At 68.9% G+C, this 55296-nt stretch carries 56 protein-coding genes (2 of these 56 only partly in view); 31 read left to right on the forward strand and 25 right to left on the reverse strand.

Annotation, left to right across the window (positions count from 1 at the left end):
• The 13 genes from AC1RQF_RS01235 to AC1RQF_RS01295 form a co-directional block, all read left to right on the forward strand.
• Window positions 1-31, forward strand: the 3' end of a protein-coding gene (locus tag AC1RQF_RS01235) for an enoyl-CoA hydratase family protein (protein WP_492871101.1). It extends 785 nt beyond the left edge of the window; 31 of the gene's 816 nt are visible here — the last part of the coding sequence; its start codon lies off the left edge, out of view; the stop codon is at window positions 29-31.
• Window positions 28-1197 carry an acyl-CoA dehydrogenase family protein gene (locus tag AC1RQF_RS01240; protein WP_492871102.1) on the forward strand — a complete coding sequence of 390 codons (1170 nt, stop codon included), beginning with the start codon at window positions 28-30 and terminating at the stop codon, window positions 1195-1197. The genes AC1RQF_RS01235 and AC1RQF_RS01240 overlap by 4 nt, the downstream gene beginning before the upstream one ends.
• A gap of 33 nt (window positions 1198-1230) precedes the next feature.
• Complete coding sequence (locus tag AC1RQF_RS01245) at window positions 1231-2298, forward strand: acyl-CoA dehydrogenase family protein (protein WP_492871103.1); 1068 nt, start codon at window positions 1231-1233, stop codon at window positions 2296-2298.
• A complete protein-coding gene (locus AC1RQF_RS01250; RefSeq protein ID WP_492871104.1) occupies window positions 2295-3446 on the forward strand; it encodes an acetyl-CoA C-acetyltransferase in 1152 nt (383 codons plus the stop codon). Before AC1RQF_RS01245 ends, AC1RQF_RS01250 begins: the two co-directional genes overlap by 4 nt.
• A 26-nt stretch (window positions 3447-3472) precedes the next feature.
• Window positions 3473-4351 carry an SDR family oxidoreductase gene (locus AC1RQF_RS01255; protein ID WP_492871105.1) on the forward strand — a complete coding sequence of 293 codons (879 nt, stop codon included), beginning with the start codon at window positions 3473-3475 and terminating at the stop codon, window positions 4349-4351.
• A 3-nt stretch (window positions 4352-4354) separates the two neighbouring features.
• On the forward strand, window positions 4355-5599 hold the full coding sequence (locus AC1RQF_RS01260) for an acyl-CoA dehydrogenase family protein (RefSeq protein ID WP_492871106.1): 1245 nt from the start codon (window positions 4355-4357) through the stop codon (window positions 5597-5599).
• Complete coding sequence (locus tag AC1RQF_RS01265; protein WP_492871107.1) at window positions 5596-6789, forward strand: acyl-CoA dehydrogenase family protein; 1194 nt, start codon at window positions 5596-5598, stop codon at window positions 6787-6789. Before AC1RQF_RS01260 ends, AC1RQF_RS01265 begins: the two co-directional genes overlap by 4 nt.
• Entirely contained in the window at window positions 6786-7589 is an 804-nt protein-coding gene (locus AC1RQF_RS01270; protein ID WP_273995916.1) for an SDR family oxidoreductase, read from the forward strand. Before AC1RQF_RS01265 ends, AC1RQF_RS01270 begins: the two co-directional genes overlap by 4 nt.
• Window positions 7586-8089: a MaoC family dehydratase gene (locus tag AC1RQF_RS01275; RefSeq protein WP_492871108.1), complete on the forward strand. Its 504-nt coding sequence runs from the start codon at window positions 7586-7588 to the stop codon at window positions 8087-8089. The genes AC1RQF_RS01270 and AC1RQF_RS01275 overlap by 4 nt, the downstream gene beginning before the upstream one ends.
• Entirely contained in the window at window positions 8086-9306 is a 1221-nt protein-coding gene (locus tag AC1RQF_RS01280; RefSeq protein ID WP_492871109.1) for an acetyl-CoA C-acyltransferase, read from the forward strand. Before AC1RQF_RS01275 ends, AC1RQF_RS01280 begins: the two co-directional genes overlap by 4 nt.
• A gap of 151 nt (window positions 9307-9457) precedes the next feature.
• Window positions 9458-10417: a WD40/YVTN/BNR-like repeat-containing protein gene (locus tag AC1RQF_RS01285; RefSeq protein WP_492871110.1), complete on the forward strand. Its 960-nt coding sequence runs from the start codon at window positions 9458-9460 to the stop codon at window positions 10415-10417.
• 86 nt (window positions 10418-10503) lie between these two features.
• Complete coding sequence (locus AC1RQF_RS01290; protein ID WP_273995922.1) at window positions 10504-12951, forward strand: efflux RND transporter permease subunit; 2448 nt, start codon at window positions 10504-10506, stop codon at window positions 12949-12951.
• Between the two features lie 66 nt (window positions 12952-13017).
• Window positions 13018-14094: a 3-ketosteroid-9-alpha-monooxygenase, oxygenase component gene (locus AC1RQF_RS01295; protein ID WP_492871111.1), complete on the forward strand. Its 1077-nt coding sequence runs from the start codon at window positions 13018-13020 to the stop codon at window positions 14092-14094.
• Window positions 14095-14321: 227 nt separating this feature from the next.
• On the opposite strand, the gene dmpG is transcribed toward AC1RQF_RS01295, so the two are convergent.
• The 6 genes from dmpG to AC1RQF_RS01325 form a co-directional block, all read right to left on the reverse strand.
• On the reverse strand, window positions 14322-15347 hold the full coding sequence (gene dmpG / locus AC1RQF_RS01300) for a 4-hydroxy-2-oxovalerate aldolase (protein ID WP_492871112.1): 1026 nt from the start codon (window positions 15345-15347) through the stop codon (window positions 14322-14324).
• Window positions 15348-15357: 10 nt separating this feature from the next.
• On the reverse strand, window positions 15358-16257 hold the full coding sequence (locus AC1RQF_RS01305; protein ID WP_273995926.1) for an acetaldehyde dehydrogenase (acetylating): 900 nt from the start codon (window positions 16255-16257) through the stop codon (window positions 15358-15360).
• Between the two features lie 11 nt (window positions 16258-16268).
• On the reverse strand, window positions 16269-17051 hold the full coding sequence (gene dmpE / locus AC1RQF_RS01310) for a 2-oxopent-4-enoate hydratase (protein ID WP_273995927.1): 783 nt from the start codon (window positions 17049-17051) through the stop codon (window positions 16269-16271).
• Window positions 17052-17132: 81 nt separating this feature from the next.
• Window positions 17133-18515 carry a DUF1329 domain-containing protein gene (locus AC1RQF_RS01315; protein ID WP_273995929.1) on the reverse strand — a complete coding sequence of 461 codons (1383 nt, stop codon included), beginning with the start codon at window positions 18513-18515 and terminating at the stop codon, window positions 17133-17135.
• Between the two features lie 40 nt (window positions 18516-18555).
• Complete coding sequence (locus tag AC1RQF_RS01320; protein ID WP_273995930.1) at window positions 18556-20118, reverse strand: DUF1302 domain-containing protein; 1563 nt, start codon at window positions 20116-20118, stop codon at window positions 18556-18558.
• Between the two features lie 108 nt (window positions 20119-20226).
• Window positions 20227-21048 (reverse strand): SDR family oxidoreductase, encoded by an 822-nt coding sequence (locus tag AC1RQF_RS01325; protein WP_273995932.1) that lies wholly within the window; start codon window positions 21046-21048, stop codon window positions 20227-20229.
• A 139-nt stretch (window positions 21049-21187) separates the two neighbouring features.
• Between AC1RQF_RS01325 and AC1RQF_RS01330 the strand changes: the two genes are divergently transcribed.
• From AC1RQF_RS01330 to AC1RQF_RS01345, 4 genes are all read left to right on the forward strand, one after another.
• Window positions 21188-22024 (forward strand): alpha/beta fold hydrolase, encoded by an 837-nt coding sequence (locus tag AC1RQF_RS01330; RefSeq protein ID WP_273995933.1) that lies wholly within the window; start codon window positions 21188-21190, stop codon window positions 22022-22024.
• A 60-nt stretch (window positions 22025-22084) separates the two neighbouring features.
• Window positions 22085-22873: an SDR family NAD(P)-dependent oxidoreductase gene (locus AC1RQF_RS01335; RefSeq protein ID WP_492871113.1), complete on the forward strand. Its 789-nt coding sequence runs from the start codon at window positions 22085-22087 to the stop codon at window positions 22871-22873.
• A gap of 53 nt (window positions 22874-22926) precedes the next feature.
• Window positions 22927-23793, forward strand: a complete 867-nt coding sequence (locus AC1RQF_RS01340; RefSeq protein WP_492871114.1) for an SDR family NAD(P)-dependent oxidoreductase — start codon at window positions 22927-22929, stop codon at window positions 23791-23793.
• A gap of 343 nt (window positions 23794-24136) precedes the next feature.
• Window positions 24137-24916 (forward strand): SDR family NAD(P)-dependent oxidoreductase, encoded by a 780-nt coding sequence (locus AC1RQF_RS01345; RefSeq protein WP_273995939.1) that lies wholly within the window; start codon window positions 24137-24139, stop codon window positions 24914-24916.
• A 236-nt stretch (window positions 24917-25152) separates the two neighbouring features.
• Here AC1RQF_RS01345 and AC1RQF_RS01350 read toward each other — a convergent pair whose 3' ends face one another.
• The 4 genes from AC1RQF_RS01350 to AC1RQF_RS01365 all read right to left on the reverse strand — a co-directional run bounded on the left by AC1RQF_RS01350 (window position 25153) and on the right by AC1RQF_RS01365 (window position 27960).
• Window positions 25153-26061 (reverse strand): NAD-dependent epimerase/dehydratase family protein, encoded by a 909-nt coding sequence (locus AC1RQF_RS01350; RefSeq protein WP_492871115.1) that lies wholly within the window; start codon window positions 26059-26061, stop codon window positions 25153-25155.
• Window positions 26062-26304: 243 nt separating this feature from the next.
• Window positions 26305-27063: an SDR family oxidoreductase gene (locus AC1RQF_RS01355; protein WP_273995941.1), complete on the reverse strand. Its 759-nt coding sequence runs from the start codon at window positions 27061-27063 to the stop codon at window positions 26305-26307.
• 69 nt (window positions 27064-27132) lie between these two features.
• Window positions 27133-27531, reverse strand: coding sequence for an SDR family oxidoreductase (locus AC1RQF_RS01360; protein ID WP_492871116.1), 399 nt, complete (start codon window positions 27529-27531; stop codon window positions 27133-27135).
• A gap of 39 nt (window positions 27532-27570) precedes the next feature.
• Window positions 27571-27960, reverse strand: a complete 390-nt coding sequence (locus AC1RQF_RS01365) for a nuclear transport factor 2 family protein (protein ID WP_492871117.1) — start codon at window positions 27958-27960, stop codon at window positions 27571-27573.
• A gap of 53 nt (window positions 27961-28013) precedes the next feature.
• On the opposite strand from AC1RQF_RS01365, the gene AC1RQF_RS01370 reads away from it, so the two are divergent.
• Both AC1RQF_RS01370 and AC1RQF_RS01375 read left to right on the forward strand, forming a co-directional pair.
• Complete coding sequence (locus tag AC1RQF_RS01370; protein ID WP_273995944.1) at window positions 28014-28574, forward strand: hypothetical protein; 561 nt, start codon at window positions 28014-28016, stop codon at window positions 28572-28574.
• Between the two features lie 196 nt (window positions 28575-28770).
• Window positions 28771-28989, forward strand: a complete 219-nt coding sequence (locus tag AC1RQF_RS01375) for a hypothetical protein (protein WP_492871118.1) — start codon at window positions 28771-28773, stop codon at window positions 28987-28989.
• A gap of 330 nt (window positions 28990-29319) precedes the next feature.
• On the opposite strand, the gene AC1RQF_RS01380 is transcribed toward AC1RQF_RS01375, so the two are convergent.
• Window positions 29320-30504 (reverse strand): helix-turn-helix transcriptional regulator, encoded by a 1185-nt coding sequence (locus AC1RQF_RS01380; RefSeq protein ID WP_273995948.1) that lies wholly within the window; start codon window positions 30502-30504, stop codon window positions 29320-29322.
• A gap of 281 nt (window positions 30505-30785) precedes the next feature.
• On the opposite strand from AC1RQF_RS01380, the gene AC1RQF_RS01385 reads away from it, so the two are divergent.
• A complete protein-coding gene (locus tag AC1RQF_RS01385; RefSeq protein WP_492871119.1) occupies window positions 30786-31724 on the forward strand; it encodes an alpha/beta hydrolase in 939 nt (312 codons plus the stop codon).
• Window positions 31725-31958: 234 nt separating this feature from the next.
• On the opposite strand, the gene AC1RQF_RS01390 is transcribed toward AC1RQF_RS01385, so the two are convergent.
• Window positions 31959-33044 carry a calcium:cation antiporter gene (locus AC1RQF_RS01390; RefSeq protein WP_273995952.1) on the reverse strand — a complete coding sequence of 362 codons (1086 nt, stop codon included), beginning with the start codon at window positions 33042-33044 and terminating at the stop codon, window positions 31959-31961.
• 251 nt (window positions 33045-33295) lie between these two features.
• Here AC1RQF_RS01390 and paaH point away from each other — a divergent pair, with 251 nt between their 5' ends.
• Entirely contained in the window at window positions 33296-34885 is a 1590-nt protein-coding gene (gene paaH, locus AC1RQF_RS01395; RefSeq protein WP_492871120.1) for a 3-hydroxyacyl-CoA dehydrogenase PaaH, read from the forward strand.
• A gap of 73 nt (window positions 34886-34958) precedes the next feature.
• Window positions 34959-35762: an enoyl-CoA hydratase-related protein gene (locus tag AC1RQF_RS01400; protein WP_492871121.1), complete on the forward strand. Its 804-nt coding sequence runs from the start codon at window positions 34959-34961 to the stop codon at window positions 35760-35762.
• Window positions 35763-35888: 126 nt separating this feature from the next.
• Here AC1RQF_RS01400 and AC1RQF_RS01405 read toward each other — a convergent pair whose 3' ends face one another.
• Complete coding sequence (locus AC1RQF_RS01405) at window positions 35889-36194, reverse strand: HigA family addiction module antitoxin (RefSeq protein ID WP_273995955.1); 306 nt, start codon at window positions 36192-36194, stop codon at window positions 35889-35891.
• A 21-nt stretch (window positions 36195-36215) separates the two neighbouring features.
• Window positions 36216-36494, reverse strand: coding sequence for a type II toxin-antitoxin system RelE/ParE family toxin (locus tag AC1RQF_RS01410; protein WP_273995957.1), 279 nt, complete (start codon window positions 36492-36494; stop codon window positions 36216-36218).
• A 252-nt stretch (window positions 36495-36746) separates the two neighbouring features.
• On the opposite strand from AC1RQF_RS01410, the gene AC1RQF_RS01415 reads away from it, so the two are divergent.
• Entirely contained in the window at window positions 36747-37415 is a 669-nt protein-coding gene (locus tag AC1RQF_RS01415) for a MarC family protein (protein WP_273995959.1), read from the forward strand.
• Between the two features lie 15 nt (window positions 37416-37430).
• Here the strand turns inward: AC1RQF_RS01415 and AC1RQF_RS01420 are convergent, their stop codons facing one another.
• The 4 genes from AC1RQF_RS01420 to AC1RQF_RS01435 all read right to left on the reverse strand — a co-directional run bounded on the left by AC1RQF_RS01420 (window position 37431) and on the right by AC1RQF_RS01435 (window position 41400).
• On the reverse strand, window positions 37431-38297 hold the full coding sequence (locus AC1RQF_RS01420; RefSeq protein ID WP_273995960.1) for a CPBP family glutamic-type intramembrane protease: 867 nt from the start codon (window positions 38295-38297) through the stop codon (window positions 37431-37433).
• Window positions 38298-38392: 95 nt separating this feature from the next.
• Window positions 38393-39181 carry a DUF3050 domain-containing protein gene (locus tag AC1RQF_RS01425; RefSeq protein ID WP_273995962.1) on the reverse strand — a complete coding sequence of 263 codons (789 nt, stop codon included), beginning with the start codon at window positions 39179-39181 and terminating at the stop codon, window positions 38393-38395.
• A gap of 469 nt (window positions 39182-39650) precedes the next feature.
• Entirely contained in the window at window positions 39651-40352 is a 702-nt protein-coding gene (locus tag AC1RQF_RS01430; RefSeq protein ID WP_273995964.1) for a fumarylacetoacetate hydrolase family protein, read from the reverse strand.
• 127 nt (window positions 40353-40479) lie between these two features.
• Entirely contained in the window at window positions 40480-41400 is a 921-nt protein-coding gene (locus AC1RQF_RS01435) for an AraC family transcriptional regulator (protein WP_273995966.1), read from the reverse strand.
• A gap of 159 nt (window positions 41401-41559) precedes the next feature.
• On the opposite strand from AC1RQF_RS01435, the gene AC1RQF_RS01440 reads away from it, so the two are divergent.
• The 4 genes from AC1RQF_RS01440 (at window position 41560) to AC1RQF_RS01455 (ending at window position 46405) form a co-directional block, all read left to right on the forward strand.
• Complete coding sequence (locus AC1RQF_RS01440; protein ID WP_492871123.1) at window positions 41560-42069, forward strand: sigma-70 family RNA polymerase sigma factor; 510 nt, start codon at window positions 41560-41562, stop codon at window positions 42067-42069.
• The gene (locus AC1RQF_RS01445) at window positions 42066-43049 is read left to right on the forward strand and encodes a FecR domain-containing protein (protein WP_492871124.1); all 984 of its coding nucleotides are present in this window, start codon (window positions 42066-42068) and stop codon (window positions 43047-43049) included. The genes AC1RQF_RS01440 and AC1RQF_RS01445 overlap by 4 nt, the downstream gene beginning before the upstream one ends.
• 103 nt (window positions 43050-43152) lie before the next feature.
• The gene (locus tag AC1RQF_RS01450) at window positions 43153-45624 is read left to right on the forward strand and encodes a TonB-dependent siderophore receptor (RefSeq protein WP_492871125.1); all 2472 of its coding nucleotides are present in this window, start codon (window positions 43153-43155) and stop codon (window positions 45622-45624) included.
• A 34-nt stretch (window positions 45625-45658) separates the two neighbouring features.
• Window positions 45659-46405, forward strand: a complete 747-nt coding sequence (locus AC1RQF_RS01455) for a hypothetical protein (protein WP_492871126.1) — start codon at window positions 45659-45661, stop codon at window positions 46403-46405.
• Window positions 46406-46417: 12 nt separating this feature from the next.
• On the opposite strand, the gene AC1RQF_RS01460 is transcribed toward AC1RQF_RS01455, so the two are convergent.
• The 5 genes from AC1RQF_RS01460 to AC1RQF_RS01480 form a co-directional block, all read right to left on the reverse strand.
• Window positions 46418-47389 (reverse strand): ABC transporter permease, encoded by a 972-nt coding sequence (locus AC1RQF_RS01460; RefSeq protein ID WP_492871127.1) that lies wholly within the window; start codon window positions 47387-47389, stop codon window positions 46418-46420.
• Entirely contained in the window at window positions 47382-48395 is a 1014-nt protein-coding gene (locus AC1RQF_RS01465) for an ABC transporter permease (protein ID WP_492871128.1), read from the reverse strand. The genes AC1RQF_RS01460 and AC1RQF_RS01465 overlap by 8 nt, the downstream gene beginning before the upstream one ends.
• Complete coding sequence (locus tag AC1RQF_RS01470; RefSeq protein WP_492871129.1) at window positions 48392-49945, reverse strand: sugar ABC transporter ATP-binding protein; 1554 nt, start codon at window positions 49943-49945, stop codon at window positions 48392-48394. Before AC1RQF_RS01470 ends, AC1RQF_RS01465 begins: the two co-directional genes overlap by 4 nt.
• Entirely contained in the window at window positions 49942-50976 is a 1035-nt protein-coding gene (locus AC1RQF_RS01475) for a sugar ABC transporter substrate-binding protein (protein WP_492871130.1), read from the reverse strand. Before AC1RQF_RS01475 ends, AC1RQF_RS01470 begins: the two co-directional genes overlap by 4 nt.
• Window positions 50977-51264: 288 nt before the next feature.
• Complete coding sequence (locus AC1RQF_RS01480) at window positions 51265-51582, reverse strand: hypothetical protein (RefSeq protein WP_492871131.1); 318 nt, start codon at window positions 51580-51582, stop codon at window positions 51265-51267.
• Between AC1RQF_RS01480 and AC1RQF_RS01485 the strand changes: the two genes are divergently transcribed.
• Entirely contained in the window at window positions 51581-52294 is a 714-nt protein-coding gene (locus AC1RQF_RS01485) for a methyltransferase family protein (RefSeq protein WP_443111429.1), read from the forward strand. The two genes, AC1RQF_RS01480 and AC1RQF_RS01485, sit on opposite strands and share 2 nt — an antisense overlap.
• A gap of 105 nt (window positions 52295-52399) precedes the next feature.
• Here AC1RQF_RS01485 and AC1RQF_RS01490 read toward each other — a convergent pair whose 3' ends face one another.
• Window positions 52400-52630 (reverse strand): hypothetical protein, encoded by a 231-nt coding sequence (locus tag AC1RQF_RS01490; RefSeq protein ID WP_273995976.1) that lies wholly within the window; start codon window positions 52628-52630, stop codon window positions 52400-52402.
• 150 nt (window positions 52631-52780) lie between these two features.
• On the opposite strand from AC1RQF_RS01490, the gene AC1RQF_RS01495 reads away from it, so the two are divergent.
• The 3 genes from AC1RQF_RS01495 to AC1RQF_RS01505 all read left to right on the forward strand — a co-directional run bounded on the left by AC1RQF_RS01495 (window position 52781) and on the right by AC1RQF_RS01505 (window position 54366).
• Window positions 52781-53188, forward strand: a complete 408-nt coding sequence (locus AC1RQF_RS01495) for a hypothetical protein (protein ID WP_492871132.1) — start codon at window positions 52781-52783, stop codon at window positions 53186-53188.
• A gap of 149 nt (window positions 53189-53337) precedes the next feature.
• Window positions 53338-53814, forward strand: coding sequence for a hypothetical protein (locus AC1RQF_RS01500; protein ID WP_273995980.1), 477 nt, complete (start codon window positions 53338-53340; stop codon window positions 53812-53814).
• A 348-nt stretch (window positions 53815-54162) separates the two neighbouring features.
• Window positions 54163-54366: a hypothetical protein gene (locus AC1RQF_RS01505; RefSeq protein ID WP_492871133.1), complete on the forward strand. Its 204-nt coding sequence runs from the start codon at window positions 54163-54165 to the stop codon at window positions 54364-54366.
• A 260-nt stretch (window positions 54367-54626) separates the two neighbouring features.
• On the opposite strand, the gene AC1RQF_RS01510 is transcribed toward AC1RQF_RS01505, so the two are convergent.
• A protein-coding gene (locus AC1RQF_RS01510; RefSeq protein ID WP_273995983.1) for a response regulator transcription factor crosses the window boundary here: on the reverse strand, window positions 54627-55296 show its 3' portion. The gene runs 56 nt beyond the window's last position; 670 of the gene's 726 nt are visible here — the last part of the coding sequence; its start codon lies off the right edge, out of view — the gene reads right to left on this strand; its stop codon occupies window positions 54627-54629.

The following is a 55296-nucleotide window of genomic DNA, read 5'->3' on the forward strand; positions in this document are numbered from 1 at the left end:
GTCGACACCGGTGGCGGAGGCGCGTACATGAACCTGACCTATACCGCCGGGCAGCGCGCGCTGCGCGCGGAGATCCGCGACTGGCTCGCGGCCCACGCGCCGCGCGAACGGCTGCCGAGCTTCGATACCGAGGCCGGCTTCGCCGCGCACCGCGCCTGGGAGCGCACGCTGCACGCGGGCCGCTGGAGCATGGTCACCTGGCCGCGCGAGCTGGGCGGGCGCGGCTGCGACCTGATCGAGTGGCTGATCTTCGAGGAGGAGTACTGGCGCGCGGACGCGCCGATGCGCGTGAACCAGAACGGCCTGTTCCTGCTCGGCCCGACGCTGATGGAGGTCGGCACGGCGGAGCAGAAGGCGCGTTTTCTGCCCGCGATGGCGGCGGGCGAGCACGTGTGGGCGCAGGGGTGGTCGGAGCCGAACGCGGGTTCGGACATGGCCGCGATCCGCGCCACGGCGCTGCGCAGCGGCGACGAATATGTGCTGAACGGCCAGAAGATCTGGTCGACCCGCGCGGTGTGGGCCGACTGGCTGTTCGGGCTGTTCCGCAGCGATCCCGGCTCGTCGCGCCATCGCGGCCTGAGCTTCCTGATGGTGCCGTTGTCCGCGCCGGGCATCACGGTGCGGCCGATCCGCCAGCTCAACGGACAGACGGGCTTCGCGGAGATCTTTTTCGACGACGTGCGCGTGCCGGTCGACCATCGTCTCGCGGCGGAAGGCGCGGGCTGGCAGGTCGCGATGGCGACGGCCGGCTTCGAGCGCGGGCTGATGCTGCGCTCGCCCGCGCGCTTCCAGCGCACCGCACAGGCGCTGCGCGACCTGTATCTCGCGCACCGCGGCAGCGCCGATCGCGACCCGGCGCTGCGCGAGCGCGTCGCCGCCGCCTGGATGGATGCGCAGGCCTATGCGCTGTCGACCTACGCCACCGCGAGCCGGCTGCGCAAGGGTGGCCATATCGGCGCGGAGTCGAGCACCAACAAGGTGTTCTGGTCGGAACTGGACCTGCGCATGCACCAGGCCGCGCTCGACATCCTCGGCGCGCACGGCGGGATCGTCCCGCGGACGGCCGGGCAGCACGCGGTGCTCGGCCACTGGCTCGACGGCTTCCTGTTCGCGCAGGCCGGCCCGATCTACGCGGGCACCAACGAGATCCAGCGCAACATCATCGCCGAACGGATGCTCGGCATGCCGCGCGCGTAGCCGCGCCCCACCATCCTATAGAACGGAACGCGCATGGACTTCGTATTCGATGCCGACCAGGAAGCGCTCGCGCAAAGCGTGAAGCGCCTGTTGATGATCGAGATGACGCCCGAACTGATCCGCGAACTGTGGACGACGCCGACAGGACGCTCCGAGGCCCTGTGGTCGTTGCTCGTGTCGCAGGGGCTGACGGCCGTGTCGGTGCCCGAGGCATACGGCGGGCTCGGCCTGGGCGAAGTCGAATGGGCGCTGTTCGCCCAGACCTACGGCTATTTCGCCGGCCCGGAGCCGCTGCTCGAAACCGGGCTCGTCGCGGCCGGCGTGCTGGCCGGGCTGCCCGCGAGCGACTGGCGGGACGCGCTGCTGCGCAAGCTCGCGGCAGGGCGGGCGCGCGTCGCGCTCGTGCATCCCGTGAACCCCTACGCGGAGGACGTGCACGTGGCGGATACGCTGCTGTGCGAGCACCGCGGCGAGTTGCATCGCATCGATCCGGCGCGCTGCGAATGGCGCGCGGTCGAGAGCATCGACCCGTCGCGGCGTCTGTTCACGCTCGACTGGACGCCGTCGGCCGACACCCGCGTCGCCCGCGCCGACACCGCCGCGCCGCTGCTGGCGCGGGCGCTCGATCACGGCGCATTCGCGACCGCCGCGCAGCTGCTCGGCCTCACGCAGCGCGTACTCGACGTCGCGATCGACTACAGCGCGCAGCGCAAGCAGTTCGACAGGGCGATCGGCGCGTACCAGGCGGTCAAGCATCTGCTTGCGGACGTCGCGATCCGCCACGAGTTCGCGCGACCGGTGGTCGCGCGCGCCGCGCAGGCGATCGCCGCCGACCACCCGCAGCGCGCGATGCTGGTGTCGCATGCGAAGCTCGCCGCGACGGCCGCGGCACAGCTGGCCGCGCGCCACGCGATGCAGGTGCACGGCGCGATCGGCTACACGTGGGAGCTCGATCTGCAGATCTTCATGAAGCGCATCTGGGCGTTCGCCGGCAGCTGGGGCGACAGCGCCTTCCACAAGGCCCGCGTGGCCGACGCGATCGTCGGCGACGCGCTGCCGATCGGCCCCGCGCAGACCTTCGACTTCGAGGAGCAAGCATGACCCAAGCCTATATCGTCGATGCGCTGCGCACGCCCACCGGCCGCCGCGGGGGCGGGCTCGCGCACGTGCATGCGGCCGACCTCGGCGGTTTCGTGCTGAAGACGCTCGTCGAGCGCAACGCGATTCCCGCCGACGACTACGACGACGTGATCTTCGGCTGCGTCGACACGATCGGCCCGCTGGCGGGCAACATCGCGCGCACCTGCTGGCTCGCGGCCGGTCTGCCGCTGCAGGTGCCGGGCGTGACCGTCGATCGTCAATGCGGCTCGTCCCAGCAGGCCGTGCATTTTGCCGCGCAGGCGGTGATGAGCGGTGTGCAGGACGTCGTCGTCGCGGGCGGCGTCCAGACGATGACGCAGATTCCGATCTCGTCGGCGATGACCTGCGCGGCGCCGCTCGGCTTCGTCGACCCGTTTTCCGGCAGCGTGGGCTGGCGCGCGCGTTTCGGCGATGCGCCTGTGTCGCAGTTCGTCGCCGCCCAGCGGATCGCCGATCGCTGGAACCTGTCGCGCGACGCGATGGAGCGCTATGCGCTCGAAAGCCACCGCCGCGCGACGGCGGCGATCGAGTCCGGCCATTTCGCGCGCGAGATCGTGCCGCTCGAAGGCGTGACGCACGACGAGACGCCACGCCCCGACACGACGCTCGCGAAGATGGCGGCGCTCGAACCGCTGACGCCGGGCGGTTCGCTCACGGCCGCCGTCGCGAGCCAGACCGGCGACGCGGCCGCGGCGCTCCTGATTGTGTCCGAGGCGGCGCTGAAGCGCTACGGCCTCACGCCGCGCGCGCGCATTCATCACCTGGGCGTGTACGGCGACGATCCGCTGTGGATGCTCACGGCCCCGATCGAGGCGACGCAGCGGGCGCTCCGCAAGAGCGGCCTCGAGTGGTCGCGGATCGATAGCGTCGAAATGAACGAGGCGTTCGCATCGGTGGCGTTGGCGTGGCTGGCCGAGACGCGCTTCCCGCACGAGAAAACCAATCCGAACGGCGGCGGGATCGCGCTCGGCCATCCGCTCGGCGCGACCGGCGCGCGGCTGATGACGACGCTGCTGCACGAGCTGGAGCGCACGGGCGGCCGCTACGGCATGCAGGCGATGTGCGAGGGCGGCGGCCTCGCGAACGTCACGCTCATCGAGCGCCTGTGAGCGCGTCATCTTCAACGGAGCACCGCATGGGAATCTGTAACGGGCGCACGGTCGTCATCACGGGTGCCGGCGGCGGCCTGGGGCGCGAATACGCGCTCGCGTTCGCCGCCGAAGGCGCATCGGTCGTCATCAACGACCTCCGGCGCGACGCCGCGCAGGCCGTGTGCGACGAGATCGCGCGGCGCGGCGGACGCGCGCTCGCGAACTCGGACGACATCACGAACGTCGCCACCGCGCAGCGGATCCTCGATGCCGCGCGCGACGCATTCGGCGAGGTGCAGGTGCTCGTCAACAACGCAGGCATCTGCCGCGACAGGATGTTCACGAGCCTGACCGAGCAGGACTGGGACGAGGTGATGCGGGTGCATCTGCGCGGTCATTTCTGCCTGTCGAGCCTGCTGGCGCGCGCGTGGCGCGATGCGGCGAAAGCCGGCAATCGCGTCGACGCGCGGATCGTCAACACGACTTCAGGCGCCGGCCTGCAAGGCTCCATCGGCCAGTCGAACTACGGCGCGGCGAAGGCCGGCATCGCGGCGCTGACGCTGATGCAGTCGGCCGAACTGCGGCGCTACGGCGTGTGCGTGAATGCGCTCGCGCCGGCCGCGCGCACCTCGATGACCGAAGGCGCGTTCGCGGAGCGGATGCGCAAGCCTGACGACGGCAGCTTCGACTACTTCGATCCCGCCAACGTCGCGCCGCTCGTCGTGTGGCTCGGCAGCACGCTGTCGGCCGACGTGACGGGGCAGGTGTTCGAGGTCGAGGGTGGCGTGATCGCGCTGGCGGAAGGCTGGCGCACGGGCCCGCGCGTCGATCGCGGCGCGCGTTGGGCGCCGCGCGACGTCGGTTCGGCCGTCGCGCGGCTGCTGGGCGATGCGCGGCCGGCGCAGCCTGTCTACGGGAGCTGAGCGATGGATCTCGCGCTCACCGACGAACAGACGATGATCCGCGCCGCGGCGGCCGACGTGCTGGCCGAACGCAGCGCGTCGGCCGAGGTGCGCCGCGCGCTCGCACGCTCCGCCGGCCGCGACGATGCGCTGTGGACGACGCTCGCGGGCGAACTCGGCTGGAATGCGCTCGCGCTGCCGGAGGCGGTGGGCGGGACGGGGCTCGGCGCGGTCGAGCAGATGCTGCTCATGGAGCAGCTCGGCGCGCGCCTCGCTTGCGTGCCGTATTTTCCGACGACGTGCCTGGCGGCGACCGCGCTCGCGCAGTGCGCCACGCCCGTGGCGAACGCATGGCTTTCGAAGCTTGCCGAAGGCGTGTGCAGCGCGACGCTCGCGTTGCCGCTCGAACCCCCGTTCGGTCGCGCGGTGGGCGCATGGCCGCTGCCCGTCTCCGCCACGGCCGTGGGCGGCGGCTATGCGTTGTCCGGCACGATTCCGTACGTCATCGACGGCGCGCGCGCCGATCTGCTGCTCGTGCCGGCGCGGATCGGGAGCGAAGGGCAGTCGATCTCGCTGTTCGCCGTCGACGCCGCTGCGGCATCGGGCCTGGCCGCCGCGCCGCTCGACACGCTCGACGCGACCCGGCCCATGGCCCGCATCGCGCTCGACGCATGCCGGGTGCGTCGCGACGCGCGGCTTGCCGCCGGCCGCGATGCCGCGCGCGTGCTCGAACGCGGCGCGTGGTTCGCCGCGCTCGCGCTGGCGGCCGAGCAGGTCGGCGGCGCGCAGCAGTGCCTCGACCTGACGCTGGCCTACACGAGCCAGCGCGTGCAGTTCGGCCGTGCGATTGCGTCGTTCCAGGCCGTCAAGCATCGCTGCGCGCAGATGATGGTGCTGATCGAGTCGGCGCGCTCGGCCGTGTTCGGCGCCGCGCGCGCGTGGGATGCGGCGGCGGGCGCGACGCCGGGCGCCGCGCTGTGCGCGGACATCGCGGCCGCGAAGGTCGCCGCGAACGAGGCTTGCGCATTCGGCTCGCAGGAAGCGATCCAGCTTCACGGCGGCGCCGGCTTCACGTGGGAATACGACCCGCATCTCTTTTTCAAGCGCGCACAGGCTTCGGGCGCGCAGTTCGGCGCCACGCCGCAACTGCTCGAATGGATCGCGCGCCATGCGATCGACGGCGGCGCGCCGGCGCGAGAGGGCGCGACCGCCGCATCCGTCGCGACACGCGCGCGCCCGTCCGCGCACCGAGCAGGAGCGCGCCCATGAACGGCGCATCGCGGGAACGGCAATTGAGTCATGAAGTCGCCGACTGGGTGGCGTCGCACCTCACGGGCGAGTTCGCCTGCCTGAGGCACCGCGGCGGCCCGGGCGACGAGGAGGCGTGGCCCGAACTGCGCAAGGCCTGGGAGCGGGAGCTGGCGCGCGGCGGCTGGACCGGCCTCGGCTGGCCGGCCGAGGCGGGCGGGCGCGGCTTCACGGTGGCCGAGCAGGTGATCTTCCACGAAGCCTATGCGCGCGCGGGTGGGCCGGGACGCATGGGGCATATCGGCGAAGGGCTGCTCGGGCCCACGCTCGTGGCGTGCGGCACCGACGACCAGCGTGCGCGCTTCCTGCCCGCCATCCTGGCCGGCACGCAGTTCTGGTGCCAGGGCTATTCGGAACCGGGCGCGGGTTCCGATCTCGCGAACCTGCGCACGCGCGCCGCGCAGGAGGCGGACGGCTCGTGGCGGGTGAGCGGCCAGAAAGCCTGGACGTCGCTCGCGCGCGACGCCGACTGGATCTTCGTGCTCGCGCGCAGCGACGCCGGATCGCGCGGCAGCCAGGGACTGTCGTTTCTGCTGATGCCGCTCGACCAGCCCGGCATCGAGATCCGGCCGATCCGGCAGCTCAACGGCGGCGCCGAATTCAACGAGGTGTTCTTCGACGGCGCGCGCGCCGGGGCGTGCGATCTCGTCGGCGCGCCGGGCGAGGGCTGGCGGATCGCGATGACGCTGCTCGGCTTCGAGCGCGGCGTGTCGACGCTCGGCCAGCAGATGCAGTTCGTGCGCGAGCTTGAATGGGTGATCGATGCCGCGCGCGCGTCGGGCGCGGACCGCGAGCCCGTGCTGCGCCAGCGGATCGGCCGCGCCTGGGCCGGGCTGCGCGTGATGCGCTACAACGCGCTGCGCATGCTGTCGGGCGCGGACGGCGCAGCGGGCGCGCCGCTGCGCCGCGAGGCGCTGATCTACAAGTACCAGTGGTCGAACTGGCACCGCGACCTGGGTCAGCTCGCGATGGACGCGCTCGGCGCGCGCGCGAACGTGATCGATCCGTCCGACGAGCTGCTTACCCGCCTGCAGCGCCTGTTCCTGTTCTCCCGCGCGGACACGATCTACGCCGGCACCAATGAGATCCAGCTCAACATCATGGCCGAGCGCGGGCTCGGCATGCCGAGGGAACCGCGAGGCCAAGCATGACTGAACCCGACCGCATCAACGAAGCGCCCCCCTACGTGCCCGGCCACCGGCTGCTCGCCGGGAAGGCGGTGCTCGTCACCGCCGCCGCGGGCGCCGGCATCGGCTACGCCGCCGCACGCCGCTGCGCGGAGGAGGGCTGTCGCGCGCTGTTCATCTCCGACCTCCACGAGAAGCGCCTCGAACAGGCCGTCGACACGCTGCGCGCCGAAACGGGGCTGCGGCGCATCCACGGGCGGCTCGGCAACGTCGCGGTGGAGGACGACGTGCGGGCGCTCGTCGCGGCCGCCGAGGCGCAGCTCGACGGCGTCGACGTCCTGATCAACAACGCGGGGCTGGGGGGAACCCGGCGGATCGTCGAAATGGACGATGCCGAATGGTCGCGCGTGATCGACATTAGCCTGACCGGAACGTTCCGGATGATGCGCGCGATGCTGCCGCACATGCAGGCCCGCGGCCGCGGCGTGATCGTCAACAACGCCTCGGTGCTCGGCTGGCGCGCGCAGGCGGAGCAGGCGCACTACGCGGCGGCGAAGGCCGGCGTGATGGCGCTCACGCGCTGCGCGGCGCTCGAAGCCGCGCCGTATGGCGTGCGCATCAACGCGGTCGCGCCGAGCCTCGCGATGCACGAATTTCTGAAGAAGTCGGCGCCGGCCGACTTGCTGAATCAACTGGCGGCGCGCGAGGCGTTCGGGCGCGCCGCCGAAGTCTGGGAGGTCGCCAACGTGATGGTGTTTCTTGCAAGTGACTACGCCTCGTATCTGACGGGCGAAGTGCTGTCGGTCAGCAGCCAGCGCGCATGACGGGCGCCATTTCCCACTTCGCGCGCGCGCGGCCTCGCGTGTTCGCGCATCCCGGCGAGCTGGCGGCGGCCGTGGGCGAAACGCTCGGCGCGAGCGCATGGCTCGCGATCGACCAAATCCGCATCGACGGCTTCGCCGAGGTGACGGGCGACCACCAGTGGGTGCATGTCGATCCCGCGCGCGCGAAAGCCGGCCCGTTCGGCGCCTGCATCGCGCACGGCTACCTGACGCTCGCGCTCGTCAACGCCTTCCTGCCGCAGATCGTACGCATCGACGGCGCGCGCTTCGGCGTCAACTACGGCTGCGACCGGATCCGCTTTCCGGCGGCCGTGAAGGTCGGCGCGCGCGTGCGCGGCATCGGCGAGCTGCTGCGCGTCGAGCCGTTCGACGACGGCGTGCAGGCATGGATCCGCGTGACGGTCGAGATCGAAGATGGCGACAAGCCCGGCTGCGTTGCCGACACGATCAGCCGCTACTACCTTGGAGCACCGGACAGATGACTGACGCCGTGATTATTTCCGTCGCGCGCACGCCGATCGGCAGGGCGTTTCGCGGGATCTTCAACGACACCGAGGCGCCCGCGCTCGGCGGTCACGTGGTGCGCGCCGCGCTGGCGCGCGCCGGCGTCGCGCCGCACGAGGCCGACGACGTGCTGATGGGGTGCGCCGCCCAGCAGGGGACGCAAGGCTACAACATCGGCCGGCTGTCGGCTGCCGCGGCGGGCCTGCCCGCCTCGGTGCCCGGCATGGCGATCGACCGGATGTGCTCGTCGGGACTGGTGTCGATCGCGGTCGCCGCGCGCAGCGTCGCCGCGGGCGATGCGCGGATCGTCGTCGCGGGCGGCGTCGAGTCGATCTCGCTCACGCAGAACCGGCACAAGAACGCCTATCGCGCCCGTTCGCAGGCCGTGCTCGCGCATCAGCCGTCCGCCTACATCGCGATGATGGAGACAGCCGAGATCGTGTCGCGCCGCTACGGCATCTCGCGCGCCGCCCAGGACGAATTCGCGCTGCGCAGCCATCGGCGCACCGCCGAGGCGCAGGCGGCGGGACGCTTCGAGGCGGAGATCGCGGGGCTCGACGTGCGGCGCGCGCTGTTCGACAAGGACGGCAATCCGGCCGGGCACGAAGACGTGCGGGCGGCGCGCGACGAAGGCGTGCGCGCGGACACGACGGCCGAGCGGCTCGCGGCGCTGAGCCCGTCGTGGCGCGGCGGCGATACGGTCGCGCAGGGCGCGTTCGTCACGGCCGGCAATGCGTCCCAGCTGTCGGACGGGGCGGCCGCCGTGGTCGTGATGTCGCGCGCCGAGGCGACGCGCCGCGGCCTCGCGCCGCTCGGCGCGTTTCGCGGGATCGTGGTCGTCGGCTGCGAACCGGACGAAATGGGGATCGGCCCGGTGTTCGCGATCCCGGCGCTGCTCGGGCGCTTCGGGCTCGCCGTGCGCGACGTCGGGCTGTGGGAACTGAACGAGGCATTCGCGTGCCAGGTGCTGTATTGCCGCGACCGGCTCGGCATTCCCGACGAACGGCTGAACGTCGACGGCGGCGCGATCGCGCTCGGCCACCCGTTCGGGATGTCCGGCGCGCGGATGACGATGCATGCGCTGCTCGAAGGCGCGCGGCGCGGCGTGCGATACGTGGTCGTCACGATGTGCGTCGGTGGTGGAATGGGCGCCGCCGCGCTGTTCGAGGTGGGCGCATCGCCGCGGCCGGGATGACACGGTGGCGATCCCGGGCCATCCGGAACCCTGACGTCGACCGTCGGCCCGGACCGGCGCACGGTATCCACGGCGGAGCGCGGTGCCGCAGCGCGCCTGAGCGCCCACGCCGGACGACATGAGCGCTGAGGCGCTGGACAGGAGACAAGCAATGAAACGAACCTTGCCCGGACTGGCGATGTCGGCGCTCGTCCTCGGTGCCGCGCTGTTCGCGTTTACGCCGCGCCCGCTGCCGGCGTTTCCCGCGACCTCGATCCAGGCGGATCGCCTGCAAATCAACGGTCTGGCAAGGGCCGGCGCGCGCCTCGTCGCGGTCGGCGAGCGCGGCGTGATCCTGCTGAGCGACGACGGCGGCTGGAACTGGCGGCAGCCGGCCATCACGCCCGACCGTCCGGCGACGCTGACGCAGGTGGATTTCATCTCGCCGACGCTCGGCATCGCGGTCGGCCACGACGGCCGGATTCTCCGCAGCGAGGACGCGGGCGCGCACTGGCGCGAGGTGCGCGTCGATCACGTGCATTCCGATCCGCTGCTGTCCGTCTGGGGCAGCGCGCGCGGCTCGCTGTTCGCGGCCGGCAGCTTCGGCGTGCTGCTGCACTCGGGCGATGCCGGCGCGACCTGGCGGACCGTGACGATACCTGCCGGGGATCGTCATCTGAACGCGGTCGTCGGCGACGGGCGCGGCAATGTGCTGATCGTGGGCGAGAGCGGCTTGCTGCTGCGCTCGACCGACGACGGCGCAACCTGGGACACGCGGCCTTCGCCGTATGCCGGTTCGCTGTTCGGCGCGCTGATGCTCGCGAACGGCGACTGGATCGCCTACGGAATGCGCGGCAACGTGCTGCGCAGCACCGATCGCGGGGAAACCTGGGCGCACGTGGACAGCCGCGTGCCCGCGTCGTATTTCGGCGCGGCGCAACGGGCGAGCGGAGAACTGGTGCTGGTCGGCCAGGGCGGCGCGATCGTCGCATCGCGCGACAACGGGTTGAGCTTCGACGTGCGCAAGCAGGGCGGCGTGCAGAGTCTCGCGGCCGTGCTCGACATGGGGCATGGCGCGCTGTTGCTCGGCGGCGAGGCCGGCATCACGCGGCTTGCCGCCTCGCCGTCCTGACCGGGGCGCGCCCGCCGGCTCGCCGCTCGGCAACCCGATTCGCCGCCTGCTCCCGCTCCGCCCGCCCGTTTCGACACGAGAATGCCATGTACGACGCGTCACCCCCCACCGGCTCCGTTCCCGCATCCCGCCTCGCCGCGTTCGTCGAGCGGTGCGCCGCGGCGATCATGTTCCGGCGCCGTGCGCTGATGCTGCTTGGCGTCGCGCTCACGCTTGCGCTCGGCTGGTCGGCGACGCGGCTCAGGCTCGATCCGGGTTTCAACAAGATGATCCCGATGCAGCACCCGTACATGCAGATGTTCGAACGCTATGCGGGCGCGTTCCCGGGCGCGAACACGATCCTCGTGAGCCTGCGCTGGAAGGGCCCGGGCGACATCTACAACCCGCTCTTCATGGACGCGCTGCGCCATGCGACCGACGACGTATTCTTCATCCCCGGCGTGAACCGCTCGCGCGTGTTCTCGCTGTTCACGCCGAACGTCCATTACACCGAGGTGACCGAGGCGGGCTTTCGCGGCGACGTGGTCGTGCCGGGCCGGTTCTCGAGCGCGGATCCCGACGATCTCGCCAAGGTGCGCCGCAATGTCGCGCGTTCGGGGCAGATCGGCCGGCTCGTCGGCAACGATCTGAAGTCGGCGCTGATCCGCGCCGAGCTGCGCGAGACCGACCCGATAACCGGCAAGCGGCTCGACTACGGCGCGGTCGCGCGCCAACTGGAGGAGATTCGCGCCCGCTACGCGGGGCAGGGCGTCGAGGTGAACATCATCGGCTTCGCGAAGCTCGTCGGCGATGTCGAGGCAGGCATCGCGGGCGTGATGGCGTTCTTCGCGCTCGCGTTCCTGATCACGGCCGCGCTGCTGCTGGCCTATACGCGTTCGCCGAGGACCAGCGCACTCGCGCTGCTGGTGGCGCTGCTGCCGGTCGTATGGCTGCTCGGCGCGCTGCCGCTGCTCGGACTCGGGATCGACCCGATGTCGATTCTCGTGCCGTTCCTGATCTTCTCGATCGGCGTGTCGCATGCGGTGCAGATGACGAATGCGTGGAAACAGGCGCTCGTGCGCGGCGAGTCGTCGATCGATGCCGCGCGCGATGCGTTCCGCAAGCTGTTCGTGCCGGGCACCGTCGCGCTGCTGACCAACGCGCTCGGCTTCATGGTGATCATGCGGATCGAGATCGACATCGTGCGCGAGCTTGGCATCACCGCCTGCCTCGGCGTGCTGCTGATGATCGTCACGAACAAGGTGTTCCTGCCGATCCTGCTGTCGTATACGCGCCTCGAACGCGGCGCGCTGGCCCGCGCGCGGCGTTCGGCGAGCGCGGGCGGCGGCCGGACGTGGGCGGCCTTCGCGGTATTCGCGCGGCCGCTGCCCGCGCTCGGCGTATTTGCGGTCGCGCTCGCGCTGCTCGCCTACGGCACGCTCGAATCGCGCCGGCTCGAGATCGGCGACGTCGGCACGGGCGCGCCCGAGCTGCGCGCGAACTCGCGCTACAACCTCGACAACGCGGCGATCACGCACCAGTACGACATCGGCGTCGACGTGTTGTCGGTGATCGTCGAGACGACCGGTTTCGACGACGCCTGCCTGCATTACCCCGTGATGAGCGCGATAGAGACGTTCGAGATGCGCATGCGCGGCGTCGCGGGCGTGCAGTCGGTGACGAGCGTGGCATCGCAGGGCAAGGTGCTCATCGCCGCGTTCAACGAGGGCAATCCGCGCTGGGCGGCGCTGCCTCGTTCGAGCGACGGCCTGACGCAGGGGTCGAAGGCGTTCGATCCCGACAACGGCATGAACACCGCGAACTGCAAGGCGATCCAGGTGCTGATCTACACGCGGAACCACGAAGGCGCGACGCTCGCGCACATCGTCGACGAAATCAAGCGTTTCGCCGCCGAGAATCCGACGCCGAACGTCGCGTTCCGGCTCGCGGGCGGCAACGTCGGCGTGATGGCCGCGACCAACGAAGCGGTCGGCGAAGCGGAGGTGGCCATGCTGATGTCGATCTTCGGCGCGATCGCGCTGCTGTGCGCGGTGACGTTCCGATCGTGGCGCGCGGTGCTGTGCATCGTCGTGCCGCTCACGCTCGTGTCGATCCTGTGCAACGCGCTGATGGCGCAGCTCGGAATCGGGCTGAAAGTCGCGACGCTGCCCGTGATCACGCTCGGCGTCGGGGTCGGCGTCGACTACGGCATCTACCTGTACGAACGGCTGCAGCACGCGCTTCGGCATGGCGCAACGCTGCCGGACGCATTCGCCGTCGCGATGCGCCAACGCGGCACCGCCGCGTTGTTCACCGCCGTCACGATGTTCATCGGCGTGGGCACCTGGGCCTTCTCCGCGCTGAAATTCCAGGTCGACATGGGCGTGCTGCTCGCGTTCATGTTCCTCGTGAATCTGTTCGGCGCGGTCTTCCTGTTGCCCGCGCTGGCGGTGTGGCTCGGCGTCGAGCGCGCCGAACGCCGCGCACCGCGCGCCGCGCCGGACGCGACGTCGAGCCCGGCGCGCGCGGTCGAATCCGGCCAGCCGCTGCGCTGAACCCACGCTTCCGATTCCCCCAGACGCGCGGCAGGCTGCCGCGCGCCCCTAAAAGGAGACGCTCCCATGTCCGCACGCCCCTATCAGATCGAAGCCCAGCCGCTCGTTCCGCGCTATGCGCGCGGCTGGCATTGCCTCGGGCCCGTCCGCGACTACAAGGACGGCAAGCCGCACACATTGCACGCGTTCGGCCGCAAGCTCGCCGTGTTCGTCGATTCGACGGGCAAGGCGAACGTGGTCGACGCGTACTGCCCGCACATGGGCGCGGACCTGAGTCTCGGCACGGTCCAGGGCGACAACCTCGTCTGTCCGTTCCACGGCTGGGCCTGGAACGGCGAGGGGCGGTGCGCGTCGATTCCCTACTGCAAGCGCGTTCCGCCGAAGGCGCGGATCGGCGCATGGCCGACCTGCGAGGAGAATCGGCTGCTGTTCGTGTGGAACGATCCCGAAGGCAGCCCGCCGCCGCCCGAGGTTGCGATTCCACGCCTCGATGCCTGCTTCTCCGACGCATGGTCGGACTGGATCGTCGATACGATGCTGATCCAGGCGAACTGCCGCGAACTCGTCGACAACATCTCGGATGTCGCGCACTTCGCGACCGTCCACCACGCGCCGGTCGATTATTTCGCGAACCTGTTCGAGGGGCACAAGGCGACCCAGCTGCTGGTCGGCCGCAGCGATCGGCTTGGCGGCGACAGCCTGACCGCGCTGTCGACGTATTTCGGGCCGGCCGTGCATATCACGCGGATGACGGGCGAAAGCGGCGGTCAGCCGATCCATTCGGTGCTGCTGAACTGTCACGTGCCGATCGACATGAACAGCTTCGAGCTGCGTTACGGCGTGATCGTGAAGAAGGTGCCGGGCTTGAGCGACGCGCGGAACATGGAGATCGCGGCCGCGTATGTGAAGGAGGCGCAACGCGCGTTCTACGAGGATGTCGACATCTGGCACAGCAAGACGCGGATCGACAACCCGCTGCTGTGCGAGGGCGACGGGCCGCTGTACCAGATGCGCGATTGGTATTCGCAGTTTTATCGCGACGTCGCCGACGTGCGCCCGTCCAGCGTCGCGCGCAAGGCATTCGAAATGCGCATTCGCGGAGAAGGCGAGACGCCGGCGCTGCATCACGTGTTCGAGCAGTGAGGGGCGACGCCCGGTGAGCGCCACCGGGCGTCTTCAGGCACGATGCGCGCCACGGCGACCGCAGGCGGGCGATGTCCCGCGAGCACGAGATCGGCACCGAAGATATCCCAACGCATGCGACGCGGCGCCGGCCATCGGCCGAGTGACGGCGCGCGTCGACGTCCGCCGGCAGCGACGGGGCTCGCGCCCCGTTCCATAGCGCACCGCCGGACGCTGCCCGAACCCGCTTACGCCATCCTTTCGCGCGCCATCGTCAGCGCGGCGTCCTCGATCATGTCCTCCTGGCCGCCGACCAGCCGCTGCCGGCCCAGTTCGACGAGGATGTCGCGCGCCGGCACCTTGTATTTTGCTTCCGCGCGCTTCGCGAACAGCAGGAACGACGAATAGACGCCGGCATAGCCCAGCGTCAGCGCATCGCGGTCGATCCGGATCGGCGCGTCCATGATCGGCACGACGAGATCCTCGGCGACGTCCGAGATTGCGAATACGTCGACGCCGGTCTCGATGCCCATCCGGTCGCATACGGCGACGAACACCTCCATCGGCGTGTTGCCCGCGCCCGCGCCGAGTCCGGCCGCGGCCGCATCGATCCGGTTCGCGCCCGCGGCGACCGCCGCGACCGAATTGGCGACGCCCATCGCGAGGTTGTGATGCCCGTGAAAGCCCAGCTCGGTCTCCGGCTTCAGCGCGTCGCGGACCTGGGCGATTCGCGCGGTCACGTCGTCGGGCAGCATGTGGCCGGCCGAATCGGTGATGTAGATGCAGTTCGCGCCGTACGCTTCCATCAGCCCGGCCTGCGCGACGAGCTGCCCGGGCGACGCCATGTGCGCCATCATCAGGAAGCCGACCGTATCGAGCCCCAGCGTGCGCGCGAGGTCGATGTGCTGTTCGGACACGTCGGCCTCGGTACAGTGCGTCGCGACGCGGATCGTGGCGACGCCGAGCGCATGCGCCATCCGCAGATGCTCGACGGTGCCGATGCCGGGCAGCAGCAGCGCCGACACCTTCGCCCGCTTCAGTTCCGGCATCACGGCGCCCAGGTACGCTTCGTCGGTATGCGCGGGAAAGCCGTAGTTGACGGAGGCGCCACCGAGCCCGTCGCCGTGCGTGACCTCGATCAGCGGCACCCCGGCCGCGTCGAGCCCGCGGGCGATGCCGCGCATCTGGTCGAGCGTGATCTGGTGGCGCTTCGGGTGCATGCCGTCGCGCAGCGACATGTCGTGGACGGTGATCTTCCTGCCTGCAAGTGTCATGGCGTGCTCCTCAGGCGGTGGCGGCCGTCGCGGCCAGCATCTGTTCGGCGAAGCGCTCGGCCGTGGCGGTCGCGGCGGCGGTCATGATGTCGAGGTTGCCCGCGTATTTCGGCAGGTAGTCGCCGAGCCCCTCGACCTCCATGAACATCGACACGCGATTGCCGTCGAACACCGGGCCGTTCTTCAGCGTATAGCCGGGCACGTAGCGTTGCACGGCATCGAGCATCGCGCGCACGGACGCCGTGATCGCGGCGACGTCGGGCGGCCCATCGGTCAGGCAGTGGATCGTGTCGCGCATGATGAGCGGCGGTTCGGCCGGGTTGATCACGATGATCGCCTTGCCCGTGCGCGCGCCGCCGATCCGCTCGATCGCGCCGGCGGTGGTGCGCGTGAATTCGTCGATGTTGCGGCGCGTGCCGGGGCCGACCGAGCGCGACGACACGGTCGCGACGATCTCGCCGTAGACGACCGGCTGCACGCGCGATACCGCGTGGACCATCGGGATCGTCGCCTGTCCGCCGCAGGTCACCAGGTTGACGTTCATCTGCGCGCTGTCCAGAAGCGCGTCGAGGTTGACGGGCGGCACGCAGTACGGCCCGATCGCGGCGGGCGTCAGGTCGATCATGCGCACGCCGAGCGCGGTGAGCGCGTCGGAATGCGCGCGGTGCGCGGCGGCGGAGGTTGCATCGAATGCGATGCGGACAGCGTCGCGTTCGACGTGCGGCAGCAACCCGTCGACGCCCTGGTCGGTCGTCTTCAGGCCGAATTCGCGCGCGCGCGCGAGGCCGTCGGAGGCCGGGTCGACGCCGACCATCCACACCGGTTCGAGCACGGGCGAGCGGCGCAGCTTGTACAACAGATCGGTGCCGATGTTGCCCGGACCGATCAGCGCGCATCGGATTTTCTTCATGGGACGCTCCTTTAGATGAAACGGACATCGCAGCCGCCGATGCCGGCGATCCGCATCGATAACCAGTCGCCGGCCGCGACCGGAATCAGCGCGGCGAGCGAGCCGGACAGCACGATCTCGCCCGCCAGCAGCGGCACGTCGTAGTCGGCGAGCGCGTTCGCGAGCCACGCGACCGCGTCGGCCGGGTGGCCGAGCGCCGCGTCGCCGCGCCCGTGCGCGACGGGCCCGCCGTTTTTCTCGATCGTCATCTCGCACGCGGCCAGATCGAGCGCGCGCGGATCGGCGCGCGCTTCGCCAAGGACGTAGACGCCGCACGAGGCGTTGTCCGCGATGGTGTCCTCGATCCGGATCGCCCAGTCGCGGATCCGCGAATCGACGATCTCGAAGCACGGTGCGACCGCGGCCGTCGCGGCGATCACGGCATGGCGATCGATCCCGGGCCCGCGCAGATCCCGCGCGAGGAGAAACGCGATTTCGCCCTCGGCGCGCGGCGCGATCAGCGAGTCGCGCGGAATCGCCGCGCCCGCTGCGTGATGCATGCCCGACAGCAGCACGCCGAAATCGGGCTGGCGCACGTCGAGCAGGTCCTGCACGGCCCGGCTCGTGGCCCCGATCTTCTTGCCGACGACTGTCTCGCCCTGCGCGACGCGCCGCTCGACGAAACGCTGCTGGATCCGGTAGGCGTCGTCCGGCGACAGCCGCCGAGGGCGGCCCGAGAGCGGGGTAACCGGCGCGCGGGCGCGCCAGGCGGTGTAGAGTTCGTCGCCGAGCGCCGTATGCAGGCAGGAACACATGGAAGGAGCCCTCGCAGTGGAAAAGGTCGCCGTCACGGGCGGCGTCGCGCGCCGGCGCATGAGTGACGGGTTCGTTCGACGTCAGTTGCCTGAGCTGCGGATCGCGTCCGGCGAGAAATAGGCCTCGTTGAACTGCGGGCTGTTGTTGAGCTTGGGCATCGGCCCTTCGTTCGACAGGCGGTCGGCCATGTACGCGCCGGAAATCAGGTCATGGAAGAACACGGCGCTCACGTAGAACAGCTTCGCGTCGAACGCATAGAGCGACGTCGCGACATTGGTGCGCCAGAGCTGACCGCGCGCATCGTAGTTGTCGGCGAGCGGCGTCGTCCACGTATCCTCGTCGAGGTACAGCACGCGCTTCGCGTACTGGTGGCGATAGCCGTTCTTCAGCGTGGCCTGCATCACCCACACGCGATGCAGCTCGTAGCGGATATACGCGGGATTCTCATGGCCCTTGGCCAGCAGGTCGCCGTACTTGATCGATCTGTCCATCACCTTGTAGTTGTTGTAGGGAAGGTAGATCTCGCGCTTGCCGAGCATCTTCCAGTCGTAGCGGTCGCCGGGGCCGTTGTAGAGACGGTCGTCGTCCACCGTGCGGAATCCGCCCGGGCCCTGCGGCTGGTCGTAGCCGAATTCCGGCGACTGGCGTACGCGCCGTGTGCCGGGGTTGTAGGTCCAGGTGCGCGACGCGTTGGTCGCGCCGACCTTGTCCCAGTTCGTGAAGCCGACGATCAACGAGCCGCGGTCCGACAGCGGCAGCTCGATCGCGTTGCGGTAGTACGTCCGGTTGTTCAGGTCGTTCGTCACGTCGTACTTGCCGAGGTGGCGCGGCGAGTAGATGTCGTAGCGGACCTTGCCCCACGCGATGTTGCCGTCCGAGTAGACGACCGCCTGGTCGTAGGTGGCCTGTTCGGAACCGACGCCCGACGAGAAGCGCTGGTTCCACAGCAGTTCGGCGGCGCTCTTCGGAATCGGATAGGGCACTTGCGGCGGCCCGTTCGTGAGGCCGTTCGTGTCGGATGTCATCGTCGAGTCGGGCGCATAGGTGCGGATGTCCTTGTACACCGCATCGGCGAAACGGAAATCGCGATGGCTTGGATAGACGAGCATCTTGAAGGTGGCGGGATAGCGCTTGAACAGGGCTTTCTGGCCGTCGGTCAGATGTTCGGCGTACTGCGCCATGTTCTCCGCGGTGATCGTGGCGATCGGCTTCTCGCTCGCGTACGGATCCGGGTAGCGGTCGCCGCGCTTGTACGGCAGGTCCGGCGGCGCGCCGAGCCACTTGCCGGTCCATTCGGGCACGCCGCCGTCCTGGCTGGCGGCGCGCACGGCGCCCATCGGCGTCAGCGGGCCGTCGAGCGCCTTCAGGTCTTCCGGCGTGACTTTCGGGAACGACGCGGTCGCGGCGAGCGCGCACACGATCAGCACCGACGCGTGCGGAAGGGGGAGGCGAATTCGCTTCATAGGCATCCTCTTCAGGCGGAGTGGCGAGCGGTCGGGCCGCTCAGAAGTGGTAGGTCGCCGAGGCCAGCACGTAGTCGCGATCGGCGAGCGGCCGCGTGGCGGGATTCGGCGAACCGAGGAACTTCGCGTAGACGAGCGACAACGACAGGTTGCTGAGCCGCGTGAAGGTCACCCCGGCCGTCACCCGGTTGTCCCCCTGGCCGGTCAACGCGCCGAGCGCGCCGGCCCGGGGCGAGGTGCCCACCAGGTCGAGCATGTAGGTCAGCGGAACGTTCAGGTCCCAGCCGTTGAACACGTTCTTGTAGCTGAGCGTCCACGCCAGCTCCAGCGCGAGCGCATTGCGCGAGTTCACGAGCGTCGTCGATCCGTCGACGGCCGAGAGGCCGCTCGCGTGGACGTAGGTGATTTCACCGACCAGCTGTTGCGACGCGGCGAGCGCGCTCGGCCCGATCGGGTAGATGCCGGACAGGTTGGTCTGCACGACGTTCGCGCGCGTCGCCTGCGGCCCCGCCGGCGTACTGACGAGCACGGCCGCGCCTTGCCGGTACGACGCTTCGCCCGCGACGTTCACGGGGCCGATCCGGGTCGAGAAGCTCGCGCCGGTGAGCTTGATATTGCTGAAATACGTCTGCTGGTACTGCGGCGTCGGGTAGTACGACGTGACGACGCTCGGGCTCATGTCGTTGTAGTGGAGATAGTAGAAGCCGAGTTCGGTGTCGCCCAACACGCGCAGCCGCGCGCCGACTCCCCACTGGTAGCGCGCGCTGGGCTTGTCGTCCGGGCCACGCGGAATCTGCATCCCGCCCGGGCCGATGAGGTACTGCGCACCCGGCCCCGTCACGTCCGAATAGCTCCAGTAGGAGCCCGGCGCGGTCAGGCGGTTCTCCTGGAACGAGAACTGGTAGTAGCCCATCAGGCTCAGGCGCGGCGTGATCTGCCACTGCGTCGAGATCTGCGGCACGGGCAGCAGGATGTCCTTCACCTCGGCGCCCGCGACATATGACTTGGTCGCATCCGACGGGCCTTGCGCGCCCGCGATGTTGGCGAAGAACAGGCTTTCGCCCCACGCGACGACCTGGTCGCCGACCTTCACGTTCAGGCTCGTCTCGCCGATCTTGAACGTATGGTATGCATAGGCGGCGAGCAGCGTCGCGTGTCCGCCCGACCAGTAGCGCGCGCCGCCCGTGAAGCCGTTGTACGCGCCGGCGTGGTTCACCGTGCCGGGCGCATCGTTGTAGTTCGAGTGGTGGTAGACCTGATCGTAGAAGGCGTCCGCGCGGACGAACACCCCCCAGTCGTCGTGCTTCAGGTTCACTTCGCCGAGCAGGCTGACCTGGTTCTGGATCAGCTTGTTCTTCGCGAAGTTCCGGTCGCCGTCGTCACCGTTGATGTTCGCGGGTGTGAGCAGACTGCCGCTCGGCGCGCGCGTGCGCATGCCGATCCCGTAACGGAGCGTGAACGTGTAGTCCAGCGTCGTGTCGGGGCCCAGGTCGATCGTGCTGCCCGCCTGGGCGGCGGGCGCGCACGACAACAGCGCGGCGGTCAGGGTCGGCAGGGTGGTGGCGGCCCGTCGACCGGCACGGAGCGAGTCCCGTTGATGCATGTCGTCTCCTCGGGGGTGTCGACGATCGTCGACGCGGTGGGGTGCGTGAGAGGCAGAGTAGGGAGATCGCGGTGGCAAGGGATCGTCGAAATGAACTAGATGCCTTCCCTAGGACAAGCGCTCGCCGCTCCGCATCGCCGCGGGCCCGGCGTCAACGCGCGGCGGCGGGACGGCGGCGAGGAACGCGGGTCGTTCTCCGCCGCCGTCCAGCCGCAGGTTCGCGCCCGACGCGTAGGCCGCCTCGGGCGAGGCGAGGAACAGGCAGGCGGACGCGATATCGTCGGGCGTCGCGAGGCGCCCGGCGGGAATCGTCGCGCGGATTGCCGCGAGCGCGTCGCTGTCGCCGTAATGGCCGTCGGCGCCCGCCTCGGTTTGCACAAGGCCCGGGCTGACAGCGCACACGCGCACGCGCGGCGCCCATTCGACCGCGAGCGAGGTCACCGCGCTGACGAGGCCCGCTTTCGCCGCGCCATAGGCGGCCGTGCCCGGCGAGGGCCGCGACGCGCTGACGCTCGCGACGAACAGCATGACGCCGCCGTCGGGCTGCGGCTGCATGAGCGCGTTGACGCGTTGTGCGAGTTGCAGCGGCGCGATCAGGTTCAGGCGCACGATCGATTCGGTGAAGCGCGGCGACGCGTCGGCCGCGAGCGCGAACGGCGAGCCGCCCGCGTTGTTGACGAGCACGTCGAGGCTGCCCGTCGCGTCGCGGATCGCGCCGAGCAGCATGTCGACCTGCTCGATGTCGCGCAGATCGGCGGCGACGAAGCGCGCCGTGCGGCCGCCGCCCGTGGGCGGCGTATCGGGGGCGCGGCGCGCGCAGACGAACACGCGCGCGCCCGCCGCCAGGAACCGCTCGGCGATGCGCCGCCCGATGCCCCGGGTGCCTCCCGTCACGAGCACGGTCCTGCCGCTGTAATCGAATGTCGTCATGTGTGCTTCCTCCCGGGTTGGAGCCGATGATAGGAAGATCCGAGCGGGTATTCGTAGTCCGAAAGGACGATGCGTGGCCGCGCGGGGCGCGCAATCATCGGGCGACGCACCCATCGAGCGACGAAGGATACGAACCGAGATGACGACTCCCACGACGCCGCCGGACGGCCTCTTCACCACCACGCCGGGCGGTTTGCGCCTCCATCATTTCGAGGCGGGCGAGGGCCGGCCCGTGGTGTTCATCCACGGCAGCGGGCCCGGCGCGAGCGGCTTCAGCAACTTCAAGCATAACTATCCGGCGTTCGCGGCCGCGGGCCACCGCGCGATCGTCGTCGATCTGCCCGGCTACGGGCAGTCGTCGAAGCCGTCCGATATCACGTATGCGCTTGACTTCTTCGTCGGTGCGCTGCACGCGCAGCTCGATGCGCTCGGCGTCGGGCCGGCCGTGCTGCTCGGCAACTCGCTCGGCGGCGCGATCGCGCTGAAATATGCGCTCGATCATCCCGACGACGTCGACGCGCTGATCATGATGGCGCCGGGAGGCGTCGAGGAGCGCGAGACTTATTTCCGGATGGAAGGGATTCGGCGGATGGTGCAGCTATTCACAGATCGCCTGATGAATCGGGACACGATGCGCGAGCTGCTGACGCTGCTCGTGCACGATCCCGGGTTCGTCACCGATGCGCTCATCGACGAGCGGATGGCGGTATGCGTCGAGCAGCCGGTCGAGGTGCTGTCGACGATGCGCGTGCCGAACCTGACCGGCGCGCTCGGCGACGTGCGCTGTCCGGTGCTGGGCTTCTGGGGGACGAACGACCGGTTCAATCCGGTCGGCGGCGCGATGACCTTCCTGGAACATTGCCGCAATGCGCGCTTCGTTCTGATGAACCGGTGCGGTCATTGGGTGATGGTGGAACACGCCGATTACTTCAATCGGGAATGCCTTGAATTTCTCGCGACGCTGCAGACGCGATAACGCGAGGCGGTCGTCCGGGCGAGTTCCGGGCGCCCTCAACCTGATGGATAGGGAGACAGCATGAAATATCTCAACGATCTGTTCGACCTGCGCGGCAAGGTCGCCGCGATCACCGGCTCGGCGCGCGGCATCGGCGCGGAGACGGCTCGCACGCTGGCCGCGGCTGGCGCGACCGTCGCGATCCTCGACGTGCTGTCGCAGCCGGGCGAGGCGCTCGTCGAGGAGATTCGCGCACAGGGCGGCCAGGCCGCGTACTGGCGGCTCGACGTGACGAGCGAGGCCGACGTCTCGCGCGTGTTCGGGGAGATCGTCGCGCGCTTCGGCCGGCTCGATGTGCTCGTCAACAACGCCGGCATCGAAGGACACAACGCGCCGACACACGAACTCACGCTCGCGCAATGGCGGCGCGTGCAGGACGTGAACGTCGACGGCGTGTTCCTGTGCACGCGCGCGGCGATTCCGCATATCGAGGCGGCGGGCGGCGGCTCGGTCGTGAACCTGTCGTCGATGTACGGGATCGTCGGTGGGCCCGACGTGCCCGCGTATCACGCGTCGAAGGCCGCGGTGCGGATGATGGCGAAGGTCGACGCCATGTTGTACGCGGCGAAGAACATTCGCGCCAATTCGGTGCATCCCGGCTATATCCGCACGCCGATGCTGGAGGAAGCGTTTCGGCAGGCAGGGCAGGATCCGGACCGCGCGTTCGAATACCTGCAGGCCAACGTGCCGCTCGGCCGGCTCGGCAGCCCGCGCGATATCGCGGCCGGCATCCTGTATCTCGTGTCGCCGGCCGGCCGCTACATGACGGGCGCGGAACTCGTGATCGATGGCGGGTACACGGCGCGCTGAGAAACCAGCGCCGCCGCTTGCCCGACGCACGGCATGGACAGGAGACGACGAGCATGACACGAAACCACGACACGCCGGTTGCCGTCGTGACCGGCGCGTCGCGCGGCGCGGGCAAGGGCATCGCGCGCGCGCTCGGCGCGGCCGGCATGATCGTCTATGTGACGGGCCGCTCGCTGAACGAAGACGACGGCCCGCTGCCCGGCACGATCCACGCCAGCGCACGCGAGATCGATGCGCTCGGCGGGCGCGGGTTCGCCGTGCCGTGCGACCACGCGGACGACGCACAGGTGAAGGCGCTGTTCGAGCGCGTCGAACGCGACAGTGGGCGCCTCGACCTCCTCGTCAACAACGCGACCAGCCTGCACGATCAGTTGATCCTGCCGGGCCCGTTCTGGGAGAAGTCGCTCGATCTCGTGAACATCCTCGACGTCGGGCTGCGCTCGGCCTATGTGGCCAGTTGGCATGCGGCGCGGTTGATGACGAAGCGCCGGACCGGCTTGATCGCGTTCACGTCCTCGTTCGGCGCGGGTTGCTACATGCACGGGGCCGCCTATGGCGCGCAGAAGGCCGGTATCGACAAGTTCGCGAAGGATATGGCCGTCGATCTCAAGCCGTTCGACGTCGCGGCGGTGTCGATCTGGATGGGGGTGTTGCGCACGGAGCGCACGACGCGCGTGTGGGACGCGCACCCCGATCTCCACAAGGAATTCTCGCTCGCCGCGGAAAGCCCGGAGTTCACGGGCCGCGTGATTCGCGCGATCCACGACGACCCGAGGCGCATGACGCTGTCCGGGCAGGTGCTGATCGGCGCGGAGATCGCGCTCGACTACGGCATCGTCGATCTCGACGGCAAACAGCCGCCGTCGTATCGCGAATTGCTCGGCGGGCCCGTGCCGGCTCATCCGGCAATCGTTGCCTGAGGGGCGCGGGTGGGCGTCGTGCCGCGGGGAAACGCACTCGTCCGCTACAGGCGGCCGTCCGCGCGGTGCGTTCAAGTCGGTGGTGTCGGCGTCAAGGCGGGCGACCGGCCGCGCGCGAGCGACGTCCAGGCGGCATCCGCGCGCATGCGCGCCGTGGAATCGACGTGAATCCGTGGTGCGCCGCGTGGCCCCATGGCCCCATGGCCCCATGGCCGATACCGCCCAGCCGCACGCGTCGCGTATCCGGCGACGGGGACGTTGCGATTCGTGGGCAGGAGCAGGGAGGGCGGCCGACGGCGCGAGCCGCGCGGCATGCCTGAATCGACATTGAAAGGAGCACATCATGAATCGACTGGAAGGGAAGGTGGCGATCATCACGGGCGGCGCTCGCGGGATAGGCGCGGCGACGTGCCGGCGGTTCGTCGAGGCGGGGGCGCGCGCCGTCGTGATCGCGGACGTACTCGATGGTGAGGGCGGCGCGCTCGCGCGCGAGCTGGGCGATGCGGCCTGCTTCATGCGGCTCGACGTCGCCGACGAAGCGAACTGGAGCCGCGTCGCCGATGCGGCGGCCAGCCGGTTCGGCGGTATCGACGTGCTCGTCAACAACGCGGCCGTGCTCACGTTCTGCGGCATCACCGAACTGTCGACACGCGATTTCGAGCGCGAATTGTCGGTCAATCTCGTGGGTACGTTCGTCGGCCTCCGCACCGTGGCGCCGTACATGATCGCGCGGAAGCGCGGCTCGATCGTCAACATCTCGTCGGTCGACGGCCTGCGCGGCGTCAATGCGCTGGCGGCCTACGCATCGAGCAAATGGGGCGTGCGCGGTCTCACGAAAGTCGCCGCGCTCGAATTCGGCCATCACGGCGTGCGCGTCAACTCGATCCACCCGGGCGGCGTGGACACGGTGATGTCGAATCCGACCGGCGCGCCGCTGGAAGCGATCAACCCGCATTATGCGAACGTGCCGCTGCAGCGCGTGGGCTTGCCCGACGAGATTGCGCGCGCGACGCTCTTTCTCGCGAGCGACGAGGCGTCGTATTGCAACGGCGCGGAACTGGCCGTCGACGGCGGGATGGTCGCGGGCGCGTATTACCCGGGGTTGCCGGGCGCGCCGCGCTGAGCGGGCCGGCCCCGCCCTCCGTGTGCTCAAGGGGGGCCTGGCTCGCGAAGTCGTTTCCCGCGCGGGCGACAAGGTCGGCACACCGATCTTGCCGCCCGCCGGAGGTGGCGCGCGGAGGCCCGGCTGCTCCGGCTGCTCCGGATGGTCGTCGGCCGAGATCCTATTTCTGCGAGGTAAACGCGCGCCGCTGTTGTCCCGCCTGCGCATGACGTGCGGCGGGGCGAGACCCGATGTGCTTACGCGCGGGAATGCGCATCGACGACCTCGTCGATCGCGCGCTGCACGTCGCCGCGCCGGTAGCGCAGTCGCGCGAGGTCGGCCGAGTCCGGCTCGTAGGCAATGATGTTGCCGCGTCCCGTGTAGATCGCGATATCCGGCAACAGCGGATGGGCCTGGTCGAGCGACGGCACCGGTTGCGGATTGCCGGCCGCGCGGAAGAAGGCGGCGAAATAGTCGGCGAAGCTGAGGTTTTCGTCGCCGACGAGATAGGCCCGGCCGGCTTCGCCGCGTCGCAGCGCACCCCAGATCGCTTCCGACAGTGATTGCGTCGACATGAAATTGCTGCCGCCGACCGGCCCGAATACGGGCAGGCCAATGAGCCTGCCCTGGGCATAGCGCGTGTACGCGGCGAACATGTCGCTGCGCAGCCCTGGCACGGAACCGACGACAAACGGCGCGTTGACGCTGCATACCTCGAACGAAGTCGTCGCGAGTGCCCGCACGCGTTCATCGGCGAGATGGCGCGAGCGCACGTACGGGACCGTTTCGACGAGCGCGGGCGCGACCCGCGGATAGAAGCTGCCGACCAGCACGGCGCGTTTCACGCCCGCGTCGCGCGCCAGCGAGAAGAAGCGCGGCACCGCGTCGATGTTCGCGCGTTGCCAGTGCGCGGCTTCGTCCACGCCGGGCGGGAGGTGACGAATGTCGTTGCCGGCCGCGAACACGAGCGCATCGAAGCGCGCCAGATCGTCGCGCGCGAAGTCGTCGGCGACATAATCGCCGCGCAGCAGGTCGAATTTCGCGAGTGCGCAGGCGGTTGCCGGCGGCTTGCGCGCGGCGAGCGTGACGTCGTTGCCCTGCGCTTTCAGGTGCAGCGCCGCGTGACCGCCGATCAGGCCCGTGCCGCCGATGATCAGGATGTTCATGATGGGTCCTCTGGCGGCGCTTGCGCGCTGCATGAATGAACGTTCACGAGGCGCGCTCGGGCGCCTCGGTTCGGGAAGGGAAGCCCGCAGCTGGCGTCGGCGGGTGGATGGGGGCGGAGCCGGTCCGGATCGAGCCGTACGCCGCGCCGCGCGCGCGGCTGGCCGGCGCCGGCGCTCGGCATGGGTGCCTCGGGGACGACGCGCTTTGCGGGACTCATGCGGACGACGGAACCGGGCGACGCCTCACAACGACGAGACGAGTTGCGCGTTGTCGATCCGAAGTTCGGCGCCATTCACGAAGCGCGACTCGTCCGAGGCGAGGAACAGCACGAGATTCGCGACGTCCCGCGGGTCGCAGATGCGCGCCATCAGGTCGTGGCCGACGCCGGGCGTGGCCGGATCGATATCGGGCATCAAGGCCTGCGTCATGGGCGTCCAGATTCCGTCCGGATGAACCGAGTTGCAGCGGATCGGATAGCCGTTGCGCTTGCAATGCACGGCGACGCTGCGCGTGAGCGCCGTCACCGCGCCTTTCGAGGCCGTGTACGCGCACATCATCGGCAGCCCGGCGAGCGCGGCGACCGACGACATCATCACGATCGACGACGGCGCACCGTTGCCTTTCATCGCGCCGATCGCATGCTTGCAGCCCAGGAAATAGCCATCGGCGTTGGTGCGCATCACGCTACGCCAGCCATCGAGGCTGGTTTCCTCGATCGTGCCGGCCGGGCCGACGGCGGCGTTGTTGACGAGCACGTCGAGCCGGCCGAAGCGGTCGAGCGTGGCGGCGATCGCGCGCTGCCAGCCGTGCTCGTCGGCGATGTCGTGATGCACGAACAACGCGGCCTCGCCGATCTCGTCAGCGAGCGCGCGGCCCGTGTCTTCGTTGATGTCGGTCAGCACGACGCGCGCGCCTTCGGCGGCGAACAGCAGCGCGTCCGCGCGGCCGACGCCGTTCGCGGCGCCCGTGATCAGCGCAACTTTGTTGGCGACTCGGTTCATGGTTGGTCAGGCTCCTCTGAGGTCTGGAAGGCGGGCGCGTTCACGCGGCGCCTGGTACGCGGCCTACGGTTACGGCGTCCAGCACGGTCGATGCGCGAGCGTCGCGTCGAGGCGCGGGTTCGTGCGCAACTCGTGGCCGCCGTCGACGGCGAAACGCTGACCCGTCACCCAGCCCGATTCGGGGCCGGCCAGATAACGCACCGCTTGCGCGATCGCGGCCGGGTCGTCGCCGGCCGTGCCGAGTGGAATCTGTTCGAGACAGGCGCCGCCGGGCTGGATCTCGACGCGGCCGCCCGGCACGGCGTTCGTCAGCTGGCGCAGCGGGTGTTCGAGCGCGACGCGGCGGCGGGTCATCAGGACGACGGTTGCGCCGTCCGCTTCGAGCGCATGCGCGCAGGCCGCGCCGATGCCGCCGGCGCCGCCCGTCACGAGCACGGTCCGGCCTTCGAGAGGACGAGAGGCGGGCATCGCTCAACCCTCCAGCGGCAGGTCTTGAACCCAGTCCACTTACAGCGTGCGCGCGGCGAAACGCCACGTGCCGCCGTCGACGGCTTCGCGCACGCAGCGGTCGCGATCGCGCAGCCCCCGGTCGAGCTTGCGCCTCACGCCGTCGCGCACGTGCACGTGGCACGCGATGCCGTACGTCTCGACCGCGGCCTCGTTGCCGTCGAGCGCGACGAGCTGGTTGTGCACGTGAGGCTGGGTCGTCTCGTAGCGCTCGATCATCTGCATCCCGGCGACGATCGCGTCGCGGCCGTCGAGCTGAAAGCCGGGGCCGGTCAGCCGGGCGTCGGTGGTGAGGAGGGCCGACAACTGCGGCCAGTCGCGCCGGTCGACCGTCTGCGCATACCGGCACGCGAGGTCGTACAAGGCTTGGCGGGGGTTGGATTCGGTCATGCCGGACTCCCATGAATGAGTGAAACCAAAAAGGGCGGCGCGAACACGGCCGCATGACGACATCGACCCGCAGGTTTGCATCGGGGCGGGCGCGGGTCATCGTCCATATGGAGCAGGGCGGACGCGGGCCCGGCACCCGAATCGCGCAAGGCGGCGTCCGGCAGGACGCCCGGGCGACCCGGCCAGGGCAATCCGTCGCATCGACCATGCGCGCCGCCGCGGCGTTCGCATTCGGGCAGGTCAGGGGCGGATCGCCCGGCGCGCCGCCCGTTCGGCGTTTGTCCCTAGTCGGAATGGATGATGGCCCGCGTTCTGCGTGCGGCTACCGTGCAGTCATCCGGTGCGGCTTCTCGCGCATCGGGTACGAACCGCATCAGGCGGCGCTACCGGAGGGGGCAACGATCATGGGATTGGCGACTCGCAAGATCAGCGTATTGGCGGCAGGCACGCTCGCCCTCGTGGCGATGGCGCGTTACGGCCTCGAATGGATGCCCTCGCCGCCGTATTCGCCGGGCATGCTGCAATGCCGCTCGGTCGACGTGAACGGCCTGCCGGCCGGGTGTGTGTCGATCGACTTGTCGCGCTTCGGGTTCGCCGCGTTGCGCGGCATGTGACGGCGCCGCATCGCGAAGGGTGGCGCGCGGCGCGCGCCACCGTCCGGTTGCGCGCCAATCCGTGCGTCGATGCTTCGTCATCGTGCGTTCTCGAGCCCGGCCGACTGTGCCGTCGGCCCGGTTGGTCGTTGCCCGTCGGATCTTTCGTTCTGCCGATTCCTTTCCCATGTCATCCGGGATTTCTCCAAACCTCCCCGTGAATGCTCGCGAAGTCGGCCGTTGGGATGCCGAACACGACGTCCTGATCGTCGGCTTCGGCGCGGCGATCGAAGCGGCGCGCGCGGGCGCCGATACGCTGAGCGTCGAATGCGCGACGTGCTATGGCGGGCCGAGCGCGCTGATCTATCTCGGCGGTAGCGGCGGCACGCCCGCGCAGCGGCCGGCCATGCGGCGCGCAGCGTATCGCGCCGCGTAGCTGCGCAGTCTCGCTATCGAGAGAGAGAACAAGCGACGAGATTCCAAGGGCATACCGCACGGGGCGTCTTCCTATCCTCCGTCAGGCGGGCGCGCATGCGACCGCGATTGAGACACGGGCATCGGCATCGGCGTCGCGCGGCGCGCTCGCGCGCAATGACCGTGGGACGCGGAAGGACGATGGCCGAGGCTGGCGAGTCGAGGCGCGCGCGGCGCTTCACGCGCGCCCCGCATCGGCGGCGGATAGCGTCCGACGGACGACAGCGATGCACCGGCGGGCGGACCGCACTGCCGCGAAGCGCGCCGTGAGCCCTTGCGTCCGCATCGGCCATCACCCCAGCGGCACCACGCTCCCGAGCAGGATCCGCACCAGCGTCGCCTGACGCGTCACGCCGGTCTTCGAGAAGATCGCGCGCAGATGCGTACGCGCCGTGTTCTTGCTGATGCCCGATGCGTCGGCCGCTTCCTCGAGCGTCAGCCCGTTGGTCAGCAGCAACGCGAGCGACGTCTCGGCCGGCGTCAGGTCGAACAGCTTGCGGATGATTTCCTGCACGCCCTGCGGCTTGCGGTCGGGGTCGCGCAGGAAAAGCGTGACGGCCACCTGCCGCTTGTTGTCCTCCGACCACTCCGACAGCAGCACCGTACGCACCAGCAGCCCGAGCCGCGGTTTGTCGAAGCTGCGCGTGATCGGCATCGCCTCGACGATGGCCGCGGCCGTGCCGTGATGCCCCAGCACCGCGTGACGGATCAGCCGTTGCAGCGTGCGATTTTCCTGCGCGTCGGTCGCCTCGATCGTGCCGCGCGCCAGCGTCAGGCCGTTGTGCTGCTTGACGATCTCGTGGGCGACGCTGTTCATGTCGATGATCGCGCCGTTTTCGTCGAGCGTGATCGTGCCGATCTGCATCCGGTTGATGGCGTTCGCATAGATCGACCGCTCGACCTCGACCGTATCGAGCCGGGAATGCAGTTCGACCGCGCGCTTGAGATGCGGCAGCAGCAGCGCGCAGATCGCCTTGTCGCGCGCCGAGAACTGCTTCGACGCATGATTGCGGCACACGCGGAACCGGCACTCGACGCCCGACGGCGTGCGCAGATCGGCGCCGAGGATGTAGCGGACGTCCTGCGGTTTCAGGAACTGCTTGTAGAGTTCGCTCGACAGCCAGCCGGTGTCGCCGAATACGTCGTCGACCGTGACCACGCGATCGGCGGGCAGGCCGACGAACGGATCGAGCGAATAATAATAGCTGTTGTAGGACGCTTCGCCGGGCACGATGGGCCCGAGTTCCGAGGCATGCACCGACAGCGGCGCGCGCCGGTCGCACGCGGCCGCGCGCAGGATCAGCGTCACGTAGTTGGCCTGCAGCCAGCCGCGGATCAGCTCGAGCGCACCGGCCCACGGCGTGGTTTCCAACGGCCCCTGGTAGATCCGCGTCATCAGTTCGCTGAAATCCGCGATGCCGATGCCGGCTTGGTCATCGATTGGCTGGCTCTCTTGCGGAGCCCGTTTCGTCTCCATCAGCACGTTCCATCCTCCATGCAGCCCGCGCCGGGTTCGATCCAGCCGCGCCGCTCAGATTAATCCCCGCTCTGACACCGCCGTTACCGGGAGAGGTCCTGCATCTGGAGCTTTGGTCATCCGGACCGGCGAACCATCGTCCGATCGGATGATGGCGCGCCCGCGCGTCTGCGCTGGAATGCCTGCCAGGCCGTGCCCACACGTATTCAGCACGTGCTTAGGGGAAATCGCGATGCGGGTTTTCCTGATTCGGACCAAATCCATTCCTGACAGGAGTTTCCATGCCGCTCGACCCTCAAGCGGAGGCGCTGCTCGCGACGTTCGCCCAGGCGTCCCCGATCGACTGCGATCAACTGACCGTTCAGGCCTTCCGCGCAAGCCTTTCCGCGGGGGGCGTCTTCGCGCCCGGCGACGCGATCGCCGAGGAACTGGATTGGGCCATCCCCTTGGCCGGCCGTGCGTTGCCCGCGCGCCTGTACCGGCCCGCGGGCGGCGGGCCGTTGCCGCTGACGGTGTTCTTCCACGGCGGCGGCTTCGTGTCCTGCGGTCTCGATTCGCACGCGAACCTGTGCCGCAGCCTCGCCAGGCGCGCGGGCGCGCTCGTGCTGTCGGTCGATTACCGGCTCGCGCCCGAGGCGCGTTTTCCGGCGGCCGCGCACGACGCGTGCGACGCCGTGCGCTGGGCGGCTTCCAACACCCGGGATCTCGGCGCGCGCAGTGGCGCGATCGCGGTGGCGGGCGACAGCGCGGGCGGCAATCTTGCCGCGGTCGCGGCGCTGCGGTTGCGTGGCTCGGGCATTGCGATCGCGCATCAGCTGTTGCTGTATCCGGTTGTCGATTGTGCGATCGAACATCCGTCTTATGCCTCGCTCGGCGAAGGGTATTTCCTGACGGCCGATCTGATGCGCTGGTTCAAGCGCCAGTATTTCGGCGAGGACGCCGATCGCGCATCGCCGCTCGCGAGCCCGCTTGCCGCGCCGGATGTCGAGGGCGTCGCCCCGGCGACGATCGTCAGCGCCGAATTCGACCCGCTGCGCGACGAAGCCGAAGCGTATGCCGCGCGGCTTGCCCGAGCGGGCACGCCGGTTACGCAGGTGCGCTGGCCGGGGCAGATCCACGGTTTCGCCAGCATGCTCGGCGTGCTCGATGCGGCCGACCGCGTGCTCACGTTCAGCGCCGATGCGCTGCGCCATGCATTCGATCGGACGGCGATCCGTTGACGCCCGGCGGCGCGGGCCAGGTCCGCCGAATTCACGATTGGAGAGCGGGCGGTGTGTCAGCCGGCCGCCGGACCGGAGAGGCACAGGTGCGGCGGTGCGCCGTCCAACCGATTCGGCGAGCCGGCGAGCGGCCGTCGAATGGCCGTCGGCGGCGCGCGGAGCGCGCGCGCCGTTGTTGCATTGCCGCCGCCGCGCTTCTCGCCGGACCGCGCGAGCAGCGGCGGGCGATGCGCCTCAATGAGTAATCGACAGGAACAGGTAGGCGGCGAACAGCGACAGGTGCACCGTGCCTTGCAGGACCGTCGTGCGCCCGGTGCTCAGCGTCAGCGTGCTGACGAGCAGCGTCAGCGCGAGCAGCACGGTTTCCATGCCGCCGATGCCGAGCGTGAGGGGTCGGCCGGTCCAGATGAACACCACGGCCACGGTCGGGATCGTGAGGCCGATGCTCGCGAGCGCGGAGCCGAGCGCGAGATTCATGCTGGTCTGCAACCGGTTCGCGCGTGCCGCGCCCACCGCGGCGAGCCCTTCGGGGAGCAGCACTAGCGCGGCGATCACGATGCCGACCGCGGCTTCCGGCGCGCCGAGGCTCATCATCGAGCGCTCGACCGCTGGCGACAGCAGCTTCGCGAGCAGCACCACCGCGATGAGGCACACGAACAGCAGCACGAGGCTCGTGAGCGCGACCCGTACGCTCGGCGGCACGGCATGCACATTCTCGTCGGGGCTCGCGCCGACCAGGAAGTAATCGCGATGGCGTACCGTCTGGACGAACACGAATACGCCGTACAGCACGAGCGAGGAGACGCCGGCGAACGCGAGTTGCGACGTCGACAGTTGCGGGCCGGGCACGGCGCTCAGGTAATTCGGCATCACCAGCGACAGCACCGACAGCGAAGCGAGCACGGCGAGCGCCTTGTTCGCGCCGCGCCCCTGGAAGTCCTGTTCGCCGTGTTTCCAGCCGCCGACGAGCAGGCACATCCCCACGATCCCGTTGCAGACGATCATGACGGCTGCGTAGACGGTGTCGCGCGCGAGGCCGGATTTCTCGGGGCCGGCCGACAGCATGACGGAGACGATCAGCGCGACTTCGATGACGGTCACGGCAATCGCGAGCACGAGCGTGCCGAACGGTTCGCCGACGCGGTGCGCGACCACTTCCGCGTGGTGCACGGCCGCGAACACGGCGCCGGCGAGGGCGACGCCGAACAACGCAATGATGAAGCCTTCGGCCGGCGCGACACGCGACAGCGCGAGCACCAGCCACGCGGCAAGCGGGGCCCAGAGCGTCCAGCGCGGGAGGGCATGCGATGAGTTGGGCATGTTGGGGTCCTTGATTGGCAGCTCACGCGAGCGGATTCTAACAGGGGCGGGACAACGGCTTCAGTGATCGACCGTGCCACGGGTTGACCGTCGAACTTACTAAAAAGTGCCGGATGCGCGCAAGTTTCTCGCGCAACTTCGTCAAATTCTCATGGTTCGGGCCCTGGAATCCACGTGTTTATGTTTTTATATAAACATACCGACCGGTCGGCTTATAATCTCCGCTCGTCAATCACCATGGGTGCAGTCCGATGAGCCGATCTCCAGACAACACAGACCACGCGCCGCGGGCGCTCGGGCGCGCCGTCCCGGTGGGCGTGATCGGCGCGGGCGCGATGGGCGCGGGCATCGCGCAGGTCGCGGCGGCGGCGGGCCATCGGGTGCGGTTGTTCGACCTGAGCGAGGCGGCGGCGGCGCGGGCGCTGGCCGGCATTCGCGCGAATTTCGCGCGGCTCGCGGAAAAAGGCCGCCTGAGCGCCGAAGCGGCCGAGGCGGCCGGCGCGCGCGTATCGCTCGTCGGCGCGCTCGATCAGCTGGCCGACGCAGGGCTGATCGTCGAGGCGGCTGCGGAGCGGCTCGACATCAAGCGCGAGATCTTCACGACGCTCGAGCGCCACGTGGCCGACACCTGCATCCTGGCGACCAATACGTCGTCGCTGTCGATCACGGCGATTGCCGCCGGCTTGCGCGCGCCGGAGCGGGTGGTCGGCATGCACTTCTTCAATCCCGCGCCGTTGATGGCGCTCGTCGAGATCGTCAGCGGCCTCGCGACCTCGCCCGAGACGGCGCGCACGATCTATGACACGGCGACCGCGTGGGGCAAACGGCCGGTGCATGCGAAGTCGACGCCGGGTTTCATCGTCAACCGGGTCGCGCGGCCGTACTACGCCGAGGCGTTGCGCGTACTGAACGAGCAGGGCGCCACGCCCGCATCGCTCGATGCCGTGATGCGCGACGCGGGCGGCTTCCGCATGGGGCCGTTCGAACTGATGGACCTGATCGGTCACGACGTGAACTTCGCCGTGACCGAATCGGTGTTCCGCGCGTACTTCAACGATCCACGCTATACGCCGTCGCTGATCCAGCAGGAGCTGGTCAGCGCCGGTTTCCTCGGGCGCAAGTCCGGGCGTGGCTTCTATTCCTATGGCGAGGCGGCCGACCCGCCGACGCCCGCGATCGAGCCCGCGCATGAGGAGCCCGGACATATGACGCTGTTCTCGCGGGGCGGCCATCCGCGGGGCGGCCATCCGTGGGGCGGCCCGGTCGCGTCGCTGCATGCGCGGCTTGCGGCCTGCGGTATCCCGCACGATACCGCCGACGCCGATACCGACGCGCTCGTCGCGACGTTCGACGACGTTGCGCTCGCGCTGACCGACGGCCGCACGGCCACCGAGCGCGCCGCGTCCAGCGGCCGGCCGAACCTGGTGCTGGTCGACCTCGCCCGCGACTACGCGCAGGCGACGACGATCGCGCTCACCCGTGCTCGCCAATGCAGCCCTGCCGCGTATGCGCGCGCGGTCGGCCTGTTCCAGCGCGCGGGCTTCGCGGTCGTCACGCTTGCCGACGTGCCGGGAATGATCGTGATGCGCACCGTTGCGATGCTGATCAATGAGGCGGCGGACGCGGTGAACCAGGGCGTCTGCACCCCGGCGGATCTCGATCTTGCGATGGAGAAGGGCGTCAATTACCCGCGCGGACCGCTGGGCTGGGCCGACGAGATCGGCGTTGCGTACGTGCACCGCGTGCTCGCGCATCTCGCATCGGGCTACGGCGAAGACCGCTACCGGGTGTCGCCGCTGCTGTCCGCGCTGCGCGCGGCCGGCCAGCCGTTCCACGCTTGACGCGGGCCGCCGCGCGGCGGGCGGGACAACCGCCTATCGACTTCATTTCATCAGCACCTCAGGAAACCATTCCGTGACGCATACCCATCAAACCCTGTCGGTCACGCACGACGCCCGCGGCATCGCGACCGTGTGCCTGCGTCGCGAAGACGTGCTCAACGCGTTCGACGAAACGATGATCGCCGAGCTGACGCGCGTATTTACCGACCTCGGCGCATGCGCTACGGTGCGTGCGATCGTGCTGCGCGCGGACGGTCGAGCATTCTGCGCGGGCGCCGATCTGCAGTGGATGCGCCGCGCGAGCGTGAACGATGCGGCGGCGAATCTCGTCGACGCGCAGCGCTTCGCCGCGATGATGCGGGCGATCCGAGAATGTCCGAAGCCGACGGTCGCGCGCGTGCAGGGGCATGCGTTCGGTGGCGGGGTCGGGTTATGCGCCGCCTGCGACATCGTGATCACGAGCGAGCACGCGCGTTTCGCGGTCAGCGAGGCCCGTTTCGGGATCCTGCCGGCCGTGATCGGGCCGTATCTGGTCGAAGCCGTGGGCCAGCGGCAGGCGCGCCGGCTCGCGTTGACGGGCACCCAGCTGAGCGCGCGCGAGGCGGTCGAGATCGGGCTCGCGCATCAGGCCGTGCCGCTCGATACGCTCGATGAAGCGCTGGAGCGCACGCTCGCCGAGCTGAGCCGAAACGGCCCGGCGGCGCTGATGGAGATCAAGCGTTTCTTCGACGTGGTCGGCGAGTATCCGCTTTCGCCCGAGCGCACGGCGTTCACGGCGCAGACGATCGCGCGCGTGCGGGCGACTGCCGAGGCGAAGGAAGGGTTCGCGGCGTTCTTCGCCAAGCGTCCGCCCGCATGGGAGAGCGGCGGCGAGTAAGGGGACCTGGCGCGGCCCCGGCGCACAGCCGGGCTCGCGCGGGCGTGGCGGTTGCGCTGTCGACGAGGCGGTCGATCGAAACGCATGGGGATTCTCCGTTCGCGTGTCCGGCGCGCCGGCGAAGCCTCACGCCTCGTGCGGTTCGCGCGGCTCGACCTTGCGGTTGATCTCGTCGCGGGTCGGCAGGATCTTGAGATCGTAGTCGATCTGGAGATTCAGCCAGAACTCGGCGGTCGTGCCGAAATAGCGCGCGAGCCGATAGGCGGTGTCGGCGGTGATGCCGCGCCGCTCCTTGACGATTTCGTGCAGGCGCGTGGCGGGTACGACGAGGGCGAGGGACAGCGCATTCACGCTGAGCGCGAGCGGTGCGAGGAATTCCTCGCGCAGCACCTCGCCCGGGTGGATCGCGGGCATCGCGTTGATGGTTTTCATAGGCCTTCCTCGAGCCGGGGCTCAGTGATAGTCGACGATCTCGACCTGCGCCGGACCTTTTTCCGTCCATTCGAAGCAGAGACGCCAGCGTTGGTTGATCCGGATGCAGTACTGGTGCCGCCGATCGCCCGACAGGGCTTCGAGCATGTTTCCAGGCGGTGCGGCCAGGTCGCGCAGGGCGTGCGCCGCGTCGAGCATCGCAAGCTTGCGGCAGGCGACGCGTTCGAACGCGCGAAACGCGGGAGGCGGCGCGCCGGCAAACAAGGCGGCGGTATTCCTGCAACGAAACGATTGGATCATAACGCTCCCGGTATTACGCTCAAAGTAATATTTGATGCGTGAACCTGAAGTACGGCACGAGGGTGCTCACGCCAAGCCACTCTGATCCGCTATCGCGCGGGCGCCTAGCTGGCCGTCCGGTCAATCAGAAGATGTTTGCCGAATGTGTCGCGCGCCGGGCCGGGCATATCCGGGGTGACGTGATGGGGCCTTGCTCTGCAATGGCGCGACCGGGGTCGCGCCCTGTCCGCCAATCCTTTTCGTGCGTATTCGATGATCGTCGACCGTCTGATCTCCGAGATCCTGTTCGGCTTCACTGGCCTGATGGGCATCATCAATCCATTTGGCATCGCCTTCCTGTTTCTCGAACGCACGGAATCGCTGACCGAGGCCGAACGTGGCGTGCTCGCGCGCAAGGTCGCGCTCAACGCGTTCATCGTGTTGATGGCGGCCTTTTTCGTCGGGACGCCGGTGCTGCATTTCTTCGGGATTTCGATGGAGGCGCTGCGCATCGGCGGCGGCTTCGCGGTCGCGGTGTCCGGCTGGCAGATGCTCAACGAGCCCGACGTGCCGGGCGGCGACACGGCGGTCAAGCCGATCGATGCGCGCAGCGCGATGGCGCGCGCCTTCTTCCCGTTGACGATCCCGCTGACCACCGGCCCCGGCTCGATCGCCACCGCGATCGCGCTCAATGCGAACCGCACGCACAAGCTGTCGGAGTTCGTGCTGTCGAGCATCGTGTCGATCGCGGTCTCGCTGCTCGTCGCCGTGGTGATCTGGCAGACCTACAGCCGTGCGGCGTTCCTGGCCCGCTACCTCGGCGCGGAGGGCACCAAGGTCGCGATGCGCGTTTCAGCGTTCCTGCTGCTGTGCGTCGGCGTGCAGATCATGCTGACCGGGTTCTCGGAATTCCTGCGCCCGATCGCCGATCAGATCCGCTGACGCCGCGCGGCGGCCTCAGCGCGCCGCCTGCAGCATCGGATAGGTGAACAGCGTGAAGTGGATGAGGTTCAGGCCGAGGTGGGCGAGCACGGCGGCGCGCAGGCCGCCGTGGCGGTAGGCGAGCCCGTAGCCGACGCCCGCGACGGTGCCGAGCACGGCCCAGGGCCAGCCGCCCGCCAGATGCGCCGCGCCGAACGCGACGGCGGCCAGCGCCAGCGCGAGCGTGCCGCCGCCGCGCCGCGGCGCGAGCAGGCGCTCGAGGCCGCCTTGCAGATAGCCGCGAAACAGCGCCTCCTCGGCGAAGGTGACGAGCAGCGCATTGTTGAGCAGCCACAGCCAGCCGAGCGCGGGCCATTTCGGCGCCCAGCCGACCATCCCGAGCGCCAGCGCGAACGAGAGACATGCCGTCGAAGTGGCGAGCGCCGAGCCCAGGCCGATGCGCATGCTGCGCGCGCAGGGCACGGCCGGCCGCAGCCAGGGCAGCACCCACATCAGCCAGAAGCCGACGAGCGGCTTGTCGAAATTCAGGTACATCGTGAACGGCACGGCGTCGGGCGTGAAGCGCACCGGGCCGATCACGCGTGGATTGTGGAAGCCCGGCAGCCAGTGCAGGGTCAGCGCGACCGCGAGCACGATGAACAGCAGGTGTCCTGACCAGCGCGCGGCGACGGGCCGCTGCGGGGCGACGAGATAGGCGGCCGCGGCGAGCAGCGCAAGCGGCGCGACGGCCGCCGGGGCAAGCTGCCCGGTCATGAAGCCGCCTGCGTAGCCGAGGGCGCATACGCCGAGGCTGAGCCGGCGCAGCCGTGGAATCCAGATCGCCAGCGCTGCGAGGAAGATGGCGCTCCAGGGAAGCGCAAGCCAGAGAGTCGAGCCGGACATAGAGAAGTACTAATGTTCAGATGAAAGGCCGCACATCATAACGCGTCCGTTCCACGAGGCGAAAGAAACGTAAGGAAGGCGGCACGGCGGAGGGATTACAACGCCGGCGCGCGGGCGCGCCGTTCGTCATGCAGATGCGCGAGCAGGCCGTCCCAGAGTTTCAGGCGATCCTCGATCGCCGCGAGCCCCGCCTCGAGCGCCGCTTCGAGCCGGACGGGATCGTCGCCCGCGGCCTCCAGGATCAGGGTGCGCGCAGCCGGCCCGTGCTCGCCCGAATCCACCTCGATGTGGCGGTCGAGGTAGTAGGCGAGCAGCGGCACGTCCTTGCGGTCGACATGCCAGACGTCGAGCAGTGTGCGGAACATGTCCGGAATCACGTTCTCGCGGCCATGAAAGAAATTGCCGAGCACCTCGTGGGTCGGGGCCGACATGCAGACCCGCATCGTTTCCACCACGAACGCATGGACGGGCGGCGGCGGCGCGACCGTGTCGAGCGCGGCGCCGATGCCGACGCCCGAGCGCAGCAGCGCCATCAGCCGCTCGATCTGCTCCGTCGACGCGCCGATGTCGCGCATCGCATGCAGATAGAGGTCGTAGTGGCTCATGTACCCGCGCGGCGTCTCGTCGCATTCCTCGCCGAGCACGATCTCGTTGATGAGCCGCGCCGCGTTGATGTTGAGGGGCGGGATCCACGGCACCGACACCGTCGTCAGGTCTGCCTGCAGCCGCTTGACCAGCGACATGAAATCCCACACCGCGAACACGTGCCACTCCATGAACGTCCGCAGCTCCTCGATCGACCGAATCGAATGGAAAACCGGGTGATTGGCCAGCGCGTCATGCCGCGCGGCAAGCTTCGATTCGAGCAATTCAATCTTGGCCATGATGTTATCCCTTGATGAAAATCGGATTATGTTTTGATGCCGGGAAAAAGATCGCGGGAAGATCGTTACCCGTCATGGCGAGCGGAACAGTGTGTCATGCGGCCCGGCTCGCGCCTCCATATTAATAAGTCGGAAGCTCGCGGCAATGCCTTTTCGACTGACGGTGAAGCGATCTGGGTGACCAAGGCCCGGCCAGCCTGCGAAGGGATTTTTACTCAGCCAGGTGGATTTTTTTATTGATTTTTGTCCGTGCGATCTGGCGTGCTTTGCGCAAGCACAGGTCGAAAATATAAATTTTGTTAATCCGGGGCGCGCGGAATTTTATTCATCCCGGCGATGTCGCGCCCCGCATGCCCGTCGCAATCCGACGTAACAAAACAAATACGGGGAGTCAGCCTGCACCGGCGACTCCCCGCTTGAGGCCATGCACGCCGCGGCGGGCGCGCGCGGATCAGCGCTTATTCGGCGCTTATTCGGCGCGGGCCCCGAGCACGAATTCGAACGCGTCGACCCCGTCGACGCCACCCGTCACGCGGTCGCCCGGCTGCAACGCGCCGACGCCGGCCGGCGTGCCGCTGAAGATCAGGTCGCCCGGGCGCAGTTCGACGGAGCGGGACACGTGGCTGATGATGTCGGCCACCGGCCAGATGAGGTCCGCGAGATCGCCTTGCTGGCGCAATTCGCCGTTGACCGCGAGCCAGATGCGGCCGGCGGACGGATGGCCGAGCGTCGCGGCCGGGTGCAGCGGGCTCAGCGGCCCCGAGGCGTCGAAGCCCTTGGCCCAATCCCACGGCCGGCCGAGCTTCTTGGCCTCGGCCTGCAGGTCGCGCCGGGTCAGGTCGACGCCGACGCCATAACCCCATACGTGGTCGAGCGCCGCGGCGGCCGGGATGGCGCGGCCCGCGCGACCGATCGCGATCACGAGTTCGATCTCGTGGTGCAGATCGGCGGTCAGCGGCGGGTAAGGCACGCTGTCGCGCGCGGGCACGATCGCGTCGGCCGGCTTGGTGAAGAAGAAGGGCGGTTCGCGGTCAGGATCGTGGCCCATCTCGCGGGCATGGTCCGCGTAGTTGCGGCCGACGCAGAAGACCCGGCGCACGGGGAAGCGGGACGTGCTTCCGGCGATCTCGACGGAAGGCGCGATGGGCGGCGGCACGGCAAAGTCGGTCATGTTCGGTTCCTGTCTGGTTGGGACATCGGCGCGGCCGGCCCGCGTGGGCCCGCGCGCCGCTCTGCCGTCACGATAGCAAGACTGGGGCGGCGGCACCGCGACGCAAGTGGCTGATTCATGGACATAACTACGCCCCGGGCGGCCCGCCGGCGCTGTTGGCCTCCCGGTAATCCTTCGGCGACAGGCCGACGCGCGCGCGAAAGCGCCGCGAAAAGTACGCTTCGTCGCGAAACCCGACCGACCGCGCGATATCGGTGATGCGCCGCGTCGTGTGCGCGAGCAACGATTGCGCCAGTGCGATGCGGCGATCCGTGACGAGATCGGTGAAGGTGCTGCCGGTTTCCTTGCGGATCAGGTGCGCCAGATAGTTGGGCGACAGGAACGCCGCCTCCGCGGTGCCCGCGAGCGTCAGCTCGCCGTTGGTCAGGTTCGCGCGCACATGGCGCAGCACGCGGGCGAGCGCATCGCGCCGGCCCGCGCGCGGCGCGCCGCCGTGCGTGAGCCGTTCGAGCGGCCCGGCGTATTGCATGCAGACGAGGCCGATCAGCTGCAGCAGGTAGCCGCGCAGCAGCGGCACCGAGCCGAACGTGCGCGCGCGGTCCGCATCGAGCATGCGTTCGGTGAGCCGGCGCGCCTCGTCGAATGCGGCGCCCGTCAGGATGAAATCGAGATGCTCCTGGACGCGGAACGGCGCCAGCTCCGGCGCGCGTTGCGCGGGCAGATCGTCGAGGTCGAGCGGGTCGACGTCGAGGTCGGCGCGCAGGAAGGCCAGCGAGAAATTGACGACCACGAAATGCGCGCCGGGCGGATGCGGGATCAGGTGCTCGCGGTAGGGCGGCACGAACGCGAGCGCGCCGCGCGGAAACGGGCGCGTGACGCCGCCGATGCGCTGCTCGGTGTCGCCGCCCAGGTTGAACTGGATCTGGAAATACGCATGCCGATGAGGCTCGGTGATCGCCTGGCGCGTGGTCTGATCGCGGATGTAGAAATCGAGGCGATCGCTGCGCTCGGGCATCGCGTAGATGCGCGGCTGGGAATCGGAAGACATGACGGTGGTGCGTGAAATGCGTGCGAGTCGCGATGGTACAGCGGTTGCGCTCCGTGCGGGCGTCGCGCGTCTTCCTCCTTGGTCAGTTTTGTAAACTGTATATAATAATCATTCTCATTTACAAACTCGCACCCCGGTCACCTCGGGAACAGACGGCTCATGTCGGCAAACAAACTGCTGCTGCATCAGGAAATCGGCACGCTCTATACCGGCCACCATCGTTGGCTGCACAGCTGGCTGAGCAGGAAGGTGGGGTGCGCGCACCGGGCCGCCGACCTTGCGCACGACACCTTCATGCGGCTGCTCGCGCGCGACGAGCCGATCGACGCCGGTGAGCCGCGCGCGTTCCTGACCACGGTCGCGCAGCGCGTGCTGTTCAACCACTGGCGGCGCGAGCAGGTCGAGCGCGCTTACCTGGATGCGTTGCAGCAACTGCCGGAAGCCCATGCACCTTCGCCCGAGACGCGCGCGATCCTGCTGGAAACCCTGATCGAGATCGACCAGTTGCTCGACGGCCTGCCCGTCGTCGTGAAACGCACGTTCCTGCTGTCCCAGCTTGACGGGCTCACGCACACCGAGATCGCCGCCGAGCTGGGCCTCTCGCTGTCCACCGTGAAGCGCCATCTGGTCAAGGCGGGCGCGCAGTGCTTCTTCGCGCTGGCCGCATGAGGACGGCGACATCCTGGCCCAGCGTGCCGCCCGAGGTGGCGCAGCGTGCCGTCGAATGGTGGGTCGAGCTGGGATCGGGGCGCGCCACCGACGCCACCCGCGCAGGCCTCGCGCGCTGGCGCGCGCAGGATCCGCTGCACGAGGCCGCATGGCGTCATATCGAGAAGGTCAACAGCGGGTTCGCCCGGTTCGCCGGCGGGTCCGGCGCCGAGGCGGCCCGCGCCGCGCTGCTCGCGCCCGCGCGGCGCCGGGCGGCGCTCAAGACCCTGAGCGTGCTGCTCGGCGTGGGCGGCGCGGCGTGGATGACCGAACGCAGCACGCCCTGGCAGGCCTGGCGCGCCGACCTGCGCACCGCGGTCGGAGAGCGCCGCGCCGTCACGCTCGCCGACCGGACCGTGCTCACGCTCAATACCGATTCGGCGGTCAATCTCCACTTCGATGCGTTCGCGCGCACCATCCGGCTGGTACGCGGCGAAATCATGGTCGCGAGTGGCCACGATCCGCATGCGCCGGCCCGCCCGTTTTCCGTCGTCACGGAGCAGGGCGCGCTGCAGCCGCTCGGCACGCGCTTCGCGGTGCGCGGACAGGCCGCGACAACCCGGATCGAGGTGTTCCAGGGCGCCGTGCGCGCCACGCCGCACGATGCGCCCGCCGCTGCCCGCGTCGTCGACGCCGGCCAGACCACGCGCTTCACGCGCACCGCGCTCGAACCCGTTGCGCCGCTCGCCGACGACGCGGCGGCCTGGACCGATGGGATGCTGGTCGCGGCCGGCATGCGGCTCGGCGACCTGATCGCCGAGCTGGATCGCTATCGCCCGGGCCGCCTCGACTGCGACGCGGCGGTCGCGGACCTGCGCGTCTCCGGCACCTATCCGCTCGACGACACCGACCGGATCCTCACGGTGCTGCGCGCGACCTTGCCCGTCGGGATCGCGTCGTTCACGCGCTACTGGGTCAGGGTCGTGCCGGCCCGGACCTGAGCCCTATCAAAATATTTTCGGCCGGGGTGAGCTGTTTTTCGATGTTCGCGTGACATGGGAAATGAAAGCAGCACTTCGCCCAACGTCCCATCCGTCACCGATCATGAATTCGTTCATTCGCCTCCCTCCTCGCCGCGCGCCGCGGCGGATCGTCCAGCATCTCGCCGCCGCCGCGCTCGTCTCGGCCCTCGCGCCGCCCGCCGCGTGGGCCTCCCCGGAGGGCACACCGTCCGCCGCCGAGCGCGCCGCGCGCCGCGCCTACGCGATCCCGGAAGGTCCGCTCGAAGCGACGCTCAACCGTTTCGGCCGCGAGGCGGGGATCCTGCTCGCGTTCTCGCGCGAACAGGCCGACGGTCTGCGCAGCCCGGGCGTGCGGGGCGAATTCGATACAGCGGCCGCGCTCGACCGGCTGTTGACCGGCACTGGCCTGATCGCGGTGCGCCAGCCCGGCGGCGGCTACACGCTGATCCGGGCCGGCGCGCCGGGGGTGACGACGGGCGGCGTCGCCGTCGAAACCGCGCTGCCCGCGGTCGCCGTACGCGCGAGCGGGCCGCAGGCCGACAGCTATCGGCCCGCCGAAGAGGCGTCGATCACGCGCTCGGACGCGAAGCTTCTCGACACGCCCCAGGCGATCAACGTCGTCCCCGCGCAGGTGCTGCGCGACCAGCGGCCGCGCAACCTCGACGACGCGCTCGCCAACGTGAGCGGCATCACCCAGGGCAACACACTCGCGGGCACCCAGGACACGCTGATGAAGCGCGGCTTCGGGGCGAATCGCGATGGCTCGGTGATGCAGAACGGCATGCCGCTCGTGCAGGGCCGCGCGCTCAACGAGACCACCGACAGCGTCGAGGTGCTCAAGGGGCCGGCGTCGCTGCTGTACGGGATCATGGATCCCGGCGGCGTGATCAACGTCGTCAGCAAGCAGCCGTCGCTGACCCGCTACCACGCGATCTCGGTGCTCGGCTCGACCTACGGCCATGGACGCAACGGCGCGGGCGTGACGTTCGACTCGACCGGCGCGATCGGCGACTCGCGGCTCGCGTACCGGCTCATCGTGAACCAGAGCGACGAGCCGTACTGGCGCAACTTCGGCACCAATCGCGGAACGCTCGTCGCTCCCTCGCTCGCGTGGTACGGCCGGGACACCCAGGTGTCGCTGTCCTACCAGTACCGCACATTCCTGGCGCCGTTCGATCGCGGCACCTCGCTCGATCCGCGCACCAACGCGCCCCTCGATATTCCCGCGCGCCGTCGTCTCGACGAGCCGTTCAACAATATGGAGGGAGAATCGCACCTCGCTCAGCTGATGATCGACCACCGGATCAATCCGGACTGGTCGGTGCATCTCGGCTACAGCTACAACCGCGAGACCTACGACGCGAACCAGCTGCGCATCACCGGCATCAATCCGGGCAAGGGCACGCTCACGCGCAGCAACGACGCGACGCACGGCTCGCTCAGCACCGACAGCTACGGCATCGCGTATGCGAACGGGAAGCTGCGCGTCGCGGGCATGGAGCACGACGTGATGGTCGGCGTCGACAGTGAGTACCGGCGCATTTATCGCGCGGACCTGCTGCGCCAGGCCGTCAAGACGCCGTTCAGCTATCTGAATCCGGTGTACGGCGGCCTGGGCGCGTCGAGCACGGTGTCGGCGGGCGACAGCGACCAGACCGACACGCTGCACGACGCCTCGTTCTTCGTGCAGGACAGCGTGAAGCTCACCGACAAGTGGATCCTGGTCGGCGGCGTGCGCTTCCTGACCTACAACCAGGTGGCGGGCCGAGGCCGGCCGTTCCAGCGCAATACCGATATCGACGGCCGCAAGTGGTTGCCGCGCGCGGGCCTCGTCTACAAGTGGAACGACGCGTTCTCGCTGTACGGCAGCTATACACAGTCGCTGAAACCGAATTCGACGATCGCGCCGCTCGGCTCGAACACCGTGATCGACTCGGCGATGCTGCCGGAACAGTCGACGTCGTGGGAGCTGGGCGGCAAGCTCGACCTGCCGGCCGGCCTGACCGGCACGCTCGCGCTGTTCAACATCGACAAGCGCAACGTGCTCGTGTCGCAATTCAACGACGCCACCAAGCTCACCGACTGGCGCACCGCCGGCAAGGCCCGTTCGCGCGGCGTCGAACTCGACGTGTCCGGCCAGATCGGCGAACGCTGGAACGTGATCGCGAGCTACGCGTACATCGACGCCAAGACCACCGAGGATCCGCTGTACGCGGGCAACCAGCTGTGGAATGTCGCCCGGCACACGGCGTCGCTCGCGGCCGTCTACGACGTCGGCACCGTGTTCGGCGGCGACGATCTGCGGATCGGCGCGGCGGGCCGCTACGTGGGCGCGCGCCCCGGCGATTCCGCGAACAGCTTCACGCTGCCGTCCTACGTGATCGCCGATGCGTTCGCCAGCTACGACACGCGGATCGGCAAGCAGAAGCTGCAGTTCCAGCTCAACGTGAAGAACCTGTTCAACCGCACCTACTACCCGTCGAGCGCGAACCGCTACTTCGTCGCGATCGGCGATGCGCGGCAGGTCTCGTTGCTGACGACCCTGCAGTTCTGAGTCACCGTCCAGCGAGCCGACCAGGAGATTTACCATGTCCGATCATTTCCGTTCCTTCAAACCCTTGCGGCGCGCCTTGCTGCGCGCGGCCGCCGGCGCGGCGCTCGCGTTCCCGGCTGCGCTGCCGCCGGTATACGCGCAGACGCCCGCGCAGCCCGGCGCCGGCAAGCGCGTCGTGATGCTCGTGCAACTGCACGGTCCCGACCTGAAAGTCGACGCGCGCGCGCAGGCGCATCTGGCGGCGCGCGGCTACGTGGTGCGCCTCGTCGACGAGGCGCAGCCGGTCGAGGCCGCCGCCGATGCCGATCTCGTCATCATTTCGTCGACCGTCGCGTCGAAGCACGTCGCGAGCGGCTGGCGCACGCTCGCGAAGCCGCTCGTCACCTGGGAAAACGACCTGCTCGACGATCTCGCGATGACCGGCAAGCGGCACGACGCCGATTTCGGCGAGACCGGGAAGGAGCGTTACCTGTGGATCGTCAACGCGCCGCATCCGATCGCGGCCGGGCTGCGCGCGGGCGCGACCAACGTGTACGGCCGCCAGGCGAGCATGAGCTGGGGCAAGCCGGGGCTCGGCGCGTCGATCATCGCGACCGTCTACGGGCAGCCGGAGAAGGCCGCGATCTTCGCCTACGAGACCGGCGCGACGATGGACTACGAATCGCTCGCGCCCGCGCGCCGGGTGATGCTGTTCCTGAACAACACGACGTTCGAGAACCTGTCGGCGGACGGCCTCACGCTGTTCGACGGCGCGGTGGACTGGGCGGCCGGGCTGCGCTGAGCGGCGCGCCGCTCAACCCGCGCGCCGCGGTGCGCGGGTGGGCTGGGCGAGCGAGCCGAGCGCGAGGACCGCGAAGATCAGCACGCCGGTGGCGACCTGCTGCCAGTAGAAGTTCCAGCCGATCAGCAACAGGCCGTTCGCGGCGAAGGCGAGCAGCAGCACGCCGACGAGCGTGCCGCCGACATTGGGCCGCGCCTGCCTGGACAGCGTCGCGCCGATGAATACCGCGCCGATCGCATTGAGCAGATAGGCGTTGCCGGCGAGCGGCGCATAGGCGCGCACGGTCGACGACAGCACGATCCCGGCCACCCCGTCGATCAGTGCGCTCGCAACCAGCACGGCGGCCGTGACCGCGCCGACCGGCAGGCCCGAGTAGCGGGCGACGCCCGGCGCGGCGCCGAGCGCCGCGACCGCGCGTCCGAAGCGCGTATGCGCGAGCGCGGCGTAGAGCGCCAGCGCGAGGCCCGCGACGATCCACAGCGGCGCGGCGACGCCGGCCGCGCCGCCATGCGCGAGCGTGTCGAAAGCGGGGGGCAGCGCGACGCTCAGCAGGTAGATCGGCTGGCCGCCGTCGGTCGCGAGTTGCTGAATCGTCTGGCCGATGAACAGCGTGCCCAGGGTGGCGAGAAACGGTGCGATGCCGAGCCGCGCAACCAGCACGCTGTTGAATGCACCGACCGCGAGCGCGGCCGCGAGCCCGGCGCAGGCGGCGGGCGCGACGCCCAGGCCGTGCGCGAGCGCGACGACGAACGCGAGGCCCGCGACATCGATCGAGGTGCCGAGCGAGAGGTCGATCGCCCCGATCGACAAGGCGAGCGTCATGCCGAGCGCCGCGATCGCGAGCAGGGCGACGTTGTCGACCAGCACCCGCTCGATGTTGGCGAGCGTCGCAAACCCGGGCGCCGTCGCGGCAAAACCCGCAAGCACGATGAACAGCGCGCCGAGCACCGCGAAGCGGCGCGACTGCGCGAACCAGTCAGCCATCGGCTCTTCCTCCCGCATGACGCCGCCGCATGAATGCGGTGGCGGCGACGACGAACAGGATCAGTGCCCCCTCGACCCCGTTGACCCAATAGCTCGACAGGTTGTTCAGCTGGAAACCGTTGACCAGCATGCCGACGAACAGCACGGCGACCAGCGTGCCCGGGATCGTCGGCACGAAGCGTCGCGAAAACACCGCGCCGAGCAGCACGGCAGCGACGACGGGCAGCAGGTTGTCGCCGGAACCGGGGGCGCTGCCGCTCAGGAGGGCCCCCGAAGCGAGCGCGGCGAAGGCCGCCGCGATGCCGCTCGCCACATAGCTGGCGGCAATCCGGCGCGCAGCCGGGATGCCCGCCGCCGCCGCGGCCGCGCGGTGCGCGCCGACGGCTCGCAGGTGCAGCCCCCACGGCGTGCGGTGCACGGCGACGCCGAGCACCGCGGCCGCGGCGAGCAGCGCGCAACCGATGCGCGGCACGCCGAACGGCCCGTCTTCGAGCAAGGCGCCGAGCAGGGGGCTGGCGGCTTCCACGGCGGTGTTCTGCGTCAACACCAGTTCGAGACCCGCGCACAGGTTCATCGTCGTCAGCGTGGCGAGCAGGGGGAGGATCCGCAGCCGCGTGACGGCCCACGCGTTGAGCGCGCCCACCGCCGCGCCCGCGCCGAAGGTCAGCGCGCAGGCGAGCGCATCGCCGAGCCCCGCGCGCGTCGCGACCGCGAATACGGCCGCGCACCAGCCGAGGTTGGCCGCGATCGACAGGTCGAGCCCGCCGGTGATCGCATCGTCGCCGCCGCCGATCATCACGATGGTCAGGCCGAGCGCCAGTAGCCCGGTCACGGCGCTCTGCTGCAGCACATTGCCGAGGTTCGCGAGCGTCAGGAACAGCGGCGAGCCGAGCGCGAAGCCGGCGCAGACGAGTGCGACGGCAAGCCACGCGCCCTGCCTGAGCCAGGCGCGCGCCCGAAGGGGCATCGGTGGCGCGCCGAGGGGCGTGTCCGGTACCGCGTTCATGCCGGCACGCCATCGGGCGGGTGCGGCGCGCGGGCGCCGGTGGTCCACGCGAGCAAGGTCGCGGCGTCGGTGCGCGCGGACGGGCAGGCGGCGACGATCCGGCCGCGCGCCATCACGAGCACCCGGTCGGTGAGCGCGAGCAGCTCGTCGAGATCGCTCGACAGCACGAGTATCGCCGCGCCGGTCCGTGCGAGTTCATCGACGAGCAGGTAGATCTGCGCTTTCGCGGCGACGTCGACGCCGACCGTCGGCTCGTCCAGCAGATAGATCGTCGACGCGCGGCTCAGCCATTTGGCGAGCGAGACTTTTTGCTGGTTGCCGCCCGACAGGAAACGCACCGCGCGCTCCGGATCGGCGGGGCGGATGTCGAGACGCCGGATCAGCGCCCGTGCCGCGGTGGTTTCATCGCGGCGGCGGATCAGGCCGACGCGGGCGAAGCGCGACAGGTTGGCCAGCAGAGCGTTCTCGCGCACGCTCAGCGTCGCCGCGACGCCATGCGCGTGCCGGTTCTCCGGCACGAGCGCGACGCCGTGCCGGACCGCGTCGCGCGGGCGCCGGAGACGGACGGCGCGGCCCGCGATCGACAGGCTGCCCTCGGTGGCCGGCTCGATGCCGAACAGCGCGCGCACCAGCGCTTTCGCGCCGGAGCCCAGCGCGCCCGTTACGCCGACGATTTCGCCGCGCCGCACCTCGAACGACAGCGGTCCGAAATGTCCCGGCCGAGCGAGGCCGCGCGCGGCCAGCACGATCTCGCCGTGGCGGCGCGGCGTCGTGACCGCACGGCAGCGCGCGGCGTCGCCGACCATCGCCGCGACCAGCGCGGCGGCCGGCGTGGCGCGCGCATCGAAGGTGGCGATGTCGAGGCCGTCCCGCAGCACCGTCACGCGGTCGCACACGGCGGCGATCTCGGCCAGGTAATGCGAGACGTAGAGCACCGTCACGCCGTCGTCGCGCAGCCGTTCGATCGTGCGCAGCAGCCGGTCGATCTCGCCCGACACGAGCGCGGCGGTCGGTTCGTCGAACACCAGGATCGACTTGCGCCGGATCAGCGCGCTCGTGATCTGCACGATCTGCTGTTCGGCGACGCTCAACTCGCCGATCAGGCGGTCGGGCGGCAGATCGATCGCGAACTGTTCGTGCAGACGGGCGCGGCATTCGCGCCGCATCCGCTTCAAGTCGAGCGGCAGCAACGCGCGCAGCAGGTTGGGGCCGCGGCCGAAGGTCGGCGGCTGCGCGAGGAACAGCGCCTCGGCGACCGTGAGCGTTCTCGGCAGCAGACGCTCCTGATGGATGAAACCGATTCCTGCCGTCCGCAGCGGCGTGGCGGGATCGGCCCGCTGTGGGGCGCCGTCGATCGCGATCGTGCCCGCGTCGGGCGCGTACAGGCCGGCGAGGATCTTGATGAGCGTCGACTTGCCCGCGCCGTTCTGGCCCACGAGACCGTGCACGGCGCCGCGCGCGACGTCGAGCGACGCGCCGCGCAGCGCGGTCACGCCGTCGAAGCGCTTCACGATCCCGTGCAGCGTGAGCGCGGAGGCGCCGCGCGTCATGCGCGGGCGGTCCCGGGGAGGACGGCCGCGTTCGCGTGCTGCCCGAGCGTCTGTTGCGCGACGTCGGCGTTGTCCTTGGTCACGAGCACCGACGGCACATAGGTGTAGGCGGGCAGCGCGCGTTCGCCGGCCAGGTAGCGGGCGACATTGCGCGCGGCGGTCTGGCCGATCAGCGCCGGCTGTTGCGCGACCACGGCGGCCGCGCTCGACTTCGGATCCTTGACGAGCGCCACGGCGTCGGGGCTGCCGTCGACCGCGTAGGTGCGGATCTCGCGCCGGCCCGCCGCGTCGACCGCCTGTGTCGCGCCGACCTGCGGCACATCCCACGCGGCCCAGATCGCCGAGATCGATCCTTTCGGGTATTTCTGCAGCAACTGGCTGATCTGCGCGTAGGCATTCTGCACCGTGTTCGGGATCACGTCGCGCAGCTCCGGTTCCAGGATGCGCACCTTCGGATACCACTTCAGCACGGCCTTCAGCTGGTCGTAGCGAATCGCGCAGACCGGTACGCCGTAGAAGCCGTTGAACACGAGGAGGTTGCCTTCGCCGCGCATGTCGTTGACGAGCTGGAGCGCCAGCTGCGAACCGATCAGGAAGTTGTCCGACGTGACGACGTTCAGGCTCGAAGGCGAGGCGGTATCAATCGTGAAGAGCGGGATGCCGGCCTGGCGGATTTTCCGGAGCCAGGGTTCGAGCACCGAAGCCGTGCCGAGCTGCTCGATGATGGCGTCGGGTTTCTGTGCGATGAGCGTCTGGATCTGCGCGATCTGGCGGCTGTCGCTGCGCCCGGCATCGAGCGCGATCGGCGTGCCGCCGAGCCGCCTCACTTCGTCGATCGCGCCCTGGTAGGCCTTGAGATCCCAGTAATGATCGGTGCCCACCGCGCTGATGCCGATCCGCTTGCCCTTGAGCGAAGGCGGCGCGGTGCCGGCGGCGGCATCGGCGCGCGCGCTGCCCAGCCCGGCGGCGAGCGCGGCGGCGCCCAGCGCGATGAACTGGCGGCGGTCGAGGATAGGCGGGGCAGCGATCATGGCGGGAGACGAAGCGAGGAAGCCGGCGTTGGACGAGCGATCACTGTATGCAACCCGCGCCGGGAACGGAACGATCGATTCGCGCTTTGGTTATGCGCTGGGCGCACATGCCGAAACGGGACCGGCTGCGCGACGGGGGCGTTCATGCGTCGCGTGTTGCATCGAAACCGTCATGAAAATGAAAGAATGTAATGATCGGGTTTAACCCTCGACCGGGGAAAGATGGATTTCCTTTATGCGTAAATTTGCGTAATGTGGAGTAACAAAATGTTGAATGTTTTGAGCGGTTTATTCACTGTTCGACAAATGGAAAGGGTAATCGGCGCACGCGCCGAAATAATCGACGGCCAGCGGGGGCGGGCCTGGAAGGGTAGCGAAGACGGGGGAGCGAGTGGAACGGGCGCGCAGGCCGGTGCGCGCCCGGCTGGACTGGAAGTTTGAAAAATATCCGGGTTGAAAGCCGGAAATAGAATGGCAAAAGGCGGCCGGGGTTTTGATGTCGAGATACTGCATCCGGCTATTGGCATGAGTCGACGCTTTGAATGCGCGCGGATGGCCCTTCGGGTCATCCGCGTTCATCCGGCACCGCAGGGGGATCGTGGTCATGACACCGGTCAGCGAACACGAGGTAATCACGAGTGCTCCGCGCGTGGGAGGTCAGTCCATCGCGCGCGCGCGGCCGATCGCGCCGACAGTGCCCGAGAACTGGTTCAGCGTCAGCGTCGAAGTCGCGGCGCGCGTGGCGGCCGGGCTTGCGCTCGGCATATTCGGCTATGCCGCGTACATCGAATGGATCGCCGATCCGTCGCGCATCACGCTGGTGCTGCTGGTGATCACGGCGGCGCTGAGCGTGGGCCTGTCCTTATTCTCGAAGGTGCCGACCAAGCGGGACTGGAGCCCGTTCGCCGTTTTCTTTTCGGTCGCCGGCACGTTCTATTATCTGCTGTTCCAACTGTCGGCCAGCCAGAAAATCATCCCGGAAGACATTGCCGCCTCGATCCAGGTTGTCGGGCTCGCCTGGCAATTGTTCGCGAAGCTGTCGTTGCGGCGCTCGTTCGGCATTCTTCCCGCCAACCGCGGCGTTGTTTCGCGCGGCGCGTATCGCTTCGTCCGCCATCCGATGTACCTCGGTTACCTGATGATCGACGTCGGCTTCCTGTTGGCCAATTTCAGCGTGCAGAACGTGCTCGCGGTGTGCCTGCAGGTGTTGCTCCAGGTCGGACGGATCTATCGCGAGGAGCGGATCCTGTCGGAGGACGGCGCTTATCTCGCCTACAAGGCCAAGGTCAGGTATCGGGTCATTCCCGGGGTGTTCTGACTTGATGCGGTTCGCCTTCGCGAGCGGGTGTCGCGGAGCGAATGCGACCGCGTGGCGCCACGTTCCGACTGACCGCGCGCGCTTGGTGCGCGAGGGCGCCGGGTTTCAGTTCGCACCGAAATGGCTCAGGACCTGATAGACGAGCAGGTAGGCAAGGCCGCCGGCCAGCAGTGCGATGGGTGGAATGATGAACCATGATGGCTCCCACCTCGGCTTGCTGCCTTGTGGGCCGGATGGCGCGGGATGTGCCGGACGAGGCGGTGGCGCGGGATTGTCCTGTTGCGCCTGTTTCTCCCGAATGGCTTCGCGATACCAGTCGCGATCGTCAAGACTCATGGCGGCCCCTCGGTTATTGTTGTCGCCGCAATTGTAAGCCTGCCGGGAAGGGCGACCGACGAGAAGTTCGAATAAGCACACCAACCCGAAAAGGTGATGTTTCCCGCACGGGAGCGTGCATTGCCTTGCCCCAGCCGATCGAGGTGAAACATGGCTCACGTCGTACAGGTGCCCGCACAAGATCCTTGGGTCAATACCGGCATACGTGTGAAAGCGGGGATGCGTCTGCAATGCCGAGCGATCGGGGTATGGGTGGATGCGGTCATTCCATGTACCGCGGAAGGGTATCCGGCGCCACTGTTCTACACGACAGGGCATCCGCCGCGAATCCCCGACGACGGTCGGTATTTTCGTCTGATGGGGCGCATTGCGCCGAGCGACACGGCACCGGCCGAGGACGATCCGACGCAGACGTTTCGCATGGGCGCCCAGAGCGACCACGTCGCGACTTCGGATGGCGTTCTCTTCGTATTCGCGAACGACCGCAGCGGCTATTACTGGAACAACTGGGGCTCCGTCACGTTGACCGTCGTCACTGACGAAGCGGGCAGCGCATAGTCCGGACGAGCAGGGCGATTGCGACCTATTGCTGCCTATTGCGGATCGGTCTTGCCGTAGAGATCCGCCACGAAATCGATGAAAGCACGCACCCTCGGCGACACGTGACGCGATTTCGGATAGAGCGCGTAGTCACTGGTATTGGCTGAATGAAAAAGCATCTTCTGGTTGCGCTCGCGTTGGGCATGTGCGCTTTCGGACGTGTCTACGCCGATGCGCAGCTGCCAAGTTTTGACGCGTACCCGGTCGCCGACGGGTTCAAGGGGAGGGTTGCGAAGGTCCGGATCCAGTCATCAAAGGACCGGGAATTTGCGACTCGCTTGCGAGAGGTCACTCACGGCAAACCGAATTTTGCCGGGCACTACATCTTGAGTAGCTGGGGTTGTGGCGCTTCGTGCGTCACAACGGTGGCCGTTGACGCGAAGACAGGCCAGACGACGTGGCTGCCGTTCACGCTGTGTTGCTGGGCTCCTGAGATTGACGTGCCGATCGAGTTTCGCGCTAACAGCCGATTGCTGATCCTTCACGGGAGCCGTAACGAGACTGGCTCGGGCACGTACTATTACCAGTTGGGCGGATCGGGCTTCGAGCTGGTGAAGGCCGTAGAGGTCGGCGCAAGTCAATAGGTGATGAGTTGGGCCCGTCGGAGCTGCTGGAGCGCCCGGAACTTTCGGAGCGTGAGTTGAGTGAAGTTGCCAGGGAGATCCGCCGGCTGTACTGGACGATCCGCAACACGAGGCGCGGTGTCCACGACGCGCGGCGGCGACGGGCGTACGCGATCGCGGTTCAAAAAACGCCTGCTCATGGCAGGCCTCTCAAAGGAGGCGATTCTGGGACTGCTACGCTGTTGCCGGGCGCGAGATCGCCAGCAACAGGGTTGCTTTGATTGCCCGCATCGCATCGACAAGCTTGCGCATTCTATTTGACATAAGGTAAATTATCAAAACTAATTGTAGTGGCTGACGATGCGCAAGATGGACCGGTTCAAGGTCATCCAGCCGGTGACCGAAGCGCGGCTCAAGCCCGGCCAGGCCGCAACACGGCTGGGGTTGAGCGTGCGGCAGATCGAGCGGCTGGTGCTGCGCTACCAGGCCGCGGGCGTGGCCGGGCTGAATCGTTCCGGGCAACCGGAAGCCGGACGAAGGTCTGGCCATCCGGGCCTTGATCATCACTCGTGAGCGTTATCCGGATTTCGGCCCGACTTTGGCTCGTGAGAAGCTCCGGGAATGCCATGACCCGGGGCTGGCGAAGGTAACGGCTGGCAAGCTCATGACGGAGGTCGGATTGTGGATTCCGCACCGGACGTGGTTGCCCAGGCTGCCAGCCACGCGCGGACGGGCCTGCCCCTGCCTAGGCGAACTGATCAAGATCGACGGCAAGGACGCCGCGCCGGTGCGAGGTGGGACCGCCGTTCGGTTGAGGTCGACGCGGCTCCCTGTCAACAAGGCAGTGCAGCACCCGCCGCCGCCGCCGTGAACGAGTTGATCATATCGAGCCGATAGCCATGCATATACACGGCGCCCAATTGAAGGCCATTCTCGGGGCGAATGGCCAACTTTTGCCGAAGCCGGTAAATATGCGTATCAAGACTTCTCGACGTGCCATCAAGCGTTCTGCCCCATGCCAGCGTCGACAAAAGATCCCGGGAAACGACGTTGCCAAGATTATTGAACAAGCAGTTTGCCAGGGAAAACTCTTTCGTCGTCAACTCAACGATCTCGCCGCGGAAGGTCAAGGTCCGCGTCACCGAATCCAAGACATAACCGCCGACCTCGATTCGATTTGCGTTTTTCTTGTTGCGGCTGTTCCGACGCAGCAGAGCATTGATCCGCGCGGCCAGCTCGACCTCCCGGAATGGCTTGGCGATGTACTCGTCCGCTCCCGCATTCAGCGCCGCGACCACGTCTATCTCGAGGGTTCTGGCCGTCAAAAACAAGACCGTAGGCCCGTCGCCGAGATTCGCACGAATCCAATGCAGCAAATCGAGACCGCTGGTATCCGGAATCCGCCAATCCAGCACGACCAGATCCACCACATTTTCCCGGAGGAACTGGACTGCCCGCGTATTATCCTTGACTCTCGAAATTTCTCGATCGGATGCACGCAAC

Source organism: Burkholderia sp. GW821-FHT14F03 (assembly GCF_058803765.1).

Coding starts and splice junctions, on each gene's coding strand:
- AC1RQF_RS01240 (WP_492871102.1), top strand. CDS start 28: ATGAACCTGACCTATACCGCCGGGCAGCGCGCGCTGCGCGCGGAGATC.
- AC1RQF_RS01245 (WP_492871103.1), top strand. CDS start 1,231: ATGGACTTCGTATTCGATGCCGACCAGGAAGCGCTCGCGCAAAGCGTG.
- AC1RQF_RS01250 (WP_492871104.1), top strand. CDS start 2,295: ATGACCCAAGCCTATATCGTCGATGCGCTGCGCACGCCCACCGGCCGC.
- AC1RQF_RS01255 (WP_492871105.1), top strand. CDS start 3,473: ATGGGAATCTGTAACGGGCGCACGGTCGTCATCACGGGTGCCGGCGGC.
- AC1RQF_RS01260 (WP_492871106.1), top strand. CDS start 4,355: ATGGATCTCGCGCTCACCGACGAACAGACGATGATCCGCGCCGCGGCG.
- AC1RQF_RS01265 (WP_492871107.1), top strand. CDS start 5,596: ATGAACGGCGCATCGCGGGAACGGCAATTGAGTCATGAAGTCGCCGAC.
- AC1RQF_RS01270 (WP_273995916.1), top strand. CDS start 6,786: ATGACTGAACCCGACCGCATCAACGAAGCGCCCCCCTACGTGCCCGGC.
- AC1RQF_RS01275 (WP_492871108.1), top strand. CDS start 7,586: ATGACGGGCGCCATTTCCCACTTCGCGCGCGCGCGGCCTCGCGTGTTC.
- AC1RQF_RS01280 (WP_492871109.1), top strand. CDS start 8,086: ATGACTGACGCCGTGATTATTTCCGTCGCGCGCACGCCGATCGGCAGG.
- AC1RQF_RS01285 (WP_492871110.1), top strand. CDS start 9,458: ATGAAACGAACCTTGCCCGGACTGGCGATGTCGGCGCTCGTCCTCGGT.
- AC1RQF_RS01290 (WP_273995922.1), top strand. CDS start 10,504: ATGTACGACGCGTCACCCCCCACCGGCTCCGTTCCCGCATCCCGCCTC.
- AC1RQF_RS01295 (WP_492871111.1), top strand. CDS start 13,018: ATGTCCGCACGCCCCTATCAGATCGAAGCCCAGCCGCTCGTTCCGCGC.
- dmpG (WP_492871112.1), bottom strand. CDS start 15,347: ATGACACTTGCAGGCAGGAAGATCACCGTCCACGACATGTCGCTGCGC.
- AC1RQF_RS01305 (WP_273995926.1), bottom strand. CDS start 16,257: ATGAAGAAAATCCGATGCGCGCTGATCGGTCCGGGCAACATCGGCACC.
- dmpE (WP_273995927.1), bottom strand. CDS start 17,051: ATGTGTTCCTGCCTGCATACGGCGCTCGGCGACGAACTCTACACCGCC.
- AC1RQF_RS01315 (WP_273995929.1), bottom strand. CDS start 18,515: ATGAAGCGAATTCGCCTCCCCCTTCCGCACGCGTCGGTGCTGATCGTG.
- AC1RQF_RS01320 (WP_273995930.1), bottom strand. CDS start 20,118: ATGCATCAACGGGACTCGCTCCGTGCCGGTCGACGGGCCGCCACCACC.
- AC1RQF_RS01325 (WP_273995932.1), bottom strand. CDS start 21,048: ATGACGACATTCGATTACAGCGGCAGGACCGTGCTCGTGACGGGAGGC.
- AC1RQF_RS01330 (WP_273995933.1), top strand. CDS start 21,188: ATGACGACTCCCACGACGCCGCCGGACGGCCTCTTCACCACCACGCCG.
- AC1RQF_RS01335 (WP_492871113.1), top strand. CDS start 22,085: ATGAAATATCTCAACGATCTGTTCGACCTGCGCGGCAAGGTCGCCGCG.
- AC1RQF_RS01340 (WP_492871114.1), top strand. CDS start 22,927: ATGACACGAAACCACGACACGCCGGTTGCCGTCGTGACCGGCGCGTCG.
- AC1RQF_RS01345 (WP_273995939.1), top strand. CDS start 24,137: ATGAATCGACTGGAAGGGAAGGTGGCGATCATCACGGGCGGCGCTCGC.
- AC1RQF_RS01350 (WP_492871115.1), bottom strand. CDS start 26,061: ATGAACATCCTGATCATCGGCGGCACGGGCCTGATCGGCGGTCACGCG.
- AC1RQF_RS01355 (WP_273995941.1), bottom strand. CDS start 27,063: ATGAACCGAGTCGCCAACAAAGTTGCGCTGATCACGGGCGCCGCGAAC.
- AC1RQF_RS01360 (WP_492871116.1), bottom strand. CDS start 27,531: ATGCCCGCCTCTCGTCCTCTCGAAGGCCGGACCGTGCTCGTGACGGGC.
- AC1RQF_RS01365 (WP_492871117.1), bottom strand. CDS start 27,960: ATGACCGAATCCAACCCCCGCCAAGCCTTGTACGACCTCGCGTGCCGG.
- AC1RQF_RS01370 (WP_273995944.1), top strand. CDS start 28,014: ATGACGACATCGACCCGCAGGTTTGCATCGGGGCGGGCGCGGGTCATC.
- AC1RQF_RS01380 (WP_273995948.1), bottom strand. CDS start 30,504: ATGGAGACGAAACGGGCTCCGCAAGAGAGCCAGCCAATCGATGACCAA.
- AC1RQF_RS01385 (WP_492871119.1), top strand. CDS start 30,786: ATGCCGCTCGACCCTCAAGCGGAGGCGCTGCTCGCGACGTTCGCCCAG.
- AC1RQF_RS01390 (WP_273995952.1), bottom strand. CDS start 33,044: ATGCCCAACTCATCGCATGCCCTCCCGCGCTGGACGCTCTGGGCCCCG.
- paaH (WP_492871120.1), top strand. CDS start 33,296: ATGAGCCGATCTCCAGACAACACAGACCACGCGCCGCGGGCGCTCGGG.
- AC1RQF_RS01405 (WP_273995955.1), bottom strand. CDS start 36,194: ATGAAAACCATCAACGCGATGCCCGCGATCCACCCGGGCGAGGTGCTG.
- AC1RQF_RS01410 (WP_273995957.1), bottom strand. CDS start 36,494: ATGATCCAATCGTTTCGTTGCAGGAATACCGCCGCCTTGTTTGCCGGC.
- AC1RQF_RS01415 (WP_273995959.1), top strand. CDS start 36,747: ATGATCGTCGACCGTCTGATCTCCGAGATCCTGTTCGGCTTCACTGGC.
- AC1RQF_RS01420 (WP_273995960.1), bottom strand. CDS start 38,297: ATGTCCGGCTCGACTCTCTGGCTTGCGCTTCCCTGGAGCGCCATCTTC.
- AC1RQF_RS01425 (WP_273995962.1), bottom strand. CDS start 39,181: ATGGCCAAGATTGAATTGCTCGAATCGAAGCTTGCCGCGCGGCATGAC.
- AC1RQF_RS01430 (WP_273995964.1), bottom strand. CDS start 40,352: ATGACCGACTTTGCCGTGCCGCCGCCCATCGCGCCTTCCGTCGAGATC.
- AC1RQF_RS01435 (WP_273995966.1), bottom strand. CDS start 41,400: ATGTCTTCCGATTCCCAGCCGCGCATCTACGCGATGCCCGAGCGCAGC.
- AC1RQF_RS01440 (WP_492871123.1), top strand. CDS start 41,560: ATGTCGGCAAACAAACTGCTGCTGCATCAGGAAATCGGCACGCTCTAT.
- AC1RQF_RS01445 (WP_492871124.1), top strand. CDS start 42,066: ATGAGGACGGCGACATCCTGGCCCAGCGTGCCGCCCGAGGTGGCGCAG.
- AC1RQF_RS01450 (WP_492871125.1), top strand. CDS start 43,153: ATGAATTCGTTCATTCGCCTCCCTCCTCGCCGCGCGCCGCGGCGGATC.
- AC1RQF_RS01455 (WP_492871126.1), top strand. CDS start 45,659: ATGTCCGATCATTTCCGTTCCTTCAAACCCTTGCGGCGCGCCTTGCTG.
- AC1RQF_RS01460 (WP_492871127.1), bottom strand. CDS start 47,389: ATGGCTGACTGGTTCGCGCAGTCGCGCCGCTTCGCGGTGCTCGGCGCG.
- AC1RQF_RS01465 (WP_492871128.1), bottom strand. CDS start 48,395: ATGAACGCGGTACCGGACACGCCCCTCGGCGCGCCACCGATGCCCCTT.
- AC1RQF_RS01470 (WP_492871129.1), bottom strand. CDS start 49,945: ATGACGCGCGGCGCCTCCGCGCTCACGCTGCACGGGATCGTGAAGCGC.
- AC1RQF_RS01475 (WP_492871130.1), bottom strand. CDS start 50,976: ATGATCGCTGCCCCGCCTATCCTCGACCGCCGCCAGTTCATCGCGCTG.
- AC1RQF_RS01485 (WP_443111429.1), top strand. CDS start 51,581: ATGACACCGGTCAGCGAACACGAGGTAATCACGAGTGCTCCGCGCGTG.
- AC1RQF_RS01480 (WP_492871131.1), bottom strand. CDS start 51,582: ATGACCACGATCCCCCTGCGGTGCCGGATGAACGCGGATGACCCGAAG.
- AC1RQF_RS01490 (WP_273995976.1), bottom strand. CDS start 52,630: ATGAGTCTTGACGATCGCGACTGGTATCGCGAAGCCATTCGGGAGAAA.
- AC1RQF_RS01495 (WP_492871132.1), top strand. CDS start 52,781: ATGGCTCACGTCGTACAGGTGCCCGCACAAGATCCTTGGGTCAATACC.
- AC1RQF_RS01500 (WP_273995980.1), top strand. CDS start 53,338: ATGAAAAAGCATCTTCTGGTTGCGCTCGCGTTGGGCATGTGCGCTTTC.
- AC1RQF_RS01505 (WP_492871133.1), top strand. CDS start 54,163: ATGGACCGGTTCAAGGTCATCCAGCCGGTGACCGAAGCGCGGCTCAAG.